This window comes from Pseudomonas taiwanensis, from assembly GCF_013393345.1.
Classification (GTDB): domain Bacteria; phylum Pseudomonadota; class Gammaproteobacteria; order Pseudomonadales; family Pseudomonadaceae; genus Metapseudomonas; species Metapseudomonas resinovorans_C.
Genome location: NZ_QJRF01000043.1, coordinates 1 through 57,671 on the forward strand (window position 1 = coordinate 1; position 57,671 = coordinate 57,671).

General features: G+C 65.2%; 47 protein-coding genes (1 of these 47 running past the window's edge). 25 read left to right on the forward strand and 22 right to left on the reverse strand.

Annotation, left to right across the window (positions count from 1 at the left end; all coding sequences use genetic code 11):
• From DM872_RS08125 to DM872_RS08150, 6 genes are all read left to right on the forward strand, one after another.
• On the forward strand, positions 1–885 hold an 885-nt coding region (locus DM872_RS08125), incomplete at its 5' end, for a methyl-accepting chemotaxis protein (RefSeq protein ID WP_179058992.1).
• Between the two features lie 378 nt (positions 886–1,263).
• A complete protein-coding gene (locus DM872_RS08130; RefSeq protein WP_179058993.1) occupies positions 1,264–2,883 on the forward strand; it encodes an acyl-CoA synthetase in 1,620 nt (539 codons plus the stop codon).
• A gap of 19 nt (positions 2,884–2,902) precedes the next feature.
• Positions 2,903–3,670, forward strand: coding sequence for a 3-hydroxyacyl-CoA dehydrogenase (locus DM872_RS08135; protein WP_179058994.1), 768 nt, complete (start codon positions 2,903–2,905; stop codon positions 3,668–3,670).
• A 10-nt stretch (positions 3,671–3,680) separates the two neighbouring features.
• The gene (locus DM872_RS08140; protein WP_179058995.1) at positions 3,681–4,868 is read left to right on the forward strand and encodes an acetyl-CoA C-acyltransferase; all 1,188 of its coding nucleotides are present in this window, start codon (positions 3,681–3,683) and stop codon (positions 4,866–4,868) included.
• Positions 4,869–4,878: 10 nt separating this feature from the next.
• Positions 4,879–6,006, forward strand: a complete 1,128-nt coding sequence (locus DM872_RS08145) for an acyl-CoA dehydrogenase family protein (RefSeq protein ID WP_077521693.1) — start codon at positions 4,879–4,881, stop codon at positions 6,004–6,006.
• Positions 6,007–6,110: 104 nt separating this feature from the next.
• Complete coding sequence (locus DM872_RS08150; protein ID WP_179058996.1) at positions 6,111–6,884, forward strand: enoyl-CoA hydratase-related protein; 774 nt, start codon at positions 6,111–6,113, stop codon at positions 6,882–6,884.
• 137 nt (positions 6,885–7,021) lie between these two features.
• Here DM872_RS08150 and DM872_RS08155 read toward each other — a convergent pair whose 3' ends face one another.
• Complete coding sequence (locus DM872_RS08155) at positions 7,022–7,945, reverse strand: LysR family transcriptional regulator (protein ID WP_077521697.1); 924 nt, start codon at positions 7,943–7,945, stop codon at positions 7,022–7,024.
• A gap of 152 nt (positions 7,946–8,097) precedes the next feature.
• Between DM872_RS08155 and DM872_RS08160 the strand changes: the two genes are divergently transcribed.
• Entirely contained in the window at positions 8,098–9,327 is a 1,230-nt protein-coding gene (locus tag DM872_RS08160) for an acyl-CoA dehydrogenase (RefSeq protein ID WP_179058997.1), read from the forward strand.
• A 166-nt stretch (positions 9,328–9,493) separates the two neighbouring features.
• Here the strand turns inward: DM872_RS08160 and DM872_RS08165 are convergent, their stop codons facing one another.
• Positions 9,494–9,670 (reverse strand): hypothetical protein, encoded by a 177-nt coding sequence (locus DM872_RS08165; protein ID WP_179058998.1) that lies wholly within the window; start codon positions 9,668–9,670, stop codon positions 9,494–9,496.
• Positions 9,663–10,673, reverse strand: a complete 1,011-nt coding sequence (locus DM872_RS08170) for a TerC family protein (protein WP_179058999.1) — start codon at positions 10,671–10,673, stop codon at positions 9,663–9,665. The genes DM872_RS08165 and DM872_RS08170 overlap by 8 nt, the downstream gene beginning before the upstream one ends.
• 353 nt (positions 10,674–11,026) lie before the next feature.
• Here DM872_RS08170 and DM872_RS08175 point away from each other — a divergent pair, with 353 nt between their 5' ends.
• Positions 11,027–13,267 carry a TonB-dependent siderophore receptor gene (locus DM872_RS08175; RefSeq protein WP_373273692.1) on the forward strand — a complete coding sequence of 747 codons (2,241 nt, stop codon included), beginning with the start codon at positions 11,027–11,029 and terminating at the stop codon, positions 13,265–13,267.
• Between the two features lie 77 nt (positions 13,268–13,344).
• On the opposite strand, the gene DM872_RS08180 is transcribed toward DM872_RS08175, so the two are convergent.
• The gene (locus DM872_RS08180) at positions 13,345–14,712 is read right to left on the reverse strand and encodes a substrate-binding domain-containing protein (RefSeq protein ID WP_179059000.1); all 1,368 of its coding nucleotides are present in this window, start codon (positions 14,710–14,712) and stop codon (positions 13,345–13,347) included.
• Between the two features lie 272 nt (positions 14,713–14,984).
• On the opposite strand from DM872_RS08180, the gene DM872_RS08185 reads away from it, so the two are divergent.
• A complete protein-coding gene (locus DM872_RS08185; RefSeq protein WP_179059001.1) occupies positions 14,985–15,314 on the forward strand; it encodes a YegP family protein in 330 nt (109 codons plus the stop codon).
• 187 nt (positions 15,315–15,501) lie between these two features.
• Here DM872_RS08185 and xthA read toward each other — a convergent pair whose 3' ends face one another.
• Positions 15,502–16,314: an exodeoxyribonuclease III gene (gene xthA, locus DM872_RS08190; protein WP_179059002.1), complete on the reverse strand. Its 813-nt coding sequence runs from the start codon at positions 16,312–16,314 to the stop codon at positions 15,502–15,504.
• Positions 16,315–16,448: 134 nt separating this feature from the next.
• Here xthA and DM872_RS08195 point away from each other — a divergent pair, with 134 nt between their 5' ends.
• The 5 genes from DM872_RS08195 (at position 16,449) to tpx (ending at position 24,106) form a co-directional block, all read left to right on the forward strand.
• Entirely contained in the window at positions 16,449–17,102 is a 654-nt protein-coding gene (locus DM872_RS08195; RefSeq protein WP_077521712.1) for a GNAT family N-acetyltransferase, read from the forward strand.
• Between the two features lie 49 nt (positions 17,103–17,151).
• Entirely contained in the window at positions 17,152–18,882 is a 1,731-nt protein-coding gene (locus tag DM872_RS08200) for an autotransporter assembly complex protein TamA (RefSeq protein ID WP_179059003.1), read from the forward strand.
• On the forward strand, positions 18,879–22,523 hold the full coding sequence (locus DM872_RS08205; RefSeq protein WP_179059004.1) for a translocation/assembly module TamB domain-containing protein: 3,645 nt from the start codon (positions 18,879–18,881) through the stop codon (positions 22,521–22,523). The genes DM872_RS08200 and DM872_RS08205 overlap by 4 nt, the downstream gene beginning before the upstream one ends.
• A gap of 480 nt (positions 22,524–23,003) precedes the next feature.
• Positions 23,004–23,492: a signal peptidase II gene (lspA, locus tag DM872_RS08210; RefSeq protein ID WP_179059059.1), complete on the forward strand. Its 489-nt coding sequence runs from the start codon at positions 23,004–23,006 to the stop codon at positions 23,490–23,492.
• Positions 23,493–23,608: 116 nt separating this feature from the next.
• On the forward strand, positions 23,609–24,106 hold the full coding sequence (tpx, locus tag DM872_RS08215; protein ID WP_179059005.1) for a thiol peroxidase: 498 nt from the start codon (positions 23,609–23,611) through the stop codon (positions 24,104–24,106).
• A gap of 193 nt (positions 24,107–24,299) precedes the next feature.
• Here tpx and DM872_RS08220 read toward each other — a convergent pair whose 3' ends face one another.
• Entirely contained in the window at positions 24,300–25,628 is a 1,329-nt protein-coding gene (locus DM872_RS08220) for a TldD/PmbA family protein (RefSeq protein WP_179059006.1), read from the reverse strand.
• A complete protein-coding gene (locus DM872_RS08225) occupies positions 25,628–27,061 on the reverse strand; it encodes a TldD/PmbA family protein (protein WP_179059007.1) in 1,434 nt (477 codons plus the stop codon). The genes DM872_RS08220 and DM872_RS08225 overlap by 1 nt, the downstream gene beginning before the upstream one ends.
• Before the next feature lie 169 nt (positions 27,062–27,230).
• On the opposite strand from DM872_RS08225, the gene DM872_RS08230 reads away from it, so the two are divergent.
• From DM872_RS08230 to DM872_RS08245, 4 genes are all read left to right on the forward strand, one after another.
• Positions 27,231–28,499, forward strand: a complete 1,269-nt coding sequence (locus tag DM872_RS08230; RefSeq protein ID WP_179059008.1) for an MdtA/MuxA family multidrug efflux RND transporter periplasmic adaptor subunit — start codon at positions 27,231–27,233, stop codon at positions 28,497–28,499.
• Complete coding sequence (locus DM872_RS08235) at positions 28,496–31,588, forward strand: MdtB/MuxB family multidrug efflux RND transporter permease subunit (RefSeq protein WP_179059009.1); 3,093 nt, start codon at positions 28,496–28,498, stop codon at positions 31,586–31,588. Before DM872_RS08230 ends, DM872_RS08235 begins: the two co-directional genes overlap by 4 nt.
• A gap of 154 nt (positions 31,589–31,742) precedes the next feature.
• A complete protein-coding gene (locus DM872_RS08240; protein WP_179059010.1) occupies positions 31,743–34,850 on the forward strand; it encodes a multidrug efflux RND transporter permease subunit in 3,108 nt (1,035 codons plus the stop codon).
• Entirely contained in the window at positions 34,847–36,346 is a 1,500-nt protein-coding gene (locus DM872_RS08245) for an efflux transporter outer membrane subunit (RefSeq protein WP_373273693.1), read from the forward strand. The genes DM872_RS08240 and DM872_RS08245 overlap by 4 nt, the downstream gene beginning before the upstream one ends.
• A gap of 196 nt (positions 36,347–36,542) precedes the next feature.
• Here the strand turns inward: DM872_RS08245 and DM872_RS08250 are convergent, their stop codons facing one another.
• Positions 36,543–37,385, reverse strand: a complete 843-nt coding sequence (locus DM872_RS08250; RefSeq protein WP_179059011.1) for a LysR substrate-binding domain-containing protein — start codon at positions 37,383–37,385, stop codon at positions 36,543–36,545.
• Between the two features lie 104 nt (positions 37,386–37,489).
• Here DM872_RS08250 and DM872_RS08255 point away from each other — a divergent pair, with 104 nt between their 5' ends.
• The 6 genes from DM872_RS08255 (at position 37,490) to DM872_RS08280 (ending at position 41,418) form a co-directional block, all read left to right on the forward strand.
• Positions 37,490–38,155 (forward strand): ankyrin repeat domain-containing protein, encoded by a 666-nt coding sequence (locus tag DM872_RS08255; RefSeq protein ID WP_179059012.1) that lies wholly within the window; start codon positions 37,490–37,492, stop codon positions 38,153–38,155.
• Between the two features lie 16 nt (positions 38,156–38,171).
• Entirely contained in the window at positions 38,172–38,633 is a 462-nt protein-coding gene (locus DM872_RS08260; RefSeq protein ID WP_077522423.1) for a nucleoside deaminase, read from the forward strand.
• Positions 38,620–39,816, forward strand: coding sequence for a CynX/NimT family MFS transporter (locus DM872_RS08265; RefSeq protein WP_179059013.1), 1,197 nt, complete (start codon positions 38,620–38,622; stop codon positions 39,814–39,816). Before DM872_RS08260 ends, DM872_RS08265 begins: the two co-directional genes overlap by 14 nt.
• A 229-nt stretch (positions 39,817–40,045) precedes the next feature.
• On the forward strand, positions 40,046–40,789 hold the full coding sequence (locus DM872_RS08270) for an SDR family oxidoreductase (RefSeq protein WP_179059014.1): 744 nt from the start codon (positions 40,046–40,048) through the stop codon (positions 40,787–40,789).
• 37 nt (positions 40,790–40,826) lie between these two features.
• On the forward strand, positions 40,827–41,153 hold the full coding sequence (locus DM872_RS08275) for a DUF190 domain-containing protein (RefSeq protein ID WP_179059015.1): 327 nt from the start codon (positions 40,827–40,829) through the stop codon (positions 41,151–41,153).
• A 49-nt stretch (positions 41,154–41,202) separates the two neighbouring features.
• Complete coding sequence (locus tag DM872_RS08280; RefSeq protein ID WP_016493095.1) at positions 41,203–41,418, forward strand: DUF3820 family protein; 216 nt, start codon at positions 41,203–41,205, stop codon at positions 41,416–41,418.
• On the opposite strand, the gene DM872_RS08285 is transcribed toward DM872_RS08280, so the two are convergent.
• The 7 genes from DM872_RS08285 to DM872_RS08315 form a co-directional block, all read right to left on the reverse strand.
• The gene (locus tag DM872_RS08285) at positions 41,415–42,368 is read right to left on the reverse strand and encodes a helix-turn-helix domain-containing protein (protein ID WP_179059016.1); all 954 of its coding nucleotides are present in this window, start codon (positions 42,366–42,368) and stop codon (positions 41,415–41,417) included. The genes DM872_RS08280 and DM872_RS08285 overlap by 4 nt on opposite strands.
• A 123-nt stretch (positions 42,369–42,491) precedes the next feature.
• Positions 42,492–43,511, reverse strand: a complete 1,020-nt coding sequence (locus DM872_RS08290) for a phosphotransferase enzyme family protein (RefSeq protein ID WP_179059017.1) — start codon at positions 43,509–43,511, stop codon at positions 42,492–42,494.
• A 10-nt stretch (positions 43,512–43,521) separates the two neighbouring features.
• The gene (locus tag DM872_RS08295) at positions 43,522–44,802 is read right to left on the reverse strand and encodes an aspartate aminotransferase family protein (protein ID WP_179059018.1); all 1,281 of its coding nucleotides are present in this window, start codon (positions 44,800–44,802) and stop codon (positions 43,522–43,524) included.
• Entirely contained in the window at positions 44,795–46,117 is a 1,323-nt protein-coding gene (locus tag DM872_RS08300) for an amino acid permease (protein ID WP_179059019.1), read from the reverse strand. The genes DM872_RS08295 and DM872_RS08300 overlap by 8 nt, the downstream gene beginning before the upstream one ends.
• Positions 46,118–46,428: 311 nt before the next feature.
• On the reverse strand, positions 46,429–46,938 hold the full coding sequence (locus tag DM872_RS08305) for a sterol desaturase family protein (protein ID WP_179059020.1): 510 nt from the start codon (positions 46,936–46,938) through the stop codon (positions 46,429–46,431).
• A 106-nt stretch (positions 46,939–47,044) separates the two neighbouring features.
• Positions 47,045–48,223 carry an MFS transporter gene (locus DM872_RS08310; RefSeq protein ID WP_179059021.1) on the reverse strand — a complete coding sequence of 393 codons (1,179 nt, stop codon included), beginning with the start codon at positions 48,221–48,223 and terminating at the stop codon, positions 47,045–47,047.
• Positions 48,224–48,495: 272 nt separating this feature from the next.
• Positions 48,496–49,179 (reverse strand): response regulator transcription factor, encoded by a 684-nt coding sequence (locus tag DM872_RS08315; protein WP_179059022.1) that lies wholly within the window; start codon positions 49,177–49,179, stop codon positions 48,496–48,498.
• 117 nt (positions 49,180–49,296) lie between these two features.
• Here DM872_RS08315 and DM872_RS08320 point away from each other — a divergent pair, with 117 nt between their 5' ends.
• Complete coding sequence (locus DM872_RS08320) at positions 49,297–50,028, forward strand: phosphatase PAP2 family protein (protein ID WP_179059023.1); 732 nt, start codon at positions 49,297–49,299, stop codon at positions 50,026–50,028.
• Here DM872_RS08320 and DM872_RS08325 read toward each other — a convergent pair.
• From DM872_RS08325 to DM872_RS08355, 7 genes are all read right to left on the reverse strand, one after another.
• Entirely contained in the window at positions 50,015–50,974 is a 960-nt protein-coding gene (locus tag DM872_RS08325) for an SdiA-regulated domain-containing protein (RefSeq protein ID WP_256873327.1), read from the reverse strand. The two genes, DM872_RS08320 and DM872_RS08325, sit on opposite strands and share 14 nt — an antisense overlap.
• Before the next feature lie 75 nt (positions 50,975–51,049).
• Positions 51,050–52,618, reverse strand: a complete 1,569-nt coding sequence (locus DM872_RS08330; protein ID WP_373273694.1) for an ArnT family glycosyltransferase — start codon at positions 52,616–52,618, stop codon at positions 51,050–51,052.
• Positions 52,619–52,620: 2 nt separating this feature from the next.
• Positions 52,621–53,361 carry a glycosyltransferase family 2 protein gene (locus DM872_RS08335; RefSeq protein WP_179059063.1) on the reverse strand — a complete coding sequence of 247 codons (741 nt, stop codon included), beginning with the start codon at positions 53,359–53,361 and terminating at the stop codon, positions 52,621–52,623.
• A gap of 112 nt (positions 53,362–53,473) precedes the next feature.
• Entirely contained in the window at positions 53,474–54,256 is a 783-nt protein-coding gene (locus tag DM872_RS08340; protein WP_256873328.1) for a TVP38/TMEM64 family protein, read from the reverse strand.
• A 3-nt stretch (positions 54,257–54,259) separates the two neighbouring features.
• Complete coding sequence (locus DM872_RS08345; RefSeq protein WP_179059024.1) at positions 54,260–55,252, reverse strand: NAD-dependent epimerase; 993 nt, start codon at positions 55,250–55,252, stop codon at positions 54,260–54,262.
• The gene (locus DM872_RS08350) at positions 55,249–56,592 is read right to left on the reverse strand and encodes a UDP-glucose dehydrogenase family protein (RefSeq protein ID WP_179059025.1); all 1,344 of its coding nucleotides are present in this window, start codon (positions 56,590–56,592) and stop codon (positions 55,249–55,251) included. The genes DM872_RS08345 and DM872_RS08350 overlap by 4 nt, the downstream gene beginning before the upstream one ends.
• A 190-nt stretch (positions 56,593–56,782) precedes the next feature.
• Positions 56,783–57,671: the 3' portion of an SMP-30/gluconolactonase/LRE family protein gene (locus DM872_RS08355; protein WP_179059026.1), read on the reverse strand. It continues 56 nt past the right edge of the window; the window shows 889 of its 945 coding nt (coding positions 57–945); the start codon falls outside the window, past its right edge — the gene reads right to left on this strand; its stop codon occupies positions 56,783–56,785.

The following is a 57,671-nucleotide window of genomic DNA, read 5'->3' on the forward strand; positions in this document are numbered from 1 at the left end:
CTGGCCGGCTGGTTCAACCGCTTCCTCGACAAGCTGCAACCGATCATCGCCGACGTGAAACGCTCGGTGCAGGACGCCCGCAGCACCGCCGACCAGTCCGCCGCCATCGCCAGCCAGACCAGCGCCGGCATGCAGCAGCAGTACCGCGAAGTGGACCAGGTGGCCACCGCCTCCAACGAGATGAGCGCCACCGCCCAGGACGTCGCCCGCAGCGCCGCCCAGGCCGCCGAAGCCGCGCGCGGCGCCGACCATGCCACCCAGGAAGGCCTCGGCGTGATTGGCAAGACCACCAGCGCCATCGAGCAACTGGCCAGCGAGATGAGCGCGGCCATGGAAGAAGTGCAGGCGTTGGCCAACAGCAGCGAGCAGATCGGCTCGGTGCTGGAAGTGATCCGCGCGATCGCCGAGCAGACCAACCTGCTGGCCCTCAACGCCGCCATCGAGGCGGCGCGTGCTGGCGAGGCCGGGCGTGGCTTCGCGGTGGTGGCCGATGAAGTGCGCAACCTGGCCAAGCGCACCCAGGACTCGGTGGAGGAAATCCGCCAGGTGATCGAAGGCCTGCAGCACGGCACCCGCGAAGTGGTCGGCTCGATGCACAGCAGCCACCGCCAGGCCCAGGGCAGTGTCGAGCAGGTGGAACAGGCGGTGACCGCGCTGCAACGCATCGGCGCAGCGGTGACGGTGATCACCGACATGAACCTGCAGATTGCCAGCGCCGCCGAAGAGCAAAGCGCGGTGGCCGAGGAGATCAACCGCAACGTGGCGGCGATCCGCGACGTCACCGAGTCCCTTTCCGGCCAGGCCGAGGAATCCGCCCAGGTCAGCCAGGCGCTGAACCGCCTGGCCAACCACCAGCAGGGGCTGATGGCGCAATTCCGCGCGTAGGTCGGTAACGGACGTAGGGTGGATGTCGCTTTTTACATCCACCGGCGAGGCTACGTCCGGCGCTAGTCCTGCGCTCTTCTGTGGGGGCGAATTCATTCGCGAAAATGGCCAGGCACTGAGCTGCCGATTGCTGCCCCTCACCCCCGGCCCCTCTCCCAGAGGGCGAGGGGTGACTCGCGCCGGAACCTCCGTGCCCGCCGGCAATGCACTGCTTTTCTGTGGGGGCGATTTCAATCGCTAAGCAGGACGCAGTCCTGCCCTCCCAACCCCCCCCTGTCAATTCCGCTCACCCAGGTTGATGCCTTTCGACATTGCCGCAATCGGCCCCCGGCGCGACCATCCCGGTACTCCAACAAAAACAACCTGGGAGTCCATCCGATGCGCGATTACTTCACCGCTGCCCGCGAGTTCGACTACGCCAGCGCCGCGTCCACCACCCTGGCGGGCGAGCTCGATGCCCTGAATGCCTGTGTCGAATGCTGCGACCGCCACGCCGAGTCGGGCCGCGTCGCACTGGTCTGGGAGGGGCGCAACGGTGAGCGCGCCACGTGGACCTTCGCCCAACTCAAGGAAGCCGCGGCGCGCTTCGCCAACCTCCTGCAAGCCCGTGGCGTGCGTCCCGGCGATTGCGTCTCGGGCATGCTCCCGCGTACCCCTGAACTGCTGGTCACCATCCTCGGCACCTGGCGTGCCGGTGCCGTCTATCAGCCGCTTTTCACTGCGTTCGGACCCAAGGCCATCGAGCACCGGGTGCAAGGCGCCGGTTCGAAGCTGGTGGTCACCGACCTCACCAACCGCCCCAAGCTGGACGAAGTGGAAGGCGTGCCGCCAGTGCTGACGGTGGGCGATGACTTCTGGGCTGAACTGGAACGCCAGCCGGACAGCTTCGAGCCTGTGCTGCGCAAGGCGTCCGATCCCTTCCTGCTGATGTTCACCTCCGGCACCACGGGCCTTGCCAAGCCGCTGGCCGTGCCGCTGAAGGCCATCGTCGCCTTTGTCAGCTACATGCGTGACGCGGTCGATCTGCGTCCGGGCGACAAGTTCTGGAACCTGGCCGATCCGGGCTGGGCCTACGGCCTGTACTACGCCGTGACCGGCCCGCTCGCCATGGGCCACGCCACCACCTTCTACGAGGGTGGTTTCACCGTAGAAAGCACCTGCCGCATCATCCGCGAGCATGGCATCACCAACCTGGCCGGCTCGCCCACGGCTTACCGCCTGCTGCTGGCTGCCCGCGACGAGGTAGAGGCTGCGATCAAAGGCAATCTGCGTGCCGTCAGCAGCGCCGGCGAGCCCCTGACCCCGGAGGTGATCCGCTGGTTCGGCGAGGGCCTGGGTTGCACCATCCACGACCACTACGGCCAGACCGAACTGGGCATGGTGCTGTGCAATCACCATGCGCTGGAACACCCGGTGCGCCTGGGCGCCGCCGGATTCGCCATGCCCGGCCACCGCGTGGTGGTGCTGGACGAACAGCACCGCGAACTGCCCGTCGGCCAGCCCGGCATCCTCGCCCTGGACATGCCGCGCTCGCCGCTGTTCTGGTTCCCCGGCTATCAGGGGATGGCCACCAAGGCCTTCGTCGGTGACTACTATCTGAGTGGTGACACCGTGGAGCTGAACGAGGACGGCAGCATCAGCTTCGTTGGCCGCGCTGATGACGTGATCACCACGTCCGGCTACCGCGTCGGTCCCTTCGATGTGGAGAGCGCGCTGATCGAGCACCCGGCGGTGATCGAAGCCGCGGTGATCGGCAAGCCCGACCCGGAGCGCACCGAACTGGTCAAGGCCTTCGTCGTGCTGCACGCCGGCCACAGTGCCGACGCTGAACTGGCCGACGCCCTGCAGCAATACGTGCGCAAGCGCCTGTCCGCCCATTCCTATCCGCGCGAGATCGAGTTCGTCGCGGAATTGCCCAAGACCCCGAGCGGCAAGATCCAGCGTTTTCTCCTGCGTAACCAGGAGATCGCCAAGGCCCAGGCGGCCGCCGCCAACTGAACCCCGAGGAGTAGCAATCGTGCGTATCGAGAATTCCGTTTTTCTGGTGACCGGCGGCAGCTCCGGTCTCGGCCTGGCCACCGCCCGCGAACTGGTGGGGCAGGGCGGCAAGGTGGTGCTGGTGGACATCAATGCCGACGCCGGCAATGCCCGTGCCGAAGAGCTGGGCGCCAATGCCCGCTTCGTGAAGGCCGACATCACCCGTGAAGAGGACGCCCGCGCCGCCGTGGCCGCCGCAGTGGAGGCCTTTGGTGGCCTGCATGGACTGGTCAACTGCGCCGGTGTTGCCCCTGCCGAAAAGGTCATCGGCCGCAACGGCGCCCACGGTCTGGACAGCTTCGCCCGGACCATCAGCATCAACCTGGTCGGCAGCTTCAACATGCTGCGCCTGGCCGCCGAGGCCATGTCCCAGGGGCAGCCCAATGAAGAGGGCGAGCGCGGCGTGATCATCAACACCGCCTCGGTTGCAGCCTTCGACGGCCAGATCGGCCAGGCTGCTTATTCCGCTTCCAAGAGCGGCGTGGTCGGTATGACCCTGCCGGTCGCCCGCGAGCTTGCCCGCCACGGTATCCGCGTGATGTGCATCGCCCCTGGTATCTTCGAAACCCCGATGATGGCCGGCATGCCGCAGGAGGTCCGTGACTCTCTCGGTGCTGCCGTGCCTTTCCCGCCGCGCCTTGGCCGCCCGGCCGAGTACGCCGCTCTGGTCCGCCACATCGTCGAGAACGCCATGCTCAATGGCGAAGTGATTCGCCTCGACGGCGCTATCCGTATGGCCGCGAAATAAGGAGGACGCCATGAACAAGGATTCCATCGTTATCGTCAGTGCTGCCCGTACCGCCATGGGCGGCTTCCTGGGTGACTTCAAGGACATGACCGCCGCGCAACTGGGCGCCGCCGCCAACCGAGCCGTGCTGGAACGCGCCGGCCTTCAGGGCGACGCCGTGGACGAGGTCATCATGGGCTGCGTGCTGCAGGCCGGTCAGGGCCAGGCTCCTGCGCGTCAGTCCGCGCTCGGCGCTGGCCTGCCCCAGGGCGTGGTCTGCTCCACGGTGAACAAGATGTGCGGCTCGGGCATGAAGACCGTGATGCTCGCCCACGACCTGCTGCGTGCCGGCAGTGCCGATGTGGTGCTGGCCGGGGGCATGGAGAGCATGTCCAACGCGCCCTACCTGCTGGAGCGCGCCCGCTCCGGCTACCGCATGGGCCACGGCAAGGTGCTCGACCACATGTTCCTCGACGGCCTGGAAGACGCCTACGACAAGGGCCGCCTGATGGGCACCTTCGCCGAGGATTGCGCCCAGGCGTACGGCTTCACCCGCGAGCAGCAGGACGCCTTCGCCATCGCCTCCCTGACCCGCGCACAGAAAGCCATGGCTGACGGCCGCTTCACTGCTGAGATCGTCCCGGTGGAGGCGAAATCCGGTCGCGACCTGGTGACCATCAGCCAGGACGAACAGCCGCCGAAGGCGCGCCTGGACAAGATTCCAACCCTCAAACCGGCGTTCCGCGAGGGCGGCACCGTCACTGCAGCCAACTCCAGCTCCATTTCCGACGGCGCGGCGTCGTTGCTGCTGATGCGTCTGGAGGAAGCGGAAAAGCGCGGCCTCAAGCCGCTGGCCCATGTTGCCGGCCATGCGTCCTTCGCCCAGGCGCCGAACCTCTTCACCACTGCACCGGTAGGCTCCATCCAGCGCCTGCTGACCCGTACCGGCTGGAGCCTGGGCGAGGTCGATCTGTTCGAGGTGAACGAAGCCTTCGCCGTGGTGCCGATGGTCGCCATGCGTGACCTGGATATCTCCCACGACAGAATCAACGTCCATGGCGGCGCTTGCGCCCTGGGCCACCCCATCGGTGCCTCCGGTGCCCGTGTGCTGGTGACCCTGCTCAATGCGCTCCAGCAGTACGGCCTGAAGCGCGGCGTGGCGTCGGTGTGCATTGGTGGCGGTGAGGCCACTGCTGTCGCTATCGAACTCATCAAGTGAGGGCAGGGCGATGATCCCGAACGAAGACGAAATCCAGATTCGCGATATGGCCCGGCAGTTCGCCCAGGAGCGGCTGAAACCCTTTGCCGAGTCCTGGGACCGCGAACACCGCTTCCCCGCCGAGGCAATTCGCGAAATGGCCCAGCTGGGCTTCCTCGGCATGCTGGTGCCGGAAGAGTGGGGCGGCGCGGCCACCGGTCACCTGGCCTATGCGATGGCGCTGGAGGAAATCGCCGCTGGCGACGGCGCCTGCTCCACCATCATGAGCGTGCACAACTCGGTGGGCTGCATGCCGATCCTCAAGTACGGCAGCCAGGAGCAGAAGGAACGCTTCCTGCGCCCGTTGGCCACCGGCGAGATGATCGGCGCCTTCGCCCTCACCGAGCCCCAGGCCGGATCGGATGCCAGCGACCTGCGCACCCGCGCCCGCCGCGACGGTGATCATTACGTGCTGAACGGCGCCAAGCAGTTCATCACGTCGGGCAGTCATGCGGGGATGGTGATCGTCTTCGCAGTCACCGACCCGCAGGCCGGCAAGAAGGGCATCAGCGCCTTCATCGTCCCCACCGATACCCCCGGTTATCAGGTGGTGCGGGTGGAGGACAAGCTCGGCCAGCACGCCTCCGATACCTGCCAGATCCAACTGGATGATGTGCGTATCCCGGCGTCCCTGCGCCTGGGCGAGGAGGGCGATGGCTATCGCATTGCCCTGTCCAACCTGGAAGGCGGACGCATCGGCATCGCTGCGCAATCCGTCGGCATGGCCCGCGCGGCCTTCGAGGCGGCGCGCGATTACGCCCACGAGCGCAAGACCTTCGGTAAGCCGATCATCGAGCACCAGGCAGTGGCCTTCCGCCTGGCCGACATGGCGACCCAGATCGCCGTGGCGCGGCAGATGGTCCACCACGCCGCCAGCCTGCGCGAAGCCGGCATGCCGTGCCTGACTGAAGCATCCATGGCCAAGCTGTTCGCCTCGGAGATGGCCGAGAAGGTCTGCTCCGCGGCCATCCAGACCCTCGGTGGCTACGGCTACCTGAAGGACTTCCCGGTGGAGCGCATCTACCGTGACGTGCGTGTGTGCCAGATCTACGAAGGCACCAGCGACGTGCAGCGGATGGTGATTGCGCGCAGCCTTTGATCTCAGTCCTTGTAGGAGCGAGCTTGCTCGCGAATAGGCCCCGCGCGGATTCTTTCGCGAGCAAGCTCGCTCCTACAGGATCTAACTCCTGACAGGTATCCTCTATGACCTACCAGACCCTGCTGGTGGAGCAGGCCGGCGCTGTCGGCCTGGTCACCCTCAATCGCCCCGAAGCCCTGAACGCCATCAACACCCAGCTCATCGACGAGCTGAACCAGGTGCTCGACGGCTTCGAGCGGGATGCGGCCATCGGCTGCGTGCTGATCACCGGTTCCGCCAAGGCCTTCGCGGCCGGTGCCGATGTGAAGGAAATGGCCAGCCTGTGCTTCCCCGGCACTTATCTCGACGACTTCCTCGGGCGCTGGGACCGTGTGGCGCAGCGCCGCAAGCCGATCATCGCCGCCGTCGCTGGCCACGCCCTGGGCGGCGGCTTCGAGCTGGCGCTGATGTGCGATTTCATCATCGCCGCCGACACGGCACGGTTCGGCCTGCCTGAAGTGAAGCTGGGGGTGATTCCCGGCGCGGGTGGCGTCCAGCGCCTGACGCGCCTCGTAGGCCGCGCCAAGGCAATGGAGATGTTGCTGAGCGGACGCAGCATGGATGCCATCGAGGCTGAGCATAGTGGAGTGGTAGCACGGGTGGTGCCCGCCGCCGAGTTGCTGGAGGAAGCGATGGACAGCGCCAGCCGCATCGCCGCGCAGTCGCGCACGGCGGTGATGATGCTCAAGGAGTGCGTGAACCGCGTAGATGAAGGATCGCTGGGCGAGGGGCTGCGCTTTGAGCGGCGGATGTTCCAGGCGGTGTTCGCCACGCCGGATCAGAAGGAAGGCATGGGGGCGTTCATTGAGAAGAGGAAGCCGGTGTTTGGCAAGGGCTGAACGGTTGGCGTTTTTTTCTTGTGGGGGCGATTTCAATCGCTAAGCAGGACGCAGTCCTGCCCTGAGAAGGGGCAGCTGCGCTACCCATAGCGAATGAATTCGCCCCCACAGGTTTCCATATCCCTCGGTGGCGGCGATTAGGCGCGCTCCTTCTGCTCCTGCGCCGTCACCTGCTGGCATATTTCGATGATCTGCTCGCGCATCCAGCGGTTGGCCGGGTCCTGGTCGGTGCTTTCGTGCCAGTAGAGGTGGGTTTCCAGGGCGGGCACGTCGTGCACCGGCAGGTTCACGTAGTGAAGGTCCTGGCGGCGGGCGAAGCGTTCCGGGACGGTGATGGCCAGATCGGTGCCGTGCAACACGGTGGAGGCCATCAAGTAGTGCTGTGAGCGCAGGATTACCTTGCGCTGGATACCCATCTTGCCCAGTGACAGGTCCACGTAGCCCAGGCCGCTGCGGCGGCTGGAAATGTGGATGTGCGAGAGCGACAGGTACTCGTCCAGCGTGATTTTTTCCTTGGCCAGGGGGTGGCCGCGGCGCATGGCGCAGACGTAACGGTCTTCCATCAGCTTGACGTGGCGCACCTGCGGGTCGGTGTTCAGCGGGGCGTCCACGGCGAAGTCCAGGCGGCCGGCGGCCAGTTCCTTGGTGGTTTCGCGACGCTTGGCCAGGAAACTTTCAATCTGCACGGTCGGCGCCAGGCGGCGCAGGCGCTGGAACAACGGCGGCAGGATCACCGTTTCGGTGAGGTCGGTCATGCTGATGCGGTAGGTCTTGTTCGCCTGCGCCGGGTTGAAGGTGCGGCTTTCCTGCACCGAAACGCGCAATAGCTGCAGGGCATTGCGCACCGGGCCGATGATGTTCTGCGCCATGGGCGTGGGCACCATGCCTTGGGCGGTACGCACGAACAGCGGGTCGTTGAAGGTCTCGCGCAGGCGGGCGAGGGCGTTGGAGACGGCAGGCTGGGTAATGCCGACGATCTGGCCGGCGCGGGTCAGGTTGGCCTCGGTATAGATGGCGTCGAAGACGATGAAGAGATTGAGGTCTACCTTGTTCAAATTCATGCCGGGCGTGCTCCTGAAAGTTGTTTTTATCAGCGGATCATATATCGGTGATGAATGTTCATAGATGCCGAAAATAGACTAGGGAAATCTTACGCCCTGTTCTAGCATCCTTACCAGACCTCACTAACAGCCCCGCAAAAAGGTAGCCCCGCATGGATTTCGCCTATTCCCCGAAGGTCCAGGAACTGCGTGAACGCGTCACCGCATTCATGGACACCTACGTCTATCCGGCCGAGCCGGTATTCGAGCAACAGGTTGCCGAAGGCGACCGCTGGCAGCCCACCGCGATCATGGAAGAGCTGAAAGCCAAGGCGAAGGCGGAAGGGCTGTGGAACCTGTTCCTGCCGGAGTCCGAACTCGGCGCGGGCCTGACCAACATGGAATACGCGCCGCTGGCCGAGATCATGGGCCGCTCGCTGCTGGGCCCGGAGCCCTTCAACTGCTCCGCGCCGGACACCGGCAACATGGAAGTGCTGGTGCGCTACGGTAACGAAGAGCAGAAGCGCCGCTGGCTGGAGCCGCTGCTGCGTGGCGAGATCCGCTCCGCCTTCGCCATGACCGAGCCGGGCGTGGCCTCCTCCGACGCCACCAACATGGAAGCCCGCGCCGTGCGCCAGGGTGACGAGTGGGTGATCAACGGCAGCAAGTGGTGGACCTCGGGCGCCTGCGACCCGCGCTGCAAGATCCTCATCTTCATGGGCCTGTCCAACCCGGACGCGCCGCGTCACCAGCAGCACTCGATGATCCTGGTGCCCACCGACACCCCCGGGGTGAAGATCGTGCGCCCGCTGCCGGTGTTCGGCTACGACGATGCGCCCCACGGCCACGCCGAAGTGGTCTTCGAAAACGTGCGCGTGCCCTACGAGAACGTGCTGCTGGGTGAAGGTCGTGGCTTCGAGATCGCCCAAGGCCGCCTCGGCCCGGGTCGTATCCACCACTGCATGCGCTCCATCGGCATGGCCGAACGCGCCCTGGAACTGATGTGCAAGCGTGCCGTCAGCCGTACCGCCTTTGGCCGTCCGCTGGCTCGCCTGGGTGGCAACGTCGACAAGATCGCCGACTCGCGCATGGAAATCGACATGGCCCGCCTGCTGACCCTGAAGGCGGCGTACATGATGGACACCGTGGGCAACAAGGTGGCCAAGAGCGAGATCGCCCAGATCAAGGTCGTCGCGCCCAACGTCGCCCTGCGGGTGATCGACCGCGCCATCCAGATCCATGGCGGCGCCGGCGTCTCCAACGACTTCCCGCTGGCCTACATGTATGCCATGCAGCGCACCCTGCGCCTGGCCGACGGCCCGGACGAAGTACACCGCGCGGCCATCGGCAAGTTCGAAATCGGCAAGTACGTACCGAAGGAAATGCTGCGCAGCGGTCAGTGATCGCCAGCCATGAAATAAGGCCCGCATCGTGCGGGCCTTTTTCGTTTTCCAGGGGCTGTTGCGGCGCCGATTCGTAGGGTGGATGTCGCTTTTTACATCCACCATTGACGTGGCAGTCGGTCCGATGGTGGACATGAAGAGCGATGTCCACCCTACATGTCCGTACCTAGTCCTTCTCCGGCACCGGGTTCCTGGCCTTCAACCAGCCCATCCGCAGGTGCAGTTGCGCGGCGAAGGCACGAGCGGCGATTTCCTCCTGGAACGTCAGGCTGCGATGCCCGAGGCGTACGCGCCAGTAAATACGACCGCTTTTTTCGAAGGGCTCAATCCGCACTTCATCCATCTTTCCCCAGGTCTCCCGAGTTCTGGGCCGGGCGATCGCGAGTCTTCAACAGGGACAGGAGCACGCCGCCGGCAAGTAGACCGAAGGTTACGCCAAGGGACAGCAGCGGGGGAATCTTGCCGATGAATCCGTGCAGGAAAATCTTGCCGCCGATGAAGATCAGGACCAGGGCCAGGGCGTACTTCAGGTAAACGAAGCGGTGCATCAGGGCCGCCAGGGCGAAGTACAGGGCACGCAGGCCGAGGATGGCGAAGATGTTCGAGGTGTAGACGATGAACGGGTCCTGGGTGATGGCGAAGATCGCCGGGACGCTATCCACCGCGAATACCAGGTCAGCCAGCTCGATCAGCACCAGGGCCAGGAACAGCGGCGTGGCGTAGAGCAGGGCCTTGCTGTCGCCAGCCTGCTTCAGGCGTACGAAGAAGTGCGAGCCATGCAGGTCGTCGGTCACGCGGATGTGGCGGCGGACGAACTTCAACACCGGGTTGTTGGCGAGGTCAGGATGAGCCTCTTCCCGGGAGAAGAGCATCTTCACGCCGGTGAACAGCAGGAAGGCGCCGAACACGTAGAGGATCCAGTCGAATTCCTTCACCAGGGCGCTACCCAGGCCGATCATGATGGCGCGCAGCACCACCACGCCGAGGATGCCCCAAAACAGCACGCGGTGCTGATAACGGCGGGGGATGGCGAAGAAGCCGAAGATCATCGCCATGACGAAGACGTTGTCCATGGACAACGACTGCTCGACCAGGAAACCGGTGTAGAACTCGATAGCGCTTTGCGCGCCCAGTTCGAACCACACCCAGATGCCGAACAGCACACCCACGCCGAAATAGCCGCCGTAGAGCAGCAGGCTTTCGCGCACCTCGATTTCGTGCTGGTCACGGTGCAGCACCCCGAGGTCGAAGACCAGCAGGGCGAGGACTATTCCGAGGAAGACGAGCCACAGCCAAGTGGCGGTGCCGAGGAAGTCGGCGGTAAGAAACGCGTGCAGAGCTGCCATGAGCCCCTCCTTATGTCGTTGATAAAACGTGACTCCGACATGGCGGCTGGCAAGCCGTCAGAGGGGCCCGGCGTCACATGGAAAAGCCTACCGGTGGCCGGGTATGGGAGGAACGGAGCCGCTGTAACAATTCTTTGCCTCTTGTAAGAAAGTTCCTAAAACGCTTTCGAATCTACGTAATTTACGTTTGTAAATAATTCTCATTAAGTGGTAATTTCCGCATCCGCCGTCAGATGCGATCGCGCCTGCATGGTCGAGTTGCGGGTGCCAATGACGCGCGCCGCGCGAAAACGAAAAAGAAGAAGACCGTTGGTTAGCCAGCCAACAAGACAGACCATCCAAGGGGTTTGAGAGTGCAACAGCAAAATGCGTTCAATGCGACGGAATCGGCTGGGGATGCCGGGGTCGCGCGGCTCAAGCGTCATCCGTTGTCCGTGGCGATCCTGGGCGTGACCCTGGCGTTGCAGGCAGGCGTGGTGCTGGCCGAGGAGCAGGGAGGCAATGGATCGCTGGAACTGGTGGCTACGTCCATCACCGACAACCGTCTCGGGGAAACCACCGAGGGTACCGGCTCCTACACCACCGGCTCGACACGCACCGCCACCAAGCTGTCACTGTCGCCTCGCGAGACTCCGCAATCGGTCAGCGTCATCACCCGTCAGCAAATGGATGACCAGAACCTGACCAGCATTGGCGATGTGCTGTCGAAGACGCCCGGCATCACCATCAACAAGCTCGACAGCAGCCGCGCCAGCTTCAAGTCCCGTGGCTTCGAGATCGACAACTTCCAGATCGATGGCATTCCGGCCGCCTTCCGCTTCGGCAACGGTATCGACCAGGCCGACATGGTGATCTACGACCGCGTGGAAGTCCTCAAGGGCTCCACCGGCCTGCTCAGCGGCTTTGGCAGCCCCTCGGCCACCGTCAACCTGGTGCGCAAGCGTCCGACCAAGGAGCTTTCCGGCTACATCTCCGCCGGTGCCGGTAGTTGGGACACCTACCGCAGCGAGTTCGACATCGGCGGTTCGCTGACTCCCCAAGGCAATGTGCGCGGCCGCTTCGTCACCGCCTACGAGGACGGCCAGTCGTTCATGGATCACCTGTCCGAGAAGAAGCAGGTGTTCTACGGCATTCTCGAAACCGACATCACTGACGACACCCTGCTGAGTGCGGGCCTCAGTCGCCAGACCAACCGCCCGGACGGTTCCTCCTGGGGCTCTTCGGTACCGCTGCTCGACAGCAATGGCAACGAGCTCGACATGTCCCGTTCGCACAACCCGGGCACCAAGTGGAGTCAGTGGGACAACACCACCGACAACGCCTTCGTGACCCTGGAGCAGCGCCTGGCCAATGACTGGATGGTGAAGGCCTCGATCAGCCGCACCGAGACCGACTCGCCCATCACCCTGGGTTCGGCCGCCAGCGGCAACCCGAATCCGGTAGACGGCACCGGCATGTTCGTCTGGCGTGGCAAGTACCAGTACGAGACCAGCCAGAACGCCTACGACCTGTACGCCAGTGGCCCGTTCCAATTGCTGGGGCGCGAGCATGAGTTGGTGGTCGGCCTGTCGCATCGCGACATCGAGTCCGACGAAACCAACTGGCCATTCTTCTTCGATCCCGCCCCGGGCATCTTCGACTGGAACGGCGACTTCCCCGAGCCCGACTGGGGCAGCCCGCAGTCCAAGGTCAAGACCGAGCTGAAAGAGACCGCGGCGTACTTGACCAGTCGTTTCAAGCCCACCGACGACCTGTCGATCATCCTCGGCTCCCGTGTTTCCAACTGGAAGCTGGACAGCACCGGTACCGACCTGACGTCGGGCCAGAGCGCCAAGCTGCAGAGCCTGCGTGAAACCGGCGTGGTGGTGCCCTATGCCGGCGTGGTCTACGACCTCAACGACACCTACTCGGTCTATGCCAGCTACACCAGCATCTTCAAACCGCACGAAAGTGAGCAGGATGCCAACGGCAAGGCCATCGAACCGGAAGAGGGCGATGCCTACGAGCTGGGCCTGAAGGCGGAATTCTTCGACGGCCGACTGAATGCCAGCGCCGCGGTGTTCGAAGTCAAGCAGGACAACCTGGCTGAAGAAGTCGGCTTCGATCCGGTCACCAACAAGTCCGTCTACCGCGCGGTGCAGGGCGCCAAGACTAAGGGCTTCGAGCTCGAAGTTGCCGGCGAGGTGATGCCGGACTGGAACGTGCAGGGTGGCTACACCCACCGCATCACGCGCGATGGGGATGACGACAAGATCTCCACCACCGAGCCGGAAGACATGTTCCGCCTGTCCACCAGCTACCGCCTGCCGGGCCAGTTCAACAAGCTGACCATCGGTGGTTCGGCCAGCTGGCAGAGCAAGATCTGGAAGGACATCTGGAACCCGGCGACCAACGCCAGCGACTACGAATACACCCAGGAAAGCTACTGGGTGCTGGATGCCATGGCCAAGTACCAGGTCACCGAGCAGCTGTCGGTCACCCTCAACGGCAACAACCTCACCGACAAGAAGTACTTCAGCAACCTGGGCTTCTACGACGGTGGTTTCTACGGCGATCCGCGTAACTTCATGCTGACTACCCGCTTCGACTTCTGATGTGGCTTGTAGGAGCGAGCTTGCTCGCGAAGGACCGTGCTCGGGCTATTCGCGGGCAAGCCCGCTCCTACATGCTTCTAATACACCCAGACTTCCACCCGACGGTTGCGAATCCGTCCTTCCTCGGCCGTGTTGGCCGCCACCGGCAGCTCGTCGCCGAGCCCGGTCACGTCACGCAGGGTCACTCCGCCCTTGGTCAGTTCCCGGCGCACCGCCATGGCGCGCAACTTGGACAGCAGTTCGGCCCGCTGCGGGTCAGCCTTGGGATCGCCGAAGCCCACCAGCACGACCTTCTGCTCCAGCTTGTTGGTCTGCTTCAGATAGTCCAGCACGCGCTGCACATCGCGCTGCGCCTTGTTGTCGAGGGTGGCACTGCCTTCCTGGAAACGGAAATTCACCGACAGCCGCTGGGCATTGCTGGCCAGCTCGCGGTAGTTCTCCGGCATGTCCTGCTTGGCCTGTACCTTGATCGCCAGCACCTGCTGGGCGACGAAGCCGCTCTGGCCAACGATGGCCTGGCCGCGAGCGCTCTGGGCGAACTGCACCAGCGCCTTGGCCCAGCGGTTCCGTTCGCCGGGCTTCATATACAGGAACAGGCGACGCGACAGCGGATAGTCCTCGGTAGCGATCAACTCGGCGCTGGGTGGCATCGCCAGGGAGTCACCATCGGCAATGGCCAGGGCACCGGCCTGGTTGATCGAGGCGAGACCGACGAAACCAATGCCTTGCGGATCGGCGCTGACAGCGGCGGAAAGCTTGTCGTTGGATTCGAAGCGTTGGGCGTTGGCGGCGAGAGCCTTGCCCTGGCGGGCCAGTACCAACTCCTTGAAGGTGTCGTAAGTGCCGGACTGGTCATCACGGGCGTAGAGATGGATGGCGCCGCCTTTGCCGCCGAGCTCTTCCCAGGTTTTCACCTCGCCGGCGAATACCGCGGCCAACTGGGCGGTGGTCAGGGCGCGCAGCGGGTTGCCTGGATGCAGGATGATGGCCAGCCCGTCGATAGCGATCACCTGTTCGGCGAACTGGCTGCGCAAGTCGCCAAAAGAAGACAGGTCCTGGGCCTCGGCATCCTTGATCGGACGTGATGAGGCGGCGAGGTCGGCGCTGCTGTCCTTCAGTGCGACGAAGCCAGTGGACGAGCCATGGGCGGCCAGTTCCACCTGAATCTCCTTGCCCTGGGCATCGTGGGCAACGATATGCACCTCGTTCTCCCGGTCGCCCGGTGTCTGGTGAACGGCGCGCAGGCCTTCCTCTTCCAGCATGCCCTTGACCAGCGCCGGGCCGAGCTTGGCACCGATGGTGTTGGAGCCCTGGATGCGCAGGACGGTCTCGGGCTGGGCGGCGAACACCGACCAGGGGAAGGCATAGCAGATGAAACCGAGCAGCAACATGCTGAGGCCACGGCCCCACATGTCCTTGTCGCTGGCGGTCATGGCGCGCGGCATGGGCAAACACCTTGTATCAAGGGGGTGGAAGGAGTCGCGAGATTAAGTCAGCCGGGTGACGGAGATATGACAAACGCTCTGCGTTGGGCCTTTTCCGCCGATGTGGAAATTTCGCCGCACATATTCCTGGAGCTTCCTACAGCGCTGTAAGGAGAGTCCTGCAACCCGGAAATCGGCAAAGGGATAGGGTATCCCGCTGTTCGAAACACCCCATGAAAGGTGCTTCGAGCGGGCGCAATAGCGCATCCCTATCTTGTTCGAGGAGTGTTGTGATGAGTGGTTGGTTCGAGCTGCGCAAGAACACTGGTGGCACCTGGCGCCTGCGTTTGAAGGCGGCCGACGCGCAGACCCTTCTGGATACCGGCAACCATGAAGACCGTGGCACCGCAGAGGAGGCCATGGCCCGATTCCGCGAGAACTGCGTGCATGAGGAGCGTTTCGTACGGCGCATCGATTCCAGCGGCAAGAACTACTTCAAGCTGCGAGCAGCCAACAAGGAGGTGATCGTCCGGAGCCACCTCTATGATTCCGAACATGCTCTGGAGCGGGCCATCGAAACCATCATGCGGGTCGGGACGACGCAGATGGTGAAAGAGGCCTGAGCGAGCAGGCGATGAAAAACGAAAGGCCCATCAGTGATGGGCCTTTTTCGTTGAGCGTAGAGTGAATCACGCTGCGCTGGTTCGGCGCTTGTGTCGGAGCGAGGGGGACGCCCAGTTCTTGCTCGCGAAAGACCGAGCTCAGCAGGTTCGCCAGCAAGCTGGCCCCTACGACCACCCGGATGCAATATCAGGCCAGTTCCAGCCAGATCGGCGCATGGTCCGAGGGTTTCTCCATGCCACGCAGATCGTAGTCAATGCCGGCGTCCTTGATTCGCGCCTGCAATGGGCTGGTGGCGAGGATCACGTCGATGCGCAGGCCACGCTTGGGCTCATCCTCGAAGCCGCGGCTGCGGTAATCGAACCAGCTGAAGCGGTCATTCACCTCGGGGTTGAGGTGGCGGAAGCTGTCCACCAGGCCCCAGCTCTTCAGACGTGCGAGCCACTCGCGCTCTTCCGGCAGGAAGCTGCACTTGCCGGTCTTCAGCCAACGTTTGCGGTTCTCTTCACCGATGCCGATGTCGCAGTCTTCCGGCGAGATGTTGATGTCGCCCATCACCACCAAGGGTTGGCTCGGCTGGAACTGTTGCTCCAGCAGCACCTGCAGGTCGGCGTAGAAGCGCTCCTTGGCGGGAAACTTGACCGGATGCTCGCGGCTTTCACCCTGGGGGAAGTAGCCGTTCATCACGGTGACCGGGTTGCCCTGGGCATCGGCGAAGGTGCCATAGATGAAGCGGCGCTGGGCTTCCTCGCCATCGTTCGGGAAGCCCTTGAACAGAGAAATCGGCTCCTGGCGGGAGAGCAGGGCGACGCCGTAGTGGCCTTTCTGCCCGTGGTAGTGCACGTGGTAGCCGAGCTGGCGGATTTCTGCTTCCGGGAACTGCTCGTCGGCGACCTTGGTTTCCTGGAGGCCGATCACGTCCGGCTGATGCTTGGCGATCAGCGCCTCGAGCTGGTGGGGGCGTGCCCGCAGGCCGTTGATATTGAAAGAAACGATCTTCATCGCGAAGGCATCCTGGCAAAAACGCGATGCTAGCCGATGGTTGGCCGCCCGGCCAGCCGGCGTGGCTGGGCCCGGAATCTGGTGCTAATTTCCTTCTTGGCCCGATAGAACCCATAACAAAAGAGGTGCCGTGAATGCCCGGTTACATCCCCACTGCGCCAGTCGAGGTGCGCCTGCTGGACGGCGGTTACGCCCGTGAAGCACGTTCTCTGCTGTACCACGCCTACCGCCACGAACCCACCTTCGCCTATCTGTTCGAGGCCGAGCGCCCCGGCTACGACCAGCGCGTCCGCGCCACGGTGCGGGAGCTGGTGCAGCAGCATTTCCTGGAAGAGCTGCCGGCCATAGGCCTGCTGATCGAGGAGCGCCTGGTGGGCATCGCGCTGATAGCGCCGCCGCAGCGCCGTCTGGACATCACCGAAAGCTGGGGCTGGCGGTTGCGTATGCTGCTGTCCACCGGCTTCCGTTGCACCCGCCGTTATCTCGATTACCACGACGCCGTGCTCGCCTGCCTGCCGCCGGGGCCTTATCACGTACTGCCGTTGCTCGGCATCCACCCGGAGTTCCAGGGGCGGCATCTCGGTGAACAGCTGCTGGAGGCGCTGCACAACTGGTGCGCCGAGGACGATGGCTCCCAGGGCGTGGTGCTGGATACCGGCAACGTGCGCTACCTGGACTTCTACAAGCGCCAGGGTTACGAGGAGGTGGGGGAGGTCGCGCTGGGCCCGGTGGTCGAGCACGTATTCTTCCATCCCAATCCACGGCCGGTGATGCGAGCCAGCGGCTGACTAGCATTTCCGACAGAAAGGGCGAAAGGCCGTGGTAGGATTTCGCCCCATGAATTTCTGCCAAGGATTGCGCGGGCCGCTGCTGTTGGTCCTGCTCTGCACAAGCACTCTGGCGCTGGCCAAGGCCAGGCTGGACGTGAAAGTCGAACCTGCCAATGCGCCGTTGAAGGCCAATATCGAGGCCTACATCGGCGCCCTTGGCGACCGCAAGGAAGAAGACCTGCGACGGTTCCGGCGTTCGGCCGAGGACCAGGCGCGCCAAGCCGCCCAGGCGCTGGGTTATTACCAGGCCGAGATCGACAGCCGTGTCGAAGGTGGCAAGGACCCCGCCCTGCATCTGCTGGTGGTGCCCGGTGAGCCGGTGCGCCTGCGCAACGTCGTGGTGCGGATCGAAGGCGAGGCCAGCGCGCTGAAGGTGTTTCGCGTTCCCGAGAGCAAGGCGCTGAAGGCGGGTGCACAACTCAACCATGGCGCCTACGAGGACGCCAAGAAGCTGATCCAGAACCAGGGTTTGCGCTACGGCTTCTTCGATGGACGTTTCAAGAGCCAGCGACTGGATATCGACCCGCGCGCCGGAGTCGCCGATATCGAACTGGTCTATGACAGTGGTCCACGCTATAGCCTGGGCGCTGTCAGCTTTGACGGCGATACCCCCTTCGACGCCGACCTGCTTGCACGCCTGGTGCCATTCCGGGCCAACACACCCTACGACTCCGACCAGGTCGCCAAGCTCAGCCAGAACCTGCAGGCCAGCGGCTACTTCGACGAAGTGCGGGTGGATGCCAGCCCGGTGAAAGGCGCCGGCCAGGTGATACCGGTCAAGGTGAAACTGACAGCGGTGAAGCCGCGCACCGTTGGCCTGGGTGTCGGTTTCTCCACCGACGTGGGCCCTCGCGCCCGTGCCAACTGGACCCGCCACTGGATCAATCGGCAGGGTCATCGCCTCGGGGCAGAGACGGAAATCTCGCCGGTGCGGCAGAACGTCGGCACCTGGTACGAGATTCCCCTCGACCCGCCACTGACCGACACGCTGCGTTTCTCGACCGGCCTGCAGCGGGAGAACCTGGTGGACGTGGATAGCCGTCGCTTCACCATCGGCGGGCAATGGCAGTCCAAATTGCCCAGTGACTGGCAACGGGTAGTCTCCCTGCGTTGGGAGCAGGAAACCTTCGATTTCGGTGATGGCAGCGACGATGGGCGCAGCAGCTTCCTCATTCCCGGTATCAGCTACGGCGTGACCCGCGGTGACAACAAGCTCGACCCCAATCGTGGCTATTCGCTGCAGTTCGACGTACGCGGCGCCAAGGAGGGCATCCTCTCGGACACCGACTTCACCTACGCCAGCGCCATGGCCAAGGGACTCTACACCTTGCCCGGCGGCCATTGGGTGCTGGGCCGCGTACAGGCCGGCGGCATCGCCACCACTGATTTCGACGCCATTCCGCCGTCCCTGCGTTTCTTCGCCGGTGGCGACCAGAGCGTGCGCGGCTACGACTACCAGACCCTTTCGCCGGAAGACAGCAACGGCAACAAGGTCGGCGGCCGCTACCTGCTGGTGGGCAGTGCCGAGTACCAGTACCCGGTCGCCGAGAAGTGGCGTGTGGCGGCGTTCGTTGACCGTGGTAACGCAATGGACTCCCTGAGCGCGGCGATGAAGACCGGCGCTGGCATCGGCGTGCGCTGGGTTTCGCCGGTGGGGCCGATCCGCCTCGACCTGGCCAAGGCCCTGGATGACCCGGGCGGCTACCGTATCCACTTCTCCATGGGACCTGAATTGTGAGGCGCGGGGTGAAGTACGGTTTCGCGATTCTGGCCCTCGTCCTGGCAGCGGTGGTGGCGATCCCGGCAACACTGCTGTTCACCGAGGCCGGTGGGCGCTGGGCGCTTGGTCATGTGCCGGGACTGGAAGTGGACGACTTCAGCGGAACCCTGGGTGGGCGCTGGAGCGCCACCCGGATGTCCTGGCAGCAGGACGGCACCGCCCTGGAACTGCAAGCGCCCCTGCTGGACTGGTCTCCCGCCTGCCTGCTGCGTCGCACCCTCTGCATCAATGAACTGGCCAGCGACAGCATCCACCTCGATCTTCCGCCCTCCCAGGATGAAAGCAGCAGCGCCATCAGCCTGCCGGAGCTGCGATTACCGTTGGCGCTGGAGATCGGGCAGGTGCGCATCGGCCGCTTCCTGCTCGACGGCAATGACCAGCTTCAGCAGCTGGAGCTGGTGGCACGGTGGCAGGTGGATGGCCTGCACCTCGAACGTCTCAAGCTGCGCCGCGATGATCTGGCCCTGGAACTCCAGGGCACGCTTCACCCCGAGGGGAACTGGCCGCTGGCCCTGCAGGGCAACCTGCAATTACCCGCGCCGGGAGAGACGCCCTGGAAACTGGCGTTGAAGGCGGACGGCGATCTGCAGGGAACGCTCAAGCTCCAGGCCGACAGCAGCGGCTATCTCAACGGCCGCCTCGACGGCGAATTGCGTCCCCTGGCGGAGAACCTGCTGGCCAGCGCAACCTTGCGCGCCGACGGTTTCAAGGCCAGCGCGGACCTGCCGGACACCTTGACCCTCAACCAGGTAATCCTTAACGCCAAAGGCGACCTCAAGGCCGGCTACGCCGTGCAGGGCAAGGCCAGCCTGCCAGGTGAAGGCGGAACCGTAGCGCTGGATCTGGCTGGGCGGGTCGATGCCAAGGGCGCGGATATCCAACAGCTCCTGCTCACCGGCGATCCCCAGCAGACCCTGGCACTGCAGGGGCGTGTCGACTGGCAGCAGGAGCTGGCCGTCGACAGTCGCCTGCAATGGCGCGAGTTCCCCTGGCAGCGGCTGTTTCCCCAGGAGCAACCACCGCCCGTGGACATGCAGCAGCTCGACGCCGAGATGCGTTACGCCGCGTCGCGCTACGAAGGCAGGTTCGATGCGCGCTTAAAGGGGCCGGCGGGCGACTTCAGTCTTGGCAGTCCGGTGGCCGGTGACCTTGCCAGCGTCACCCTGTCGGACCTGCTGCTCAAGGCCGGACAGGGCAGGGCGCAAGGCCAGGTGAAAGTCGATTTCGCCAACGGCGTAGGGTGGGACAGCCAACTGAGCCTGAGCGAACTGGACCCGTCCTACTGGCTGGCGGAGCTGCCCGGCAAGCTGGCTGGCAAGTTGCAGTCCAAGGGCGCATGGCGCGATCAGCGCCTGGAGCTGAATGCCGATCTCGACGTCAGCGGTCAGCTGCGCGGCCAACCGGCTGTGCTCCAGGCCAAGGCCGAAGGTGTCGGCGAGCGCTGGCTGCTCAACGCTCTGCAGGTGCGTCTGGGCGACAACCGGATCCAAGGGCAGGGGCAGCTGGATCAGAAACTCAGCGGCCACCTCGACCTCGCCCTGAATCGCCTCGGGCAGCTCTGGCCGAAACTCTTTGGCAAGGTCCAGGGGCGGCTCGATCTCGCCGGCACGCTGCAAGCGCCGCAAGGCAAGCTTGCGCTGACCGGGGAACGGATGGGGCAGGGCGATAATCGCCTCGACCAACTCAAGCTGGATGTCCAGCTGGACGCCGCCCAGCGTGGCCGCGTGCAGTTGCAGGCGAATGGCCTCGCTTCCGGCGACAACGAGTTCGGCACCCTCACTGCCGAAGGCTCCGGCGACCGGGTACGCCAGCAACTGGAAATGAACCTCAAGGGGCCGATGCTCGATCTGCTGCTGGCCCTGAATGGCAAGCTGGATGGCGGCAACTGGCGCGGCCAACTGGCGCGCGGTGAGGTCCAGGCCGGTGGCCAGGACTGGCACCTGGAGGCGCCGGCGCTGCTGGAGCGGCTGGCCGATGGCAAGTTGAACTTCGGTGCGCATTGCTGGCGCTCGGGACCGGCGAGCCTCTGCGGCGGAGAGCAGCGCCTGATGCCGGAGCCGAAGCTGGACTACCGCTTGCGCGACTTCCCCCTGGCCAGCCTCGCACGCTGGTTGCCGGAGGACTTCTCCTGGCAGGGCCAGCTCAACGCTGACCTCAAGCTCGACTTGCCCGCCAGCGGTCCCAACGGCCAGATCACCCTGGATGCGGGCAGCGGCGTGCTGCGCCTGAAGGAAGATGATCAGTGGGTCGATTTCCCCTATCAGCGCCTGCTGCTCGATAGCACCCTGCGTCCGCAGCGCATCGACAGTCAGTTGAGCTTCCAGGGTCAGGGTCTCGGTGAACTGCAACTGGACGCACGAATCGATCCGCGCCCGGAAAACAAACCGCTGTCCGGACAATTCCGCCTGGACGGATTGGACCTTGCCGTGCTGCGTCCCTTCGTGCCCAAGGTGGAAACCCTTGAAGGGCGCCTGCAAGGCGCCGGCAGTCTGAGCGGCACCCTGCAGGCCCCGTATGTCCTGGGCAATCTGCGCCTGACTGATGGCCGGATTGGTGGCGGCGACCTGCCCATGAGCTTCGAGGCGCTGGGTCTGGACGCCCGTATCGCCGGCGAGCGCATGGAGCTGAGCGGGCAATGGCGCAGCGGCGAACAGGGACAGGGCAGCCTGTCTGGCAGCGTGGCCTGGACTCAAGGCCTGGACCTCGACCTTGCGTTGCGCGGTACCCGCCTGCCCCTGGTAGTGGAGCCCTACGCGAATCTGGAAGTGGAGCCGGACCTGAACATCGGACTGGCCGGCGATCGACTGTCCGTGGGCGGCAAGGTGCTGGTGCCGCGCGGCAAGATCAAGGTCCGCGAGCTGCCGCCGCAAGCGGTCAAGGTATCCCCGGATGCCCGCGTGGTAGGTGAGCAGGACGCTGAGCAACAGCCGTTGCAGATGGCCATGAATGTGGACGTCGAAGTCGGCCAGGACCGCCTGCAGTTCACCGGCTTCGGCCTGACTGCGGACCTCCAGGGCCATCTCAAGGTCGGCGACAACCTCACGGGCAATGGTGAGCTGGTGCTGAAGAATGGTCGTTATCGGGCTTACGGCCAGCGCCTCGATCTGCGCCGGGCGCGTCTGCTGTTCGCCGGCCCGCTGGATCAGCCCTATCTGGATGTGGAAGCCGTCCGCGTCGTGGGCGACGTCACTGCGGGTGTGCGCCTGAATGGCCGTGCCGACGAACCCGCCACCGAAGTGTTTTCCAACCCCGCCATGAGCCAGGAGCAGGCGCTGTCCTACCTGATCCTCGGCCGGCCGATGAACACCAGCGAAGGCGATGGCAATGCGGTGGGCCGCGCGGCGTTGGCCATGGGCCTTTCCGGTAGCGCGCCGCTGACCAGCGAACTGGCCCAGCGCCTTGGCCTCAAGGACCTGCAACTCGATGATGACGGCGCCGTTGGGCAGATCACCGATCGCCTGAGCGTCCGTTATGGGCTCGGTGTGGTGGACTCCACCAGCGTGGTGGCGCTGCGCTACGAACTGACCAAGCGTCTCTACCTCGAAGCCGCGAGCGGCCTGGCCAGCTCCCTGGACCTGTTCTACAAGCGGGATTTCTAAGTGCTCCTTGTGGGAGCGAATTCATTCGCGAATGCAGGACGCAGTCCTGCCGTAGGGTGGATGACGCTCTTTTCATCCACCATCGGTGCCCAATCGAACCTCCGATGGTGGACCGATGAAGCGTGGTCCACCCTACGGTCGATGCCCCCGACAGGGCTCACTCTGGGACATACGAGCGAATTCATTCGCGAACGGGCCGCGAACATTCGTGTCGGGTGCCGTGCGCCGTTCGGCAAGAAGCTTGGCGCGTTCTGTTCCGTTGTACCCAGATGGTGCTTTGGCCGAAACCTTGAACGCGGCTCAGTTGGCCGAGGCCACTGCCTCGTATCGGCAGGCACGATTGCGTCGATGAGGGTCACCTGCTGCGGGCGTGTATAGTGCCAGTCCCGCCGATCCACGCTGTTGCCGACGGGCAGGCGTATTGAAGGGATTTCTTATGGTAAAGCCCTGCTGAGTCGGGGCGAGAAGGGAGATGCGGAGTTGGATTCCAGGGTGTGGTCGAAGTCGGGTTTTCTGTTGGTTTCACTGATCGTGATCGTCGTCGATCAGCTGACGAAGTACATGGCCGATGCGTCGTTGGAGTTCGGTCGCGCGGTAGCCGTTCTTCCTTTCTTCGATCTCCAACTCTCCTACAACACAGGTGCTGCCTTTGGAATGCTGGGTGATGCGGGTGGCTGGCAGCGCATCCTGTTCGCCGCCATCGCCCTGGGCGTCATCGTGGCAATCCTGGTGTGGATCATCCGGCAGCCCAATGACCGATTTGTCCATGTGCTCGGCCTGGCCCTGGTGCTTGGCGGTGCCGCCGGCAACCTGATCGACCGAGTCGCCTTCGGGCATGTCATCGATTTCGTTCTGCTCCATTGGCAAGGGCGCGGTTTTCCCAATTTCAACATTGCCGATGTGGCGATCAACGTCGGCGCCCTGATGGTCTTGCTGGGGTCCTTGAAGAGCAAGGAATCGCCCGAATGAACTAGCATCCAGGCGGATCTTCCGACGCTGGCTGACTCGAAAGTCAGGACAATCTCCCTGGCTCGTGGTTAACTCAGCGTTTTCCTACAACACCACCTCAAACAAGGATTTTTGCAATGGCTCAAGTAACCCTGAAGGGCAACCCGATCAACGTCGATGGCCAGCTGCCGCAGAAAGGCCAGCAGGCTCCGGCATTCAGCCTGGTCGGCGGCGACCTGGCCGACGTGACCCTGGCCAGCCTGAGCGGCAAGCGCAAGGTGCTGAACATTTTCCCGAGCATCGACACCCCGACCTGCGCCACTTCCGTGCGCAAGTTCAACGTCGAGGCCAGCAAGCTGCCGAACACCGTCGTGCTGTGCATCTCCGCCGACCTGCCGTTCGCCCAGAAGCGCTTCTGCGGCGCTGAAGGCCTGGAGAACGTGGTGAACCTGTCCACCATGCGCGGAGCCAGCTTCCTCAAGGACTACGGTGTTGCCATCGCCAGCGGCCCGCTGGCCGGCATTGCCGCCCGTGCCGTGGTGGTGCTGGACGAGAATGACAACGTGCTGCACAGCGAGCTGGTTGGCGAAATCGCTGACGAGCCGAACTACGCGGCTGCCATCGCTGCCCTGTAAGGCGCACTGGAATGAAGAAGGGAGGCCAATGGCCTCCCTTTTTGTTTATGAGCCGGCGGATTTGTAGGGGGGAATTTTCGCGAGCAAGCTCGCTCCTACGATGCAGGTCACCCTGGGAGCAGTAACGGTTTCGATCGTTAGCCGGGAGCTCCGATTGATGGGTTTCGTGCCTCTACCCATCCTACGGACTGATTTACAGCGTCAGCTTCAAATTTCTGACCAACGCTCCCGGCAGCAGCGCCGACCAGGTCTGGCGCTCGCCGTAGGTGCTGCTGGACAGGCGCAACTGGCGCTCCTGGGTCAGCTCTTCCAACTGGTCGCCAAGCAGGTTGAACAGGCTGTCATCGAAACGCATGGTGTCCACCGGCGCCTGGATCTGGCCGTCTTCCACCCAGAAGGTGGCGAAGCGGGTCATGCCGGTCATGCGTGCAGCAGGCAGGTCGGACCAGTTCAGGTACCAGAGGTTGCCGATGTAGAGGCCGTTGCCGAGGCGTTCCAGCACGTTGTCCAGCGGAAGCGTGCCGGCGCCCATCACTAGCGACTGGGTCGCTTCGTTGGCATCGGCGCAGTTGGATTCCAGGCTGTACTCCCGCGCGCTACGGGGATAGACCAGTTGCCCGGTCAGCCTGCCATCGCGCACCAGGGGCACATCGCTGCGCGGGGCGCCCTCCGGGCCGAAGGCCGGGGCGAGAGCGCCGGCGACCTGTTCGTCCAGGTTGAGCAGGGGGCTCAAGTGGGCGCTGCCGTCCTGCAGGCGTTGAAGCGGGCTTTCCTTGTTGGCCAGGGCACGGGCGGAAAAACCGGTCCAGGAGAGCATGCCCAGCACTTCGTCCAGGGCTGCCGGGGCCAGGTAGGCGCGGTAGTCGCCGGGGTGCAGGTGACGCACCGGCTTGCCCAGGTACTCCAGTTGCCGGCGGGCATTGTCGAAGCGGCTGGTGAATTCACCGGCGTCCCAGCGCGCCCCGGCGTAATCGGCCTTTACCGCTTGGTGATTGGCGTGGAACAGGCTCCAGTCGAAGTTGAAACAATGCGCGGTATGCCAGCCGTAGGCCCCGAAGCTGTTGGCGAATCCCCGGTACAACGGCCCGGCGGCGTAGATGCCCACCAGATCGAGACCGTTGGCCGCTTCGTCGATCCCGGCCAGCACGCTGGCGCAGTCGGGAAGCGCTGCCTCGTCCACCGAGCGACGATGCCAGGCGGAGCGCTCCAGTTGCAGGTACGGGTCTGGCTGCAATTGGCAGATCACCAGGCGCAACTGCACGAGCCCCTCGGCCAGGTGCTGGCGGTCGCTGTCCAGGTCGCCGGAAAGGGCGATGGCGATCTCCGCGCTGCGGTCGTCACGGATCAACCGCAGGCGTCCGGTGCCCTGGGTCACATGTCCGGCCTGGCGCACCTGGGCGCGGTTGAAACGGATGAACTCGGACTCCTCGGCGCTGTACCAGAGGCTGAAATCCTCGCCGGCCTGCAGGCTGGCCTTCAGGCTTTCGGCCAGGGCGGTGAAGCGGGATTCTGCGTCGGCCATCACTGGACTCCTCCAAAGACTTCCACTTGTCTGAAGACGCATGCGGGCGAGGCGTGGCCCACGCGCACTACCTGGTTGGGCTCGCCTTTGCCGCAGTAGGGCGTGCCATGGACCTCGAAAGTACTGGCATCGCCCACCGCGGCGAGATTGCGCCAGAACTGCGCGGAAATCCCGCGGTAGTTAGGGTTCTTCACCACGCCGCGGAGTTCGCCATCCTCGATCAGCCGTCCCCATTCGCAGCCGAACTGGAACTTGTTGCGGGCGTCGTCGATGGACCAGGAGCGATTGGTGCTCATCAGCACGCCGCGCTCGATGCCGCCGATGAGCTGGGCCAGGCTCTGGTCGCCCGGCTCCAGGTTGAGATTGGCCATGCGGTCGATGGGCGCGCGATTCCAACTGCTCGCCCGACTGTTCGCCACGCCCGGCAGGCCGCTGCGTTGCTGCGACAGGGCACCGCCGAGCGGGCGCAGCAGCTTGCCATTCTTGATGAGCATTTCCTTGCGTGCCGGCTGCCCGTCGTCGTCATGGCTGTAGCTGGCCAGCTCTTCCGGGATGCCGGGATCGAAGCTGATGTTCAGCAGCGGCGACCCGTACTGATAACGGCCGAAGTCCGACAGTTCGATGAAGCTGGTGCCGGCATAGTTGCGTTCGTCACCGAGGATGCGGTCCAGCTCCAGCGGGTGGCCGATGGATTCGTGGATCTGCAGCATCATTTGGTCCGGCATCAGCAGGAGGTCGGTGATTCCGCTGGGAGTGTTGGGCGCCATCAGCAGTTGCAGGGCCTCGTCCGCCACGCGCGCAGCGGCGCCGCCGAAGCCCAGACGCTGCAGCACCTCGGTGCCACCCTGCTGGCCACTGCCGTAGCCGCCGAAGCTGCGGGTCTGGCTGTCGCTGCCGTCGAAGGCGGTGACGCTGATGCCGGGGTAGGTGAAGCGCAGGTCCTGCCATTGCTCGGCGCCGGCGCTGTTGAGGTAGAGCTGTTCGTGGCGCTGGCTGTCGAGGTAGAGGTTCCAGTTGACCAGGCGTGGGTCAGCGGGAATCCGTGCCGATTCTTCGGCCAGCAGTTCCAGGCGCTCGGCGAGGCTGGGGAAGGGCTGTTCCAGTCCCGGGGACCGATAGTCCGCGCCGCTTGGCGGCGCCGCGAGCCGGCTCTGGTCCACCAGGGCGTAGCGGGCGATCTGCCGGGCCAGCTCCTCGGCCTTGTCCAGGGCCCGTTGCAGCCCGGCGGGGCTGAGGTCGGCGGTGGCCGCATAGGCCTCCACGCCGGCGACGCGCACGCTGAGCATCGCCCCCATGTCCAGCCCGAGGGACGGGGGTTCGGCGACGCCACGACGCACCATCGCCTGTTCGGAGCGCTGGCGGACGATGCGCAAGGAATGAACGTCGGCGCGGGTCTTGAGGGCAGCAAAACGCTGCCTGAAACATTCGAACACGGAACTCTCCCTGGCCCGGTGATATCAGTTGTGACCGCAAAAGCAGGGCAATTGCAGGTCAATAAGGATAGTTCGCTGCGTCAGGCCTAGGTAAATAGCCGGTAAATCCACTTTGCCTTCTGCTTTCAACTGCTTATCGTTCACGCTCTCGCATACCTCGACTCGAATCATGTCCCCGATCACTGAGAAATCCCCGAATTCCCGTTCCCTCCGTAACTGGCTCGTCATCGCCGTCGCGCTGTTGGCGCTGCTGGTCCTGATCTGGTGGCTCTGGCCAGAAGCCGCCTCCAAGCCCGGCCACCAGAACGGCCGAGGGGGAGCAGGGCGCCCCGGTTTCGGTGCTTTCTCGGGACCGGTGCCGGTACGCGTCGCCACCATCACCCAGGGCGACTTCCCGGTGTACCTCAAGGCCCTTGGCACCGTTACGGCGTTGAACACGGTGAACGTGCGCGGTCGCGTCGATGGTGAGCTGGTCAAGCTGCAGTTCGAGGAAGGCCAGCAGGTCAAGGCCGGCGACCTGCTCGCGGTGATCGACCCGCGTCCCTACCAGGTCGCCCTGCAACAGGCTGAAGGGACCCTGGCGCAGAATCGTGCGCAACTGAAGAACGCCGAGATCGACCTGGCCCGCTACAAGGGCCTGTATGCCGAGGACAGCATCGCCAAGCAGACCCTGGACACCCAGGAAGCGCTGGTGGCGCAGTACCGCGGGACCATCAAGACCGACGAGGCCGCTGTCGCCTCGGCGAGGCTGAACCTCGGTTTCACCCAGGTGCGCGCGCCCATTTCCGGTCGCCTCGGCCTGCGCCAGGTAGACCTCGGCAACCTGGTCAGCAGCGGTGACACCACGCCGCTGGTGGTCATTACCCAGACCAAGCCCATCAGCGTCGCCTTCACCCTGCCCGAAGGTCAGTTGCCGGAAGTGGTCAGTCGTTTCCGCGCGGGCCAGCCCCTGGTGGTCGAGGCCTGGGACCGTGGCGACAAGGTCAAGCAGGCGGAAGGCGTGCTGCAGAGCCTGGACAACCAGATCGATACCACCACCGGCACCCTGAAGCTCAAGGCACGTTTTGCCAACGACGACGAGACCCTCTTCCCCAACCAGTTCGTCAATGTCCGCCTGCGCGCCGAGCTGCTGCCGCAAGCAGTGCTGATCCCCACGGCCGCCGTGCAGTTCGGCAGCCAGGGCACCTTCGCCTACGTGATGGACGGTGAGAAGAAGGTCAAGGTCCGCAAGCTGGAGACCGGTCCGGACGATGGCGTGCGCACCGTGGTCAAGAGCGGCCTGAAACCGGGTGAGCGCGTGGTGCTGGAAGGCACCGACCGCCTGCGCGACGGCAGCGATGTGGAAGTGGTGCACGACGCCGACGAGGTTCCGGCGCAACCCACCGAACAGCTGCAAGGGGCCAAGCCTCAAGGCCAGGACGCGAAAGGCGGCGTATGAACCTCTCTCGCCTGTTCATCCTGCGGCCGGTCGCCACCACCCTGAGCATGCTGGCGATTCTCCTCGCCGGCCTGATCGCGTACCGCCTGCTGCCGGTTTCCGCGCTGCCCGAGGTGGATTACCCGACCATCCGCGTCCTGGCCCTCTATCCGGGCGCCAGCCCGGATGTGATGACCAGCGCCGTCACTGCGCCATTGGAGCGCCAGTTCGGGCAAATGCCGGGGCTGACCCAGATGTCGTCCACCAGCTCTGGCGGGGCTTCGGTCATCACCCTGCGCTTCAGCCTGGAAATCAACCTGGACGTAGCCGAGCAGGAGGTGCAGGCGGCCATCAACGCGGCCACCAACCTGCTGCCCAACGACCTGCCGGCGCCGCCGGTCTACAACAAGGTCAACCCGGCTGATACCCCGGTCCTGACCCTGGCCATCAGCTCCAAGACCATGCCGCTGCCCAGGCTGCATACCCTGGTGGACACCCGCATGGCGCAGAAACTGGCGCAGATCAGCGGCGTGGGCATGGTCAGCATCGCCGGTGGCCAGCGCCAGGCGGTGCGTATTCGCGTCAATCCCGAGGCCCTGGCGGCCAACGGCCTGAACCTGTCGGACGTGCGCAGCCTGGTGAGCGCCTCCAACGTCAACCAGCCCAAGGGCAACTTCGACGGTCCGACCCGCGTTTCCATGCTGGATGCCAACGACCAGCTGAAGTCCGCCGACGAATACGCCAACCTCATCCTCGCCTACAACAACGGCGCCGCCCTGCGCCTGAAGGATGTCGCCAGCATCGTCGACGGCGCCGAGAACGAGCGCCTCGCAGCCTGGGCCAACCAGAACGAGGCGGTACTGCTGAATATCCAGCGCCAGCCGGGCGCCAACGTGATCGAAGTGGTGGATCGCATCCAGGCGCTGCTGCCGTCGATCACCGCCAACCTGCCGGCAGGCATCGATGTGGTCGTCCTCACCGACCGCACCCAGACCATCCGCGCGGCCATCACCGACGTGCGGCATGAACTGTTCCTCGCCATCGCCCTGGTGGTGATGGTGACCTTCCTGTTCCTGCGCCGGATGAGTGCCACCATCATCCCGTCCATCGCGGTGCCGCTGTCCCTGGTGGGCACCTTCGCGGTGATGTACCTGGCCGGTTTCTCCATCAACAACCTGACGCTGATGGCGCTGACCATCGCCACCGGCTTCGTGGTGGACGACGCCATCGTCATGCTGGAGAACATCGCCCGGCACCTGGAAGAGGGCGAAACGCCGCTCAACGCCGCGCTCAAGGGCGCGAAGCAGATCGGCTTCACCCTGATCTCCCTGACCTTCTCGCTGATCGCGGTACTCATCCCGCTGCTGTTCATGGCGGACGTGGTGGGCCGGCTGTTCCGCGAGTTCGCCATCACCCTGGCGGTGGCGATCCTGATCTCGCTGGTGGTCTCCCTGACGCTCACGCCGATGATGTGCGCGCGCCTGCTCAAGCGGGAAAAGAAAGAGGAGGAGGGCGGCTTCTACAAGGCCAGCGGCGACTTCATCGACGGCATGATCGAGCGCTATGGCCGTGGTCTGACCTGGGTGCTCCGGCACCAGGGCCTGACCCTGCTGGTGGCCGTCGGCACGCTGGTGCTGACCGTGGTGCTCTACCTCGCCGTGCCCAAGGGCTTCTTCCCGGTGCAGGACACCGGCGTCATCCAGGGCATCACCGAGGCACCGCAGTCGGTGTCGTTCCGCTCCATGAGCGAACGCCAGCAGACACTCGCCGCGCTGATCCTCAAGGACCCGGCGGTGGCCAGCCTGACCTCCTATATCGGCGTCGACGGCGACAACGTCACCCTCAACAGCGGCCGCATGCTGATCAACCTCAAGCCCCACGGCGATCGCGACGTGACCGCCAGCGAGGTGATCCAGCGCCTGCAGCCCGAACTGGACAAGCAGAGCGACATCCGCCTTTACCTGCAGCCGGTGCAGGACCTGACCATTGAAGACCGGGTCAGCCGCACCCAGTTCCAGTTCAGCATGGAATCCCCGGACGCCGACCTGCTAAACGAGTGGACCGACAAGCTGGTGGACGCCCTGCGCCAGCAGCCTGAACTGTCAGACGTGGCCAGCGACCTCCAGGACAAGGGCCTGCAGGTGTACGTGAACATCGACCGCGACATGGCCGGGCGCCTGGGCGTGGAAATCTCCGCCATCACCGACGCGCTCTATGACGCCTTCGGCCAGCGGCAGATTTCCACCATCTTCACCCAGTCCAGCCAGTACCGCGTGGTGCTGGAGTCCGCCGCCGGCGAAATGATCGGCCCGCAGGCGCTGCAGCAGATACATGTGGTCACCAGCGGCGGCACCCAGGTCCCGCTCTCCGCCCTGGCCAAGGTGGAAGAGCGCCAGACGCAACTGGCGGTCAACCATATCGGCCAGTTCCCGGCCGTGACCCTGTCCTTCAACCTGACGCCGGGGGTCGCCCTGGGCGAGGCGGTGGCGGTGATCGAACGGGTGCAGCAGGACATCGGCATGCCCGAAGGCATCCAGACCCGCTTCCAGGGCGCAGCGGCGGCGTTCCAGGCCTCGCTGTCGAGCACGCTACTGCTGATCCTGGCGGCGGTGGTGACCATGTACATCGTGCTGGGCGTGCTCTACGAGAGCTACATCCACCCGGTGACCATCCTCTCCACGCTGCCCTCGGCGGGCGTCGGTGCCTTGTTGGCGTTGCTGCTGACGGGCAACGACCTGGGGCTGATCGCCATCATCGGCATCATCCTGCTGATCGGCATCGTGAAGAAGAACGCCATCATGATGATCGACTTCGCCCTGGACGCGGAGCGGCATCAGGGCATGACGCCCGAGGATGCGATCTACCAGGCGGCGCTGCTGCGCTTCCGGCCGATCCTGATGACGACGCTGGCGGCCCTGTTCGGCGCCATCCCGCTGATGCTCGCCACCGGCTCCGGCGCCGAATTGCGCCAGCCCCTGGGCCTGGTGATGGTCGGCGGCCTGCTGCTGTCCCAGGTGCTGACCCTGTTCACCACCCCGGTGATCTACCTGGCCTTTGATCGCCTGGCCCGCCGCTTCACCGGCCGCAGCGCGGCAGGGGTGGCGGTATGAGCGGCCTTTACTCCCTCTCCCTCTGGGGCGAATCAGGCACGCTTTTGGAAGCACCGCTTCCTGTGCCTGTGAGCGCCAGGACGCGCAGCGTTCTGGCCGGGGCGCAGGGCGGGGCCGGGGTGAGGGTAGTCATGTCCTGCGCGGAGTTTGGTCGATGAACCTCTCCGCCCCCTTCATCCATCGCCCGGTCGCCACCATGCTGCTGAGCCTGGCGATCCTGCTGCTGGGCAGCGTCAGTTTCGGCCTGCTGCCGGTCTCGCCGCTGCCGCAGATGGACTTCCCGGTGATCACCGTGCAGGCCAGCCTGCCCGGCGCCAGTCCGGAGATCATGGCGTCCAGCGTCACCACGCCGCTGGAGCGTTCTCTGGGTACCATCGCCGGCATCAACCAGATGACCAGCCGCACCAGCCAGGGCTCGACGCGGATCATCGTGCAGTTCGACCTGGACCGAGACATCAATGGTGCTGCCCGCGACGTGCAGGCGGCCATCAATGCCTCGCGCAACCTGCTGCCCAGTGGCATGCGCAGCATGCCCACCTACAAGAAGGTCAACCCGTCCCAGGCGCCGATCATGGTGCTGTCGCTGACCTCCGACGTGAAGGAGAAGGGTGAGCTCTACGACATGGCCTCCACCATCCTGGCCCAGAGCCTGTCCCAGGTTAAGGGCGTGGGCGAGGTGCAGATCGGCGGCAGCTCGCTGCCGGCTGTGAGGGTGGAACTGGAGCCGCAACTGCTGACTCAGTACGGCATCGCCCTGGACGATGTACGCAGCACCATTGCTGCCGCCAACCAGCGCAGGCCCAAGGGCTCCGTGGAAGACGCCGGCCGCCACTGGCAGGTGGGCGCCAACGACCAGTTGGAGAAGGCCGCTGACTACGCGCCGCTGATTCTCCGCTACCAGGACGGCGCCGCGCTGCGCCTGGGGGATGTGGCCAAGGTCCGCGACGCGGTGGAAGATCGTTACAACAGCGGCTTCTTCAACGACGACTCGGCGGTGCTGCTGGTGATCAACCGCCAGGCCGGTGCCAACATCATCGAGACCATCGAAAGCATCAAGCAGCAACTGCCCGCGTTGCAGGCGGTGCTGCCGGCCAGCGTCAAGCTGGACCTGGCCATGGACCGCTCGCCGGTGATCCGCGCCACCCTGCACGAAGCCGAACGCACCCTGCTGATCGCCGTGGCCCTGGTGATACTGGTGGTCTACCTGTTCCTCGGTAACCTGCGCGCCTCGCTGATCCCGGCGCTGGCAGTACCGGTGTCGCTGGTGGGCACCTTCGCCGTGATGTACCTGATGGGCTTCTCGCTCAACGTGCTGTCGCTGATGGCGCTGATCCTCGCCGCCGGCCTGGTGGTGGACGATGCCATCGTGGTGCTGGAGAACATCTCACGGCACATCAACGACGGCATGGCGCCGTTCAAGGCAGCGTTGCAGGGCACCCGCGAAGTCGGCTTCACCCTGCTGTCGATGAACCTCTCGCTGGTGGCGGTGTTCGTTTCCATCCTGTTCATGGGCGGCATCATCGACCGCTTGTTCCGCGAGTTCTCCCTGACGCTGGCGGTGGCCATCCTCGTGTCATTGCTGGTGTCCCTGACCCTGACGCCGATGCTCTGTGCGCGCTGGCTGAAACCCCACGTGCCGGACAAGGACAGCCGCCTGCAACGCTGGAGCGAATCGCTGCATACGCGCATGGTCGGTGTCTATGACCGGACCTTGGGCGTAGCCCTGCGCCATCCGCGCCTGACCCTGGTCAGTCTGCTGCTGACCATCGGCTGCAACATTGCCCTCTACGTGCTGGTGCCCAAGACCTTCCTGCCGCAGCAGGACACAGGCCAGTTGATCGGCTTCATCCGTGGCGACGATGGCCTGTCCTTCACCGTGATGCAGCCGAAGATGGAAATCTTCCGCCGTGCCGTCCTCAAGGACCCGGCCGTGGAAAGTGTGGCCGGCTTCATCGGCGGCAGTGGCGGCATCAACAACGCCTTCATGATCGTCCGCCTGAAGCCCATTGCCGAGCGCAAGGTGTCGGCGCAGAAGGTCATCGAACGCCTGCGCGCCGCCCTGCCCAAGGTGCCCGGCGGCCGGCTGATGCTGATGGCCGACCAGGACCTGCAGTTCGGCGGCGGTCGCGAGCAGCGCAGTTCGCAGTACGAGTACGTGCTGCAGACCGGCGAGCTGTCCGAGCTGCGCACCTGGCTGCCGAAGGTCACCGCGGCCCTCAAGGGGTTGCCGGAACTCACCGCCATCGATGCCAACGAAGGGGAGGGTGCCCAGCAGGTCACTCTGCAAGTGGACCGCGACACCGCCAAACGCCTGGGCATCGACATGTCCATGGTCACCACTGCGCTGAACAACGCCTACAGCCAGCGGCAGATCTCCACCATCTACGACACCCTGAACCAGTACCAGGTGGTGATGGAGGTCAACCCGAAGTACGCCCAGGACCCGGAAACCCTCAAGCAGGTTCAACTGGTCACCGCTGATGGCCAACGTGTGCCGCTGTCCAGCTTCGCCCGCTACGAGCGCAGCCTGGAAGAGGACCGCGTCAACCACGAGGGCCAGTTCGCCTCGGAGAGTATTGCCTTCGACCTGGCGCCCGGCGTCAGCCTAGACAAGGCCACCGTGGCCATCGAGAAGGCGGTGGCCGCCATCGGCCTGCCCAGCTCGGTGATCGCGCGCATGGGCGGCAGCGCCGATGCCTTCCAGAGCACGCAGCAGAACCAGCCGTGGATGATCCTCGCCGCCCTGGTGCTGGTGTACCTGGTGCTCGGCATCCTCTACGAGAGCTATGTCCACCCGCTGACCATCCTCTCGACGCTGCCGTCGGCGGGTGTCGGTGCGCTGCTGGCGATCCTGCTCACCGGCGGGGAATTCAGCCTGATCTCGCTGTTGGGGCTGTTCCTGCTGATCGGCGTGGTGAAGAAGAACGCCATCATGATGATCGACCTCGCCCTGCAGCTCGAACGCCAGGAAGGCATGGGCCCGGAAGATTCCATCCGCCAGGCCTGCCTGCTGCGCCTGCGGCCGATCCTGATGACCACCATTGCCGCGATCCTCGGCGCCGTGCCGCTGCTCATCGGCGGCACGGAAGGCGCGGAAATGCGCCAGCCGCTGGGTGTGGCCATCATTGGCGGCCTGGTGCTGAGCCAGTTGCTGACCCTCTACACGACCCCCGTGGTCTACCTCTACCTCGACCGTCTGCGCCATCGCTTCAATCGCTGGCGTGGCGTGCGCACTGACGCCGCTCTGGAAACACCGCTATGAACACCGCCGCTCATTCCCTGAAACCCCTGCGCCGCGCGATGGTCCTGGCGCTTGCCGGCCTGTTGCTCGGTGGCTGCGCCATTGGCCCGGACTACAAGCGTCCGGAACAGAGCGTGCCCGTGCAGTTCAAGCATGCCGAAGGCTGGTCCCTGGCCAGCCCGGCTGACCTGGAACACCGTGGTCGCTGGTGGGAGCTTTACGACGACGCCACCCTCAATGACCTGCAGCAGCGCCTGGAAACCTCCAACCAGACCCTGGCCCAATCCATCGCCCAATACCGCCAGGCGCAGGCGCTGGCCCGTGGCGCCCGCGCGTCGTTCTTCCCCTCGGTGACGGCCAACGCCGGCAAGACCCGTTCGGGGCAGGGCGGTGGTGACAGCACCGTGCGTCTGGCCGACGGCTCCACCGTGACCAGCTCTGGCGGCGGCGGCGTGTCCAAGAGCTACGACGCGAGCCTGGGGGTGAATTGGGAGATCGACCTCTGGGGCAAGCTGCGCCGCCAGCTGGAGTCCGACACCGCCAGCATGCAGGCCAGCGCCGCCGACCTCGCCGCCGCGCGCCTCAGCCTGCAATCGGAGCTGGCGCAGAACTACCTGCAACTGCGCGTGCTGGATGCGCAGAAGCGCCTGCTGGAAGCCACCATCGCCGGCTACCAGCGCGCCCTGACGCTGACCCAGAACCAGTACAGGGCCGGCATCGTCACCCGTGCCGACGTGGCCCAGGCCACTACCCAGCTGAAGAGCACCGAGGCCCAGGCCATCGACCTCAAGTACCAGCGCGCGCAACTGGAAAACGCCATCGCCGTGCTGATCGGCGTGCCGCCGGCGGAATTCAGCCTGGCCGAGGTGGACAGCGTGCCGGCCCTGCCGAACGTACCCACGCTGCTGCCGTCGCAATTACTGGAGCGTCGCCCTGACGTCGCCTCCGCCGAGCGCAACATGATGGCCGCCAACGCCCAGATCGGCGTCGCCAAGTCAGCCTACTTCCCCAGTCTCAGCCTGACCGCCGCGGGTGGTTATCGCAGCGGCAGCCTGCACGACTGGATCACCACGCCGAACCGCTTCTGGTCCATTGGCCCGGAATTCGCCATGACCCTGTTCGACGGCGGGCTGATCCGCTCCCAGGTGGCCCAGGCCGAAGCCAGCTACGACCAGACCGTCGCGACCTACCGCCAGACCGTGCTGGACAGCTTCCGCGAAGCCGAGGACTACATGGTCCAGCTCGACGTCCTGGAAGAGGAGAGCGGCGTGCAACAGGAAGCCCTCGACGCCGCCCGCGACGCGTTGCGCCTGATCACCAACCAGTACCGGGCCGGCACCGTGGACTACAACAGCGTGGTCACCAACCAGGCCACTGCGCTGAGCAACGAACGCACCGTCCTGACCCTGATGGGCACCCGCCTGACCACCAGCGTCCAGCTTATCGCCGCGCTGGGTGGTGGGTGGGACCAGGGGCAGCTGGAGCAGGTGGATTCGGACTCAGAAGAGACTCCGTAATCGCTTTTCTGTGGGGGCGAATTCATTCGCGAAGGGCAGCGCAGCTGACCCAATGGCACTTTCAAGGCGAGCCTGCGGCCCGCTTAGCGAATGAATTCGCCCCCACAAGAACCATCGCCTCTGCCAAACCCGGTACGTATTCGTAGGATGGCGTAGAGCGAAGCGAAACCCATCGATAGCCGGCCAGCTGCCGTATTCAACCACCACACAACGCCTTCAACCTCCCCACCAACTCATCCCCCGCACGCCCCAACCCCGTCCGTCCATAGAGCGCTAGCCGCAGTCCCTGAATCTCTGGCAGATCCTCCGCCTTGCCGAGCAGCCGATGCTCCAGCCCCAGCACACGCAATGGCAGCAGGCTCACCCCCAGGCCGGCGGCGACAGCTGCGCGCACGCTGGCCAGGCTGGCGCTGGAGTAAGCGATGCGCCAGCGCCGGCCCTGTACGTCCAGGCCGTGGAGCATCTCATTGCGGTAGAGCCCGCCAGGCGGAAACACCACCAGTGGCAGCGGCTCGCGGCCGAATACCGGCTGGCTGGCACTGTCCACCCAGCCCAGTGGCTCCGGCCACGAGGCCAGGCTGTCGCCGCCGTCCCCCATGCGCTTGACCAGAAGCAAGTCGAACTCGCCGCCCTGGTACAGACGCAGCAGTTCCGGGCTGAGGCCGCTGGTCACCTCGAGGCGCACACCGGGCCAGGCGGCGGAGAATTCTGCGAGCAGCGGCATCAGGCGTTCGGCGGCGAAGTCCTCGGGCACGCCCAGGCGTAGTACGCCGCTGCCCGGTTGGTGGCGTAGCACTTCCGCGGCTTCGTCCTGCAAAGCGAGGATGCGCCGGGCGTAGCCGAGCAGTTGTTCCCCCTCGGCGGTCGCCACCACCTGACGCTGGCTGCGGTCGAGCAGACGGCAGCCAAGGCTTTCCTCCAGCCGGCGCAACTGCTGGCTGACGGTGGACTGGGTGAGGTGCAGGCGCTCGGCGGCGCGGGTGAAGTTGCCGCAGTCGGCGACGGCCACGAAGCTGCGCAGGAGGAGGGGATCGAACATTCAGGTATTCCTACTGACACTGATAGGCATGGTTATATTTAATTTCAGAATACCTGACCAGATGGACATAATTTCGCCCATTCGACGAAGCGCGGAGGCGAACCATGAAAGCCCGATTCACCCACTGCCTGCTCCTTGCCACCGGCTTGCTGCTGGCGGGCCAGGCGAACGCCGATGACGCCGCACGGAGCCTGCTGCAGGCAGCCGGGACGGGCGACCTCGCCAACGTCGACAAGCTGCTGGAACAAGGCGTCTCGGTGGATGTGCGTGACGCCGAGGGCAACACGCCCTTGCTGCTCGCCACGGCCGGAAACCAGGTCGAAGTGGCGCGCCGGCTGATCGACGCTGGTGCTGACGTCAATCTGCAAAACCGCATGCAGGACAGCGCCTACCTGCTGGCTGGTGCCAGCGGCCACCAGCAGATCCTCGAGCTGACCCTCGCCCATGGCGCCGACCTGCGCAGCACCAATCGCTTCGGCGGCACCGCGCTGATTCCCGCCTGCGAACGCGGTCATGTGGACACCGTGCGCACCCTGATCGCCGCTGGCGTCGACCTCGACCACGTCAACAAGCTGGGCTGGACCTGCCTGCTGGAAGCCGTGCTGCTAGGCGACGGCGGCCTGGCTCACCAGCGCATCGTCGACCTGCTGATCGCCGCCGATGCCGACCTCGATCTGCCCGACAAGGACGGCGTCACCCCCTTGCAACATGCCGAGCAGCGCGGCCAGTCGGCCATCGCCGCCAGGTTGCGCGCCGCCGGCGCCCGCTGATTGATGGAGTTCTCCCATGTCTGATGATCACAACTACCTGGAACAGGCCGTGGAACTGGCACGGCAGAACGTGGAGCAGGGCGGCCGTCCGTTCGGCGCGCTGCTGGTGCGCGACGGTGAGGTGCTGGCTCGCGCGGTCAACGAAATCCACCTGACCCAGGACCCGACCTGCCATGCGGAGCTTCAGGCCATCCGTGCCGCCAGCCAGCGTCTAGGGCCGCGCCTGGACGGTTGCGTGATCTACGCCAGCGGCCAGCCGTGCCCGATGTGCCTGGCAGCCATGCACATGTGCGGCGTGAGTCGCGTGGTGTTCGCTGCGGCCAATGCCGTGGGCGAGCCCTTCGGCCTGTCTACTGCGGCCGTCTACCAACAGATGGCCCTGCCGCTGGAGGCCCAGAAGCTGGATATCCAGCACCTGCCGCAAGCGGCCATGCGCGAAATCTACGCCCGCTGGCAGGCCCTGCATGCGGCGCGCTGATCGACTTGAAAGCCTCGCCGGCTGGGCACTGCTCATCGTCCTTGGGCTGAACCTGCGGCCCATCCTCGCCTCGGTCAGTCCGCTGCTGGCGGATATCCGCAGCGCCACCGGCATGGGTTTCCAGACCGCCGCGCTACTGACCACGTTGCCGGTCGTTTGCATGGGCCTGGTGGCATTACTGAGCAACCGGCTGGGTGGGCTGGGCGAGCGGCGTGGCATTGGCCTGGGGCTGGCATTGATCGCCGGTGCCTGCCTCGCGCGGCTGCTCCTCGGTCAGGCCGGGCCGCTGCTGGCAACCGCCTTGCTCGGCGGTGCCGGGGTGGCGCTGATCCAGGCCTTGCTGCCTGCGGTGATCAAGCGTCGCTTCGAAGGGCGGGTGGCGCTGGCCATGGGCGTCTATTCGGCATCGCTGATGGCCGGCGGCGGTCTGGCGGCGCTATTCAGCCCGCTGCTCGCCCACCACTTCGAGCACTGGCAAGCGGGCCTTGGCCTCTGGCTGGTACCGGCGCTGCTCGCCCTGGTGCTATGGCTGGCGCGTCCAATGCCGGGTTCCGCTCCAGCCGCCGCCGGTCGGGCCGCACGCTTTACGGGTAATCGCCGGGCCTGGCTGCTGGCGCTGTACTTTGGCCTGGTCAACTGCGGCTACATGAGCATGGTGGCCTGGCTGCCGGCCTACTATCAGCAGCTTGGCTGGAGCCCGACCCGCAGCGGTTCGCTGCTCGCCTTCATGACCATCTTCCAGGTGATCGCGGCGCTGGGCATGCCCGCCCTTGCACAACGCGGCACGGACCGCCGGCCGCTGCTCTCGGTGAGCCTGATCGCCCAGGCCGTGGGCTTCGCCGGGCTGATCTGGGCGCCGCTGGAACTGTTCGCCCTATGGATCGCCCTGATCGGCTTCGGCCTGGGTGCCTGCTTCGCCCTCAGCCTGATCCTTACCCTCGACCACCGCCGCGATCCTCGCGAGGCCGGTCAGCTGGCGGCCTTCGTGCAGGGCGTGGGCTTCCTGATCAACGCCGTGTCGCCCTGGCTCAGCGGCTTTCTGCGGGAACTCACCGGCAGCTTCGCCGCCGCCTGGCTGGTGCTGGTGGTCGGCGCAGTGCTGATGCTCGGGCTGACCCGGTTGTTCAGTCCGGCGAGCTATCGGCCCGTGGCGACCACAGCGCCGGTACCCGGCACTTTGTAGGAGCGAGCTTGCTCGCGAACAGTCCGCGCACGATCTTTCGCGAGCAAGAACTCGGCGTCCCCCTGCTCCTACAGAACGTTTGAACTCCTCCTGCGACTTCAACGTCCTTGCGGAAGGTACAGGCGCCGGATAACCGGTCCCGCACGGCGCGCCATCTGCGGCTATACCACTGAAAAGGCCCCACACGCGGCAGCAGCCGTGGCTTCGAGGGCCTGTCCGGGAGAGCCGCATGTCAGAAACTGCCAGAACAGCCATCGTCACCGGGGCGTCCCGGGGTATCGGCGCCGCCATCGCGCGACGCCTGGCCGCCGAAGGAATCCAGGTGGTGGTCAATTACGCCTCGCGGCCGGAATCCGCCGAACGCGTGGTGGATGAGATCAGACGGGCAGGAGGAAAGGCCTACCCCGTGCTGGCTGATGTCAGTGACCCGGTGGCGGTCGCCGTGCTGTTCGACCAGACGGAAATGGAGTACGGCGCCATCGATATCCTGGTGAACAACGCCGGCGTCATCCAGCCGGGGCTGGTCCCGTTGGCCGACACCGAAATAGCCCTCTATGACCGCCTGTTCGCCATCAACACCCGAGGCACCTTCAACACCCTGAAGATGGCCGCCACTCGCCTGCGTAACGGCGGTCGTATCGTCAACCTGTCCAGCAGCGTGGTTGGGCTGAGCCTGCCGGGCTACGCCATCTATGCCGCTTCCAAGTCTGCCGTGGAGACCATGAGCGCGATCTTCGCCCGCGAACTGCGCGGGCGGAACATCTCGGTGAACTGCGTCGCGCCGGGCCCCACCGCAACCAACCTGTTCCTCGATGGCAAGCCCCCGGAGCTGGTGGAACGCCTGACCAAGCAGGCGCCGCTGGAGCGTCTGGGCAATCCTGAGGACATCGCCAACCTGGTGGCCTTCCTGGTCGGGCCGGAAGGTGCCTGGGTGAATGGTCAGACCCTGCGGGCCAACGGCGGCATCGTTTAAGCACAAGCGATCGTGAGCAGGCTCTATTGGAGGTCGTATGAAGGGCTACCAACTCACCCTCTACACCCAGCAGAACCGCCGCCATCAGGGCAAGATGCTGGCTGACTGGATCGTTGCCCAGGCCATGGACATGGGCCTGCGCGGTGCCACCCTGGTTTCCGGGATCGAGGGCTTCGGGCACACCCGGAATCTCCATTCCCATCATTTCTTCGAGATGGCCGACCAACCGATGCTGATCATCCTGGCCCTCACCGAGGCTGAATGCGACGCCTTGCTGAAACGCCTGGAAGAAGAGGGCGTGAGCCTGTTCTACGTGAAGGTGCCGGCAGAGTTCGGCCTGCTGGGTGTACCGGTGGATGCCTGAGGCGCGGCTCTGCGACAATCGCCGCTCTTTCCACCTGCAAGGCCACCCGATGAACCCCGAAGACCTGCTGCTCCTGGTCACTCGCGAAATGCCCTACGGCAAGTACAAGGGCCGCCTGCTCGCCGACCTGCCCGGTCATTACCTCAACTGGTTCGCCCGCGAAGGCTTTCCCAAAGGCGAGATCGGCCGGCTGCTGATGTTGATGCAGGAGATCGACCACAACGGCCTGAAACCGCTCCTCGAACCGCTGCGCAAGAAGCGCTAACTGCGGCGTCCGGTCAGGGACGGCTGTTCGCCATACAGCCGCTTGTAGAGCGAGGAGAAATGGCTGGAACTGGCAAAGCCCAGGTCCAGCGCCAGGGTGGTGATGCTCTGCTGCGGGTCCTGCTTGAGCCGGCGGCGTGCCTCGGCCAGGCGCAGGGAAAGGAAGAATTGCTGCGGCGTGGCCTGGCTGATCTGCCTGAAGCAGTACTGCAGGGTGCGGTGGCTGGTATTCAGGGCCTGGCAGAGTTCGAGCATGGACAGTGGCAGGTCGAGGTTCGCCTGCATCATCTCCACCGCCGCCAGCACCAGGCGGCGGCGTTGTTCCAGGGTGCGGGGCAGGGCGGTACCACGCTGGTTCGGACCGCGCAGCACTTCGTCCAGTCCCTGCAGCACGCAATCGAGGCTGGACATCACGGCGCGTACCCCGTGCTCAGCGGAACGCGGGTCATATTCCGCGCGTTCGAAGGCGCCGATCGATGTGCACAGGTCCTCGCGCAGACGCTGCGCGGCCAACGGCGAGATATCCAGCCGGCGCCGCCCGAGTGCCTGCTCCAGGCGTTCCTGCTCCTCGGCTCCGAGGATCTGCGCGAGCAGCCGGTGATCCACCGTCAAGCCGAGCATGCCGATCTCGCCGGGGGCGCAGATTTCCATTTCCTCGCCGCCTTCCAGTACTAGCAGGGTGTCCCCGGCGAGGGTGCCGCCGTTGAACAGTGAGTCGGAGGAAACCTTCAGCGGAATGCCGAACACGACCTGGCCCTGCGGCGGCGTCATGTTCTCGTGCAGGTGCAGGTTGGAGTGCTCGTAGATCAGTGACGCCCCAGCGAGCTGGACGTGCAGCAATTCGGCATGCAGCCGGCCACGACCCAGTTGGGTGTAGTCCTGGCTCCAGCCGGCCAGCGCGCCGGCGAGCTCGTCGGAGTCGGATGCCTGGTGTCGGGCAATGCCTGTCATGTCGGGTCACCTGTCGAGCGCGGTTGGCGGACGCTCGGGGCCATCATGGCTGAGCGCCGCGCAACGGGCATTTCCATGCGCGCCAGGCGCTTGTGCATCCCTGCCAGGCGCCGGCTCGGTGGATCATCGCTGATCGAGATAACTCCGTGCCAGATGGCAGGCCCGCTCGATCAGCATGGGCGCCAGCTCCTCGGCGGTGCGACTTTCCCGACGGGTGTGGATCCAGCCCAGGTAGGTCACTCCGCGTAGCGCCAGGAACAGCGGCAGGGTGGCGCGGTCGGCCGCGGTCAGCGGCTTGACCGAGTGGTAGCCACTCAGCAGTGCCGCTTCGATCTCGGTGTAGCGCGGGTCATCCAGGCAGAAGTACAGCGCCGTGGCGAGCTCGAACATATGCCACCCGAAGCCCGCGTCGTCGAAGTCGATCAGGTGCAACCTTGCCTGATCCAGCAGCAGGTTCTCCGGCACTAGGTCGGCGTGGATCATGCCGAAGTTGTCCAGGTTGCGACCGTAGCGCCGCAAGTCCGCGCGTGCCGCCTGACGAGTGGCCTGCAGCAACTCGCGTTGTGCCGGTTCGAGCAGTTCCAGCTCCCAGTAGGGGCCCCAGAACGGGCGCTGGCCGATCAGGCCTTCTTCATCCCAGGCATGGCGGCTGAAGGCGTTGGGTTGCTCCCAGCGTGCCGAGCTCTGGTGGATGCGTGCGGCCACGGCGCCGGTGTCGAAGAACAGGCTGGCAACGTCGCTCTGCACCGCCAGGCCATGTTCGGCCGAGCCGATGCTGGAGCCGTCCAGCCAGCCGAGCATGTCGATGTAGCGTGATTCGCCCAGCTCGTCGCTGTGCACCCGAGTCAGGTGTTCGCCGTCGCGAGTGCGGATGATCTGCGGCACATGGATGCCGTCGGCGGCCAGGGCTTCCATCCATTGCAGCTCGGAGCGCAAGGCTTCCTCTGAGTGGTAACCGTCGCGGTGGACGCGCAGGGCGCTGCGCTGCCCGTCGCTACGGGTGGCGCAGAACACGGCGTTTTCGCGGTACTTGATCAGGTCCAGGCGGACGAAGTCGCCGTCCCATTGGCCCAGGGCAGTAAGCGCCAGGCGCTTCAGGCTGGCGACCTGCTGGTCGTGGTCGAAGGTGTGGAATTGGCTCATGGCACGGTTCTCAGAGTTCGCGAAGGACGCTGTCGAGGGTGTCGATGAACAGGTCCGCGTCGGCGCGGTTGAACACCAGCGGCGGGCGGATCTTCAGCAGGTTGTCGTCGGGACCGATCTTGCTGATCAGCACACCGCGCTCGCGCATCTGGTTGACCACGCGCCGCGCCTCAGCACCCGCCGGGGTCTTCTGCTGGCGGTCGCGCACCAACTCGACGGCGAAGAACAGGCCCTTGCCGCGCACATCACCGATGATCGAATGCCGCCCTGCCAGTCCCTCAAGGCCATTGGCCAGGTGCGCGCCGACTTCGCGAGCGTTGCGCAGCAGTTGTTCGTCTTCGATCACATCGAGGACCGCGCTGCCCACGGCAGCGGCCACCGGCGAGCCGCCGAAAGTGTTGAAGTAGAGGTTGCGCCCACCGAAGGCCTCCACCCGCTCGCGGCTGGCCACCAGCCCGGCGAGGGGGAAGCCGTTGCCCATGGGTTTGCCCAGGGTGACGATGTCCGGCACCGCGCCGTGGGCCTGGTGGCCCCACATGTGATCGCCAGTGCGACCGAAGCCGGCCTGGACTTCATCGACGATCAACAGGCCGCCAGCTTCGTGGACCAGCGCCGCGATGCGCTCGACATACCCGGCGGGAATGCGCGGCAGGCCCTCGTTGGCGAACAGGGTGTCGATCAGCATCGCCGCCAGTTGCACGCCCTGGGCCTTGAGCGAGGCGATGGCCTCGGCGACCTGGGCCACGTACTGGTCCGCCAGTTCTGCTGCAGTGGTGCCGGCCGGTGCCCGGTACAGGCAAGGAATCGGCACCGCACGGGCGAAGGGCGAGAACGGCTCGGAGCTGGGCAGGGCGGTGGTCACCTCAGCCAGGCTGGTGGTGTTGCCGTGGTAGTTGTAGCTGCTGACGATCACCCCCTTGCCGCCGGTGCAGAAGCGCGCCATGCGCAGGGCCAGCTCGTTGGCCTCACTGCCGGTGCAGGTGAACATCACGCAGTCCAGCGACGCATCGAAGGTGCGGGTCAGGCGTTCGGCGTAGGTGACGATCCGCTCGTTCAGGTAGCGGGTGTGAATGTTCAGGGTGGCCGCCTGGCTGGCCATGGCTTCCACCACGCGCGGGTGGCAGTGACCGACGCAGGGCACGTTGTTGTAGACATCCAGGTAGCGCTTGCCGCTCTGGTCATAGAGCCACACGCCCTGGCCCTTCACCAGGTTCAGGGGCTGGTCGTAGAACAGCGGCGACTGGTCGCCCATGGCCCGGTAGCGGCGTTGCAGGAGATCAAGTTCAGACATTGTCGGGATTCTCGGAGGCGAGGGGTTTGGCAACGCGCGCGACGCGCACCAGGTAGTTGATGACCAGCACGACGGCCAGCACGGCGAGGGCGCTGAGCATTTCCACTTCGAGCTGGAAGCAGGCGGCGATCACGGTCAGCGTCAGCAGCATGCCAAGGCCGGCGATCACCGGACCGCCACGGAGCCGGAACGGACGCGCCAGGTGGGCATGGGTGCGGCGCATGCGGATGTAGGCGGCGAACAGGAACAGGTGGCAGGTGCACAGCAGCAGTACCACACACAGCAGCAGTTTCTCCGGGCTGACCAGGGTCAGCGGCAGGCCGATGGCGGCCAGCACCAGGAGCGCCACATAGGGCGAACCGCGACGGTTGGTCCGTGCCAGGGCTGCCGGGAAGTATCCATCGCGGGACAGGGCGAAGAGCTGGCGGGAGGCCGAATAGACCACGGAGAAGAAGGTCGCCAGCAGGCCGCAGATGGCGCCGATGCCGACCAGTTGCGCCAGCCAGCTCGAGGCGTCGTAGCGGCCGCTGTGGGTCATCGCGGCGTACAGCGGGTCGGCGGCCGTGCCGACCACCTGAACCCCGGCGGCACCCGGTGCGCAGACCAGCACGGTGAGCGCGGTCAACAGCAGGGTGCCGACCGCTGCGGCGATGCCGCGGGACATGGCACGGCCCGGATCGGCGGCTTCTTCGGCGGCGGAACTGACCTGCTCGATGCAGATGAACATCCAGATCGCGAACGGCACGCAGGCGAAGACGCCCTGCAGGCTGAGGGACTCGGCAAAGCTTCCCGTGGTGCCAAGCAGGTTGGCGCTATCCAGCTGCGGCACCATCGCGGCGCCGAACACCAGCAGGGTCACGGCGGCGATGGCCCCGGCCAGCAGGGTGACGCCGAGGGCTTCACCGACGCCCCGGATGTGGATGCCGATGATCAGGGCGAACAGCCCCACTTTCACCGGCCAACCGCCAAAGCCGAACACCGATTCCATATAGGAGGCGACGAAGGTGGCCGCGGCGCCGGTGCCGATGGTGAGCGCCAGCGCGCAGGCGGAGCCCACCAGGTAGCCGACGAAGGGACCGAAGGCGCTCTGGGCGTAAGCGAACACGCCACCGGCATGGGGCATGGCGGTGGACAGCTCGCTGATGCACAGCGCCAGTCCGCAGCTCAGCGCTGCCATCAGCAGGGTGGCCAGGAGCATGTTGGACCAGCCGTTGTCGGCGAGGCCGAAGTTCCAGCCGGAGAACTGGCCGGCGACGACCAGCGATATGCCGAGCCCCGCGATCTGGGGCCACCCGAGTACAGCTTTCTTGAGCATGGCGATGCTTCCTTCTTGTTGTTGTGCCGTGAGCAGGCACGGGATGACCGTGCCTGTTGGGGCGACGTTAAGGCGAGGGAAGCGGTGGCGATATCAGGAATGCGCAAAGTGAAGCGGGGGCGGACCTGCGGCCCGCTTGGCGAATGAATTCGCCCCTACAGGTGTGTGCCGGACTCAGTCATGGCACGTACAGCTCCCTCTCCCTCTGGGAGAGGGTTGGGGTGAGGGATGGTGGGTGTTGCAGGGCGTTCGGGATAAACCGTCGGCCGTCCTTCGCGAATGAATTCGCCCCCACAAGTTCGCGGCCCACCTCACAACACCGCCCGTACCTCCCGCGCCGTCCCCACAAAATACTCCCGCGTGCCGAATACCCAGTCGAACCAGGGCTTGGTCACGCACCAGTTGGCCTGGGGGTTGGGACCCATGTGGTGGTCGTAGTGCCAGGGCAGGTGCTGGCGGGCCCAGTCCGGATGGTCGTGGGCCTTCTTGTGGGTGAAGTAGTAGTTGCCGGCGCAGTACCAGAGCGTCAGGCACAGCCAGGTCGCCCAGACGATCATCGGCGTCACCAGCAGGCTGGCGACTACCAGCGCCCAGGCTTCCTTGCCCTGGGCATGCCAGCCCAGCGGGGCCCGGCGATAGCAGGGGTCGTAGAAGTCGTTCTGGCGGGCGTTGCGGTGGTGTTCGTGGAAATGGAAGCTCCAGAAGGTGCCGCGCTTGCGGCCCAGACCGTGCAGCACGACGCGGTGGAACCACCATTCGGTGAAATTGCCGAGCAGCAGGCCGGCGGGAATGCTGATCAGCGCTTCGAGGTACCAGGGCATTTTCTTCTCCTTGTTGTCGTCCCATGCGACCCGGAGTACGACACCCGCCCCGGGCCATCCAGCCAAGGTTGGCGCGGGCCAAGGGTGGGAGCAGCCCGACTTTCGATTAGCGTCGACGCAGCGCCAGCAGTACCAGTGCCGCCACGCAGAACGCCGCGCCGGCGATGAAGGTGCTGGCGGCTCCCTGGCTCTGCCAGAGCCAGCCCGCCAGCGTGCTGGCCAGCAGCAGGGCGGCGCCGCTGGCCAGGTTGAACAGGCCGTAGGCGGTACCCTTGAGGTCAGCCGGCGTAGTCGCGGCCACCAGTGCCGCGAGAATGCCCTGACTGAAGCCCATGTGCAGGCCCCAGAACGCAACGCCGGCCAATAGCAGCGTGGGGTTGTCGGCCCACGCCAGCAGCAGGTCGGCAGCGATCAGCAACGCCAGGGAAAATGCCAGCAGCCCGGCAGGCGGCATGCGGTCGGACAGCTTGCCGGCGGGGTAGGCCGAAAGCATGTAGAAGCCCGCCATCACCACCATGACCAGCGGCACCCAGGTGGAGGAGAAGCCCGAGTCCTGCGCCCGCAGCACCAGGAACGCCTCGCTGAATCGGGCCAGGCTGAACAGCGCCCCCAGGCCAACCACCCACCAATACGCCGCGGAAAAACTTCTCCAGGCACGGAAGTAGATGGGTGAGCGCAGGCGCCGGGATGGTTGCACGATGCCGGGCTCCTCTACGCCGAACAGGATCAGGGCCACCGAAACGATGGCCGGAAGCACGGCGAACCACAGCACCAGGGCGATATCACCGGCCAGCAGGATCATCAGCAAGATGGCCAGCAGCGGCCCCAGAAACGCACCGACCGTGTCCATGGCCTGGCGCAGACCGAAGCAGGCGCCACGAATCTGCGCGGGAGCGATATCGGCCATCAACGCATCCCGCGGTGCGCCACGAATGCCCTTACCGACGCGGTCCAGCAAACGCGCGAAGAGCACCTGGTCGGTGCTACCCGCCAATGGGAACAGTGGCTTGGTCAAGGCTGCCAGGCCATAGCCGAGCAGCACCAGCGTCTTGCGTTTGCCGAGGAAGTCGCTGATGGCCCCGGAGAAGACCTTGACGATCAGCGCGGTGGCTTCGGCAGCGCCCTCGATCAGCCCCACCGCCAGCATGCTCGCGCCCAGGCTGCCCACCAGGAACAGCGGCAGCAGGCTGTGCACCAGTTCGGAGGACAGGTCCATGAACAGGCTGACGAAGCCCAGTACCCAGACCGTGCGTGGAATGCGGGGAAGGATGGTGGAAGCGGGCATGTCCCTGTCCTGTCGGCACTGCCTGGTTCAGGTTAGGCGAGAAGAAGGTTAAAGGCGGGAATCGAAGCTTCTGTAGGAGCGAGCTTGCTCGCGAACGATCGGGGCGAACAGTCGGTCCAGGCGCCTTGTAGGAGCTAGCTTGCTAGCGAAAAGGAGCCATTCGCTGGCAAGCCAGCTCCTACGGGCAATGCCGCTACTTGCAACACTTACTGCAGACACAGCCAATTCATTCGCCAACCGGGCCGCAGGTCCGGCCGTCGAACCCCTGGGAATCAATCCCTGTCATCCAACTCGGCCAGCCGATAGCCCACGCCATGGATGGTATGCAGCAGCGGCCGTTCGAAGGGTTTGTCGAGTACCTGGCGCAGTTGGTGGATATGGCTGCGCAGGCTGTCGCTGTCCGGGCAGTCGTCGCCCCAGAGGGCTTCCTCCAGCACTTCGCGGCGCACCACGGCCGGGCTCCTGCGCATCAGCGTGGTGAGCAGTTTGTGGCCGATGGGGTTGAGTTTCAGGCGCTGGCCGGCGCGGGTGGCCTGGAGGGTCTCGAGGTCATAGGTGAGGTCGGATACCTGCAACCGGCTCTTGCGCCCGCCGTGGCTGCGGCGCACCACCGCCTCGATGCGGGCCACCAACTCGGAGAGGGCGAAGGGCTTGACCAGGTAGTCGTCGGCGCCTGACTTGAGGCCGGCCAGGCGATCTTCCAGGGTGTCGCGGGCGGTGAGCATGATGATCGGCGTGTCGCGCCGGGCCTCCTGGCGCAGGCGGTTGCACAACTGCAGTCCGTCGAGGCCTGGCAGCATGATGTCCAGCACGATCAGGTCGTAGTGCTGGGTGGTGGCCAGGTGCAGTCCCGACAGTCCGTCCTGGGCGCAGTCGACGCCGTAGCCCTTGAGCTGGAGGTAGTCCAGCACATTGGCGAGGATGTCGCGGTTGTCCTCGATGATCAGTACGCGCACTTGCTGCCCTCGATCCTGCGCCGTGGCGCCGTTGATGTTTTTTTCACAAGCCCTTTACCAGTTGCTCACGCCTGTCGGCACAGACTGCGGCGGACCCACTTGTCCAAGGACCTTCCGATGCATCATTCGCGTCCCTTCAACTTCATGCTCTGGAGCGGGCTGCCGCTGGCCGCCATGGCACTTCTCCTGCTGGTCGACGTGCCCAGCGTGGATTTCGCCCTCGCACACCTGTTCTACGACCCGCAGAGCGGCTTCATCGGCCGGCACAGTGCCTTCCTCGAAGACGTACTGCACGACCGCGCCAAGCAGGCCGTGATCATTCTCGGCGTGCTGGCCGTCACCGGGTTCCTCGTCAGCCTGCTGCCCACCCGCCTGCGCCAGTGGCGCCGTCAGCTGGGCTACCTGGTGCTGGCCCTGGGGCTGTCCACGGCCATCGTCACGCCGCTCAAGGCGGTGACCGCCGTGCAATGCCCCTGGAGCCTGACGGAGTTCGGCGGTGTCGAACCCTACTCGCCGTTGGTTGGTCACCATCCCTACGTCGACAAGCCTGGCCGCTGCTGGCCGGGTGGCCATGCCTCGGCGGGTTTCTGCCTGCTCGCCCTGTTCTTCGTGCTGCGCGACCGCCGTCCACGGCTGGCACGGGCCACGCTGGTGGGCGCGCTGGCCCTCGGTAGCCTGTTCTCCCTTGGACGGATGATGCAGGGCGCGCATTTCCTCTCCCATAACGTCTGGACCCTGTTGTTCGACTGGATGATCAGCCTGGTCTGCTACCGCCTCGTGCTCTATCGCCCGGCGCCGCTGGAAGCGGTCGCCAGGGCGGATGGGATGCTGGACGTCAGTTCTTCCTGAAACGGTAGAAAAGGTTCGGTTCGCTGACCACGTACAGCGTGCCGTCATCATCCAGGGTCAGGCCTTCGGCCTGGCCCGCGCTTTCCTTCAGGTCGCCGATGTGCCCGAGCAGGGTACGGAAGCTCACCATTTCACCGTTCTCGCCGAGTTCGATGACCAGCTTCGATTCATGGCTGAGCACCAGCAGGTGCCCTGTCCGGGTGTCGAAGTGCAGGTCGGAAATGTCCTTGGCGAAGACGCTCCGATCGATCCAGTCGCTGAGGTCTTCCACCTTGAGCTGAAGCTTGCCGCCCAGGCTCGCCTTGACGCCGGAGACGGCAAAGAGCCGGCGCGGGTCGCGCTCCTTGGCGACGAAGATGCGGTCATGCGTAGCGTCGTACGCCACACCCTCGAAGCCCTTGTTGTGGACGCTGGACGACAGCGGCAGGGCCAGGGTCTGGGCGTCCCGCTTGTCGATGATCTGGTCAGGCCGTTCGGGCAGGTGGAAGAACACCAGTTGCTGCTGGACTTCATCCGTGACCACCACCAGGCCGTTACCCATGTAGGCGAGGCCTTCCACGTCCTCGAATCCTTGCAGCGGGAACTGCGCGGCGATCTTGCCCTCGCGGTCCATCTCCACCAGCTTGATGGGCGGTGCATTGGTCACCGCCAGCAGATGCTTGCGGTCCGCCGCGAAATCGATGGCCGACAGGTCGTCATCGATACTGGCAATCGGGCGTGCCTCGATGTCCACGCGGTAATCGGGCAGCCAGATGCTGTGCCCCGCCCATGCGCCGGCATCGAGGCGGCTGCTGACATAGAACCAGGCGCGCTCGTGCCAATGGAACTTGCTGGAGGCGACAGCGGCCAGCAGCACTACGGCCAGGCCCAGGCCGCCCAAGCTGAAGGTGCGCAATCTGTGCTTTGGCTTGAGCCTGTACTTGTCGAGTTCAACTGCACTGTTCATGGCTATTTCCTGTACTACGGGCGAGCGCCGGCCGCTGGCCCCTCACGGGAGGGGCCGCAATCCGTTCGCGGTCCTTCAGTCGAGCGGTTGCTTCCAGGCGAAGCGGTAGGGTTGTGCGGTGGCGCTCGGGTCGTGGCATTGGCCGTTGTCGGCGTCGGCCTGCACCAGGTACCAGTCTTCGTCGTCCCCGTCGCCGAGGCGCCTGGCCTGGTCGGGCTTGAAGCAGCGCGGCAGGTCGGACGGGCGGATCAGGGCATGGCCGGCGGGATGGGTGCGTAACCACTCGGCGGCCTTCTCCATCTGGTTCGCGGCACCGACACCGAAATGCACCAGCGGCTGGCGTGCGTACAGCCAGTGGCCCTCGCGCCAGTTGGTCAGCATCAGCTCGCCACCGCCGGTGGCCTCGGCCACTTCGGCCATCAGCGCCTGGCGCGGGTTGATACCTTCCCTGAGGGGCTCGACGTAGCCCCGTACGAACCAGGCGATGAACCAGAAGACGGCCAGGCCGATGAAAATCTTTCTGCCGCGAGGGCGCTGGGCGAACCAGCGACGCAGCAGCCAGGGCACCAGCGGCGCCATGGCCAACACCAGACCGGGCACGGCCGGGTAGATGTAGAGCTTGCGCTTGCCGCTGCTGAGGCTGAAGAAGATCAGCACCAGGACGACCCAGCCCAGCAGAACCAGATAGCGCCCATCCTGTTTGGTCAGCTGCCGGCGCCAGGCCGGCACCAGCCAGGGCAGGGCCAGTACGAGGGGCAGCCAGTTCTTGGGAATCACCTGGGTGAAGAAGAACCAGAAGGGTTCGCGGTGGTGCCAGGCGTCGGCATAGCGCTTGGCCGTCTGCTTCAGGAGGATCTCGCTGAGGTAGGCGCGGCTGGCCTCGTCGCCATACAGCGTCACCTTGATGACCAGCGGCAGCAGCCAGGTGCAAATGGCCGCGAGCGTGACCAGCAGGCCCAGCGCCCAGGCACTGCCTGCACCGGGCATGCGCGCCACGCCACTCCAGCCACGGCGTGCGGCATAGGCGTAGGGAATGAGCATCAGCGCCGGCAGGAAGCCTACGCCCTTGCTGATGATGCCGAAGCCCATGGCCGCACAGGCCACGTAGAACCAGCCCCAGGCCGGCCCGAGCAGCAGGTGGCGAACCATGCCGTAGAGGCCGATGGCGATCCAGAGCAGGAGGAAGCCGTCGATCTGCCCGGCGCGCTGGATGCTGTAGGTCTGATAGGTGGCGAGGAACAGCAGGCCGGCGATCAGGCCGATGCGGCGATTCCACAGGCGCGAACCGAGGTCGTGCAGGCAGGCGGTGGCCACTACGCCGGCGAGCAGCGCCGGGAGGAACAGGGCAATGGTGGGGGCAATGCCGAGCTTGCTCAGCCCGGCGATGGCCCACATGAACAGCGGCGGCTTGTCCGGGTAGATCTCGGCGGCTCGATGGGGAATCAGCCAGTCGCCGCTCTGGATCATCTCCAGTGCCACACCGAGGAAGCGTTCCTCATCCACGTTGGATGGGTGGCGCATGCCCAGTCCGGCACTGATCATGGCCGCAGCGAGCAACAGCAGGAGCAGCAGCGAAATGCGCTGGCTACCGACCAATCGCATGGGCTGGGCGCTTGCGTCCAGGGCAGGCGAGGTGCGACCCATGCTCAGCGCTCCAGCTCGCGTGCGGTGGTGTTGAAGCGCGTGCGGCGGATCAGCCACCAGACGCCGAACAGGTCGAGGATGCCCACCAGGGCGCGGTCCAGGTTGCCGTACTTGGAGACCCCGGCGCGGCGCGGGCGGTGGTTGACCGGATGGACCAGCATGCCGCCCTGGTGGCGCTGGATCAGTGCAGGAATGAAGCGGTGCATGTGGTCGAAGTAGGGCAGGCGAAGGAAGGCTTCCCGGTCGATCAGCTTGATCCCGCAGCCGGTGTCCGGGGTGTTGTCCTTGAGCAGACGACTGCGCAGGCGATTGGCGAAGCGCGAAGCCCAACGCTTGCTCGCGGTGTCGCGGCGGTTCACCCGGTGCCCGGCGATCAGCTTGAGGTTCAGTGGTGCATCCGGGGCACGGACGATGGCGAGCATGCCGCGAATGTCTGCCGGGTCGTTCTGCCCGTCGCCATCCAGCGTCGCCAGCCAGGTGCCACGCGCAGCCTGGGCGGCATGGTAGATCGAGGTGCTCTGGCCCAGTGAACGGTCGTGGCTGAGGATGCGCAGCTCTGCATAACCGGCGCGCTGGAGCGCGAGCAGGTGAGGGAGGGTGTTATCCGTGCTGCCGTCATCGACCACGATGACCTCGAAGTCTTCGTGGGCGAGGGCCTGGCGAACCTCCTCGAGCAGCGAGGGCAGGTTCTCGGCCTCGTTCTTGGCCGGGATCAGGACGGAAACGTAGGGCTTGGTCGACATGCTGAGTCCGTTGAGAGCATTCATTCGAGTCGTTCGATCCGGTTGAGGGTTAGGCACTGTCCACACGAGGCGCGGTAAAGCGTCGAGCGGCGCCCTGGCGTCGGTTTCGGGGTCATGATCGTTCTGCCTCTGCCCGGGCGGCATCGATCCCGTCATCGAGGCCCAGGCCAGGACGATGCCGTCGGTACAGCCAGGCGCCGAGCATTCCGGAGGCCAGGAAGAGGAGAGCGGCGGAGCCGATGCGCAGTGCCGGGGCGACGTTGATTCCGCTGCCGACCAGGGCGAACACCAGGGTCTGCGGCAGGAAACCGATGAAGCTGGCGGCGAGGAATGGCAGCAGGCGCGCACTGGAAATTCCGGCGGCGAGGTTGGTCAGCAGATTGCTGCCGACCGGCAACATGCGGATCAGCAGGGTCATCGAGAAGGGATGCTCGTGGACGAAGCGATCAAACCGCGCGGCACGCTCGCCGAGCCGCTCACGCAGGAAGTTCCTGCCGAACAGACGGGCATAGAGGAAGGTGGCCAGACAGCCGAGCAGCGCCGCCAGGGTGCCGAGGAGGGTGCCGGGAATCAGGCCGAAGGCGTAGCCAGCGAAGAAGGCAATGATCTGCCGGGGCAGGCCGACTGCGGTAAACACGGCGCCCATCGCCAGGAACAGCAAGGTGCCTTCGACACCATGGTCGCGGATGTGGGCGTCGATCCAGGCTTCGTTGATGGCGTTGCCCAGGTCGCTCCGGTCGAACAGGTAGCCGATCAGCGCCAGGCTGAGGATCAGGCCCAGCCCCTTGAGCATGGCCCGCGTGGTCAACGCAGGCGCGCTCGGCCGCATGCCGACCCGAGCCTTGTCTTGGACCGCCTGGCGGATCTGCGTCAACGGATGCGATTCGTTTCCCATTCATCAGGCTCCGTAGAAGGTCCGGTACCAGTCGACGAAATGGGCGACGCCTTCGTGCAACGCGGTCGTGGGGCGGAAGCCGGTGCGCTGGGCCAGCGCGCTGACGTCGGCCCAGGTCTTCGGCACGTCGCCTGGCTGCATGGGTTTCATGTGCTTGATGGCGTCGACGCCGGTGGCCTGCTCGATGCAGCCCACGAAGTCGAGGAGCTGCACGGGCGAGCCCAGGCCGATGTTGAACAGCCTGTCGGTGGCGCCCTGGCGGACCTGTTCCGATTCGTCTGCATAGGGCGGCGGACAGTCCTGGATGCGGACGATGCCTTCGACGATGTCGTCGATGTAGGTGAAGTCCCGCGACATGTCGCCAGCGTTGTAGAGATCGATGGGCTGGCCTTCGAGGATTGCCTTGGTGAATTTGAAGGGCGCCATGTCCGGCCGGCCCCAGGGGCCATATACAGTGAAGAAGCGCAAGCCGGTGACCGGTAGCCGGAAGAGATGGGCGTAGGTGTGAGCCATCAGCTCATTGGCGCGTTTGGTGGCGGCGTAGAGCGAAACCGGGTTGTCGACGGCATCCTCGATGGCGAAGGGCACCTTGGTGTTCATCCCGTAGACCGAGCTGCTGGAGGCGTACACCAGGTGGCCCACGCTGTTCTGGCGGCAGCCTTCCAGCACGTTGACGAAGCCGGTGAGGTTGGAGTCGGCATAGGCGTGCGGGTTTTCCAGCGAATAGCGCACGCCGGCCTGTGCCGCGAGGTGGATGACCCGCTCGAAACGCTGTTCGCGGAACAGTGTCTGCATGGCTTCACGGTCGGCGATGTCGAGCTTCCGGAACGAGAAACCGGGCGTCGCGCGCAGGCGCTCCAGGCGGGCAAGCTTGAGGTCGACGCTGTAGTAGTCATTGAGGTTGTCGACGCCCACCACCTGGTGCCCGGCCTGGCACAGGCGCAGGCTCGTGTGGAAGCCGATGAAGCCGGCGGCGCCGGTGACCAGGAACTTCATGGCCGGCCCAGCCCAACGGCAGCGCGGCCGATCGGGTAGTAGGCCAGTCCTTCGCGGACCAGGTGGGTTGGCTCGAAGATGTTGCGGCCATCGAACACCACCTTGTCGCACAGGCGCTGACTGATCAGGCCGAAGTCGGCGACACGGAAGTTCAACCACTCGGTGAGAATCACCAGGGCATGGGAGTCGTCCAGGGCCTCTTCCTTGGATTCGGCCAGGTGCAGGTCGTGGCGCTCGCCATAGAGGCGTCGAGCCTCTTGCATGGCTTCCGGGTCGAAGGCCCGGACGCGCGCGCCTGCCGCCCAGAGCAACTCCAGCAGCACCCGGCTGGGGGCTTCGCGCATATCGTCGGTGTTGGGTTTGAAGGACAGGCCCCAGAGCGCAAAGGTCTTGCCACGGAGGTTGCCGTTGTAGTGGCGGTGGATGTTCTCGAACACCTTGTGCTTCTGTCGGTGGTTGACCGATTCCACTGCTGCCAGCAATTGCGGGTGGTAGCCCACCTCGGCGGCGGTGCGTTGCAGCGCCTGGATGTCTTTCGGGAAGCAGGAACCGCCATAGCCGCAGCCGGCGTAGATGAAGTCGTAGCCGATGCGCGAGTCCGAACCGATGCCCTTGCGCACCATCTCGATGTCCGCGCCCAGGAGTTCAGCGAGGTTGGCCATCTCGTTGATGAAGGAGATCTTGGTGGCCAGCATGCTGTTGGCCGCGTACTTGGTCAGCTCGGCGCTGCGGCTGTCCATGACGATGAGCTTTTCGTGGTTACGACTGAAGGGCTTGTAGAGCTCGCGGAAGAGTTCGACGTCGCGCTCGCCGTCGATGCCGAGGATGATCCGCTCCGGGCGCATGCAGTCGTCCACGGCGGAGCCTTCCTTGAGGAACTCGGGATTGGAGACCACTTGCATCTGCAGGTCGCAGGGCCGGTGGGCGAGTTTTTCCTGCAAGCGTGCCTTGATGTGTTGCGCGGTGCCTACCGGGGAAGTGGACTTGTTGATCACCACTTTGTCTTCGCGGGCGTGCTCGGCAATGGTGTCGGCTACGGCGAAGACGTACCGGAGGTCGGCGCCGCCATCTTCGTCAGGCGGTGTGCCCACGGCGATGAAGATGACCCTGGCAAACTCGACACCTGCGGCGGCGTCAGTGGTGAAGCGCAGGCGACCGGCGCCGAGATTGCCTTGGAGCAGGGCCTCCAGGCCGGGTTCGTAGATCGGTGAAAGGCCCTGCTCGAGCTCCGCGATGCGGCCTTCGTCGACGTCGACGCAACATACCGTGTGGCCTACTTCAGCCAGGCAGGCAGCCTGGGTCAGGCCGACATAGCCCGTACCGAAAATGGTGATCTTCATTGCGCGCCTGTTAGTTGTTATCCCAAACCCGTCTGGCGACTGTCTGGTTTGCTGGTGCCGGCCCAACCGGCCCCGCTCGCGGGTATGGGATTAACCTAACGACACAATTGTGAAAATTGTGTGCTGATGTTTCTGCGCTTCGAACGCTTTTTGCCGAGCCCCCGGGAGGCCCGTGAGACGGCGGTCATCATCATTGCGGAGTCTGGTTCCGCAGCAGTTCCAGCACTCGGTTGCGTCCCTGTTCGGCGACCAGGTAACGGCCGGGAGCGGTCTCGACTATGGTTTGCGGCGAACGCAGATGGGACAGCACGACGTTCAGCTTTCCGGTGGCATCCAGCAGTAGTACGCGGGCCATGTGCGTGGCATCTTCGGTGACCCACAGGCCATCCCGGTTGCAGAGCAGGAAACCCGGCTCGTGCAAGCCCTCGATCGCCACCGGGTCCTGCCCGTCATCCTTCAACAGGCGGACCTGGCCACTGGTTTTCTCGCTGTAGAACAGGCGTCCATCAGGGCAGAAAGCGACCGCTTCGGCTTCGTCCAGGCCGCTGCGCAGCGTGGTGACGCTGTCGGTTTCCGGGTCGTAGCGCAGCAATCGGCCGTTACCGTGGCGGTCTTCGATTGCATAGAGGTAGTGGCCGTCGGTGGACAGCCCCTCGACGCTGTCGGCGCTGAACAATTGCCGGGTACCCAGGTCGTTCATCCAGAGTACCGGGTGTTCCCCTTGTTCCTGGCTGAAGGCGATGCCCCCGCGATAGAGCGCCATGCCATCGGGCTTCGACAGGCCGGACTCCACCTCGCTGTTCCGTCCGCTTCGCCCGGCATGCAGGATCCGTCCCTTGCCGTCCTGCAGTTCCTGGCTGAGGAAGAGTCCGCCGCGACCATCGGGCAGGAGTGCACTGACCTGTTCGACGTCGTCGAGGTGCACCTGGTAGCGCCAGCCCTGTGCGGCCATGGCCGGGAACAGGTGACGCCAGGCGGGTATCCCCGCACTCACCAGCAGGAGCAGGGCGAAGGCCCCCAGCAACCAGCGCGCGATGCGCTGGTCGAGAAGCAACATCAGCCATTGGCCGCCGGGCCGC

What these genes read in the sequence shown, in the direction of transcription:
- DM872_RS08165 (WP_179058998.1), bottom strand. Translation starts at nt 9,670, where the DNA reads ATGGATGAAGTGCGGATTGAGCCCTTCGAAAAAAGCGGTCGTATTTAC.
- DM872_RS08310 (WP_179059021.1), bottom strand. Translation starts at nt 48,223, where the DNA reads ATGCCCGCTTCCACCATCCTTCCCCGCATTCCACGCACGGTCTGGGTA.
- DM872_RS08240 (WP_179059010.1), top strand. Translation starts at nt 31,743, where the DNA reads ATGAACCTCTCCGCCCCCTTCATCCATCGCCCGGTCGCCACCATGCTG.
- DM872_RS08195 (WP_077521712.1), top strand. Translation starts at nt 16,449, where the DNA reads ATGCCCGGTTACATCCCCACTGCGCCAGTCGAGGTGCGCCTGCTGGAC.
- DM872_RS08280 (WP_016493095.1), top strand. Translation starts at nt 41,203, where the DNA reads ATGAACCCCGAAGACCTGCTGCTCCTGGTCACTCGCGAAATGCCCTAC.
- DM872_RS08230 (WP_179059008.1), top strand. Translation starts at nt 27,231, where the DNA reads ATGTCCCCGATCACTGAGAAATCCCCGAATTCCCGTTCCCTCCGTAAC.
- DM872_RS08185 (WP_179059001.1), top strand. Translation starts at nt 14,985, where the DNA reads ATGAGTGGTTGGTTCGAGCTGCGCAAGAACACTGGTGGCACCTGGCGC.
- DM872_RS08300 (WP_179059019.1), bottom strand. Translation starts at nt 46,117, where the DNA reads ATGCTCAAGAAAGCTGTACTCGGGTGGCCCCAGATCGCGGGGCTCGGC.
- DM872_RS08270 (WP_179059014.1), top strand. Translation starts at nt 40,046, where the DNA reads ATGTCAGAAACTGCCAGAACAGCCATCGTCACCGGGGCGTCCCGGGGT.
- DM872_RS08305 (WP_179059020.1), bottom strand. Translation starts at nt 46,938, where the DNA reads ATGCCCTGGTACCTCGAAGCGCTGATCAGCATTCCCGCCGGCCTGCTG.
- DM872_RS08250 (WP_179059011.1), bottom strand. Translation starts at nt 37,385, where the DNA reads ATGTTCGATCCCCTCCTCCTGCGCAGCTTCGTGGCCGTCGCCGACTGC.
- DM872_RS08235 (WP_179059009.1), top strand. Translation starts at nt 28,496, where the DNA reads ATGAACCTCTCTCGCCTGTTCATCCTGCGGCCGGTCGCCACCACCCTG.
- DM872_RS08160 (WP_179058997.1), top strand. Translation starts at nt 8,098, where the DNA reads ATGGATTTCGCCTATTCCCCGAAGGTCCAGGAACTGCGTGAACGCGTC.
- DM872_RS08275 (WP_179059015.1), top strand. Translation starts at nt 40,827, where the DNA reads ATGAAGGGCTACCAACTCACCCTCTACACCCAGCAGAACCGCCGCCAT.
- DM872_RS08340 (WP_256873328.1), bottom strand. Translation starts at nt 54,256, where the DNA reads ATGGGAAACGAATCGCATCCGTTGACGCAGATCCGCCAGGCGGTCCAA.
- DM872_RS08265 (WP_179059013.1), top strand. Translation starts at nt 38,620, where the DNA reads ATGCGGCGCGCTGATCGACTTGAAAGCCTCGCCGGCTGGGCACTGCTC.
- DM872_RS08255 (WP_179059012.1), top strand. Translation starts at nt 37,490, where the DNA reads ATGAAAGCCCGATTCACCCACTGCCTGCTCCTTGCCACCGGCTTGCTG.
- DM872_RS08170 (WP_179058999.1), bottom strand. Translation starts at nt 10,673, where the DNA reads ATGGCAGCTCTGCACGCGTTTCTTACCGCCGACTTCCTCGGCACCGCC.
- DM872_RS08155 (WP_077521697.1), bottom strand. Translation starts at nt 7,945, where the DNA reads ATGAATTTGAACAAGGTAGACCTCAATCTCTTCATCGTCTTCGACGCC.
- DM872_RS08245 (WP_373273693.1), top strand. Translation starts at nt 34,847, where the DNA reads ATGAACACCGCCGCTCATTCCCTGAAACCCCTGCGCCGCGCGATGGTC.
- DM872_RS08330 (WP_373273694.1), bottom strand. Translation starts at nt 52,618, where the DNA reads ATGGGTCGCACCTCGCCTGCCCTGGACGCAAGCGCCCAGCCCATGCGA.
- DM872_RS08260 (WP_077522423.1), top strand. Translation starts at nt 38,172, where the DNA reads ATGTCTGATGATCACAACTACCTGGAACAGGCCGTGGAACTGGCACGG.
- DM872_RS08335 (WP_179059063.1), bottom strand. Translation starts at nt 53,361, where the DNA reads ATGTCGACCAAGCCCTACGTTTCCGTCCTGATCCCGGCCAAGAACGAG.
- DM872_RS08290 (WP_179059017.1), bottom strand. Translation starts at nt 43,511, where the DNA reads ATGAGCCAATTCCACACCTTCGACCACGACCAGCAGGTCGCCAGCCTG.
- DM872_RS08200 (WP_179059003.1), top strand. Translation starts at nt 17,152, where the DNA reads ATGAATTTCTGCCAAGGATTGCGCGGGCCGCTGCTGTTGGTCCTGCTC.
- DM872_RS08140 (WP_179058995.1), top strand. Translation starts at nt 3,681, where the DNA reads ATGAACAAGGATTCCATCGTTATCGTCAGTGCTGCCCGTACCGCCATG.
- DM872_RS08295 (WP_179059018.1), bottom strand. Translation starts at nt 44,802, where the DNA reads ATGTCTGAACTTGATCTCCTGCAACGCCGCTACCGGGCCATGGGCGAC.
- DM872_RS08285 (WP_179059016.1), bottom strand. Translation starts at nt 42,368, where the DNA reads ATGACAGGCATTGCCCGACACCAGGCATCCGACTCCGACGAGCTCGCC.
- tpx (WP_179059005.1), top strand. Translation starts at nt 23,609, where the DNA reads ATGGCTCAAGTAACCCTGAAGGGCAACCCGATCAACGTCGATGGCCAG.
- DM872_RS08220 (WP_179059006.1), bottom strand. Translation starts at nt 25,628, where the DNA reads ATGGCCGACGCAGAATCCCGCTTCACCGCCCTGGCCGAAAGCCTGAAG.
- DM872_RS08350 (WP_179059025.1), bottom strand. Translation starts at nt 56,592, where the DNA reads ATGAAGATCACCATTTTCGGTACGGGCTATGTCGGCCTGACCCAGGCT.
- DM872_RS08320 (WP_179059023.1), top strand. Translation starts at nt 49,297, where the DNA reads ATGCATCATTCGCGTCCCTTCAACTTCATGCTCTGGAGCGGGCTGCCG.
- DM872_RS08345 (WP_179059024.1), bottom strand. Translation starts at nt 55,252, where the DNA reads ATGAAGTTCCTGGTCACCGGCGCCGCCGGCTTCATCGGCTTCCACACG.
- DM872_RS08145 (WP_077521693.1), top strand. Translation starts at nt 4,879, where the DNA reads ATGATCCCGAACGAAGACGAAATCCAGATTCGCGATATGGCCCGGCAG.
- DM872_RS08325 (WP_256873327.1), bottom strand. Translation starts at nt 50,974, where the DNA reads ATGAACAGTGCAGTTGAACTCGACAAGTACAGGCTCAAGCCAAAGCAC.
- DM872_RS08130 (WP_179058993.1), top strand. Translation starts at nt 1,264, where the DNA reads ATGCGCGATTACTTCACCGCTGCCCGCGAGTTCGACTACGCCAGCGCC.
- DM872_RS08180 (WP_179059000.1), bottom strand. Translation starts at nt 14,712, where the DNA reads ATGCCGCGCGCCATGACCGCCAGCGACAAGGACATGTGGGGCCGTGGC.
- DM872_RS08150 (WP_179058996.1), top strand. Translation starts at nt 6,111, where the DNA reads ATGACCTACCAGACCCTGCTGGTGGAGCAGGCCGGCGCTGTCGGCCTG.
- xthA (WP_179059002.1), bottom strand. Translation starts at nt 16,314, where the DNA reads ATGAAGATCGTTTCTTTCAATATCAACGGCCTGCGGGCACGCCCCCAC.